This is a genomic window from Candidatus Palauibacter polyketidifaciens (assembly GCF_947581785.1).
Taxonomy (GTDB): Bacteria; Gemmatimonadota; Gemmatimonadetes; order Palauibacterales; family Palauibacteraceae; genus Palauibacter; species Palauibacter polyketidifaciens.
Genome location: NZ_CANPVO010000033.1, coordinates 1 through 57,671, shown reverse-complemented (window position 1 = coordinate 57,671; position 57,671 = coordinate 1). Strand labels below are relative to the sequence as shown.

Annotated in this window: 46 protein-coding genes (1 of these 46 running past the window's edge); 26 read left to right on the top strand and 20 right to left on the bottom strand. The window is 68.4% G+C overall.

Features of this window, described 5'->3' with window-relative positions:
* Positions 1-466: the 5' end (the start) of a DPP IV N-terminal domain-containing protein gene (locus RN729_RS08850; protein ID WP_310783795.1), read on the bottom strand. Its footprint begins 1,898 nt before the window's first position; 466 of the gene's 2,364 nt are visible here — the first part of the coding sequence; it begins with the start codon at positions 464-466; the stop codon falls past the left edge of the window.
* A gap of 142 nt (positions 467-608) precedes the next feature.
* On the opposite strand from RN729_RS08850, the gene RN729_RS08845 reads away from it, so the two are divergent.
* The 5 genes from RN729_RS08845 (at position 609) to RN729_RS08825 (ending at position 5,191) form a co-directional block, all read left to right on the top strand.
* The gene (locus tag RN729_RS08845) at positions 609-2,087 is read left to right on the top strand and encodes an MFS transporter (protein WP_310783793.1); all 1,479 of its coding nucleotides are present in this window, start codon (positions 609-611) and stop codon (positions 2,085-2,087) included.
* The gene (locus RN729_RS08840) at positions 2,084-3,283 is read left to right on the top strand and encodes a Gfo/Idh/MocA family oxidoreductase (protein WP_310783791.1); all 1,200 of its coding nucleotides are present in this window, start codon (positions 2,084-2,086) and stop codon (positions 3,281-3,283) included. The genes RN729_RS08845 and RN729_RS08840 overlap by 4 nt, the downstream gene beginning before the upstream one ends.
* Positions 3,280-4,284, top strand: coding sequence for a sugar phosphate isomerase/epimerase (locus RN729_RS08835; RefSeq protein ID WP_310783789.1), 1,005 nt, complete (start codon positions 3,280-3,282; stop codon positions 4,282-4,284). The genes RN729_RS08840 and RN729_RS08835 overlap by 4 nt, the downstream gene beginning before the upstream one ends.
* Positions 4,285-4,361: 77 nt before the next feature.
* A complete protein-coding gene (locus RN729_RS08830) occupies positions 4,362-4,778 on the top strand; it encodes a hypothetical protein (protein ID WP_310783787.1) in 417 nt (138 codons plus the stop codon).
* Complete coding sequence (locus tag RN729_RS08825) at positions 4,775-5,191, top strand: PIN domain nuclease (RefSeq protein ID WP_310783785.1); 417 nt, start codon at positions 4,775-4,777, stop codon at positions 5,189-5,191. The genes RN729_RS08830 and RN729_RS08825 overlap by 4 nt, the downstream gene beginning before the upstream one ends.
* Before the next feature lie 28 nt (positions 5,192-5,219).
* Here RN729_RS08825 and RN729_RS08820 read toward each other — a convergent pair whose 3' ends face one another.
* Positions 5,220-7,160 (bottom strand): hypothetical protein, encoded by a 1,941-nt coding sequence (locus RN729_RS08820; protein WP_310783783.1) that lies wholly within the window; start codon positions 7,158-7,160, stop codon positions 5,220-5,222.
* A gap of 128 nt (positions 7,161-7,288) precedes the next feature.
* Here RN729_RS08820 and RN729_RS08815 point away from each other — a divergent pair, with 128 nt between their 5' ends.
* From RN729_RS08815 to RN729_RS08805, 3 genes are read left to right on the top strand one after another with little or no spacing between them, the layout of a single operon-like run.
* The gene (locus RN729_RS08815; RefSeq protein ID WP_310783781.1) at positions 7,289-8,311 is read left to right on the top strand and encodes an ATP-binding cassette domain-containing protein; all 1,023 of its coding nucleotides are present in this window, start codon (positions 7,289-7,291) and stop codon (positions 8,309-8,311) included.
* Positions 8,308-10,563, top strand: coding sequence for a Gldg family protein (locus RN729_RS08810; protein WP_310783779.1), 2,256 nt, complete (start codon positions 8,308-8,310; stop codon positions 10,561-10,563). Before RN729_RS08815 ends, RN729_RS08810 begins: the two co-directional genes overlap by 4 nt.
* Positions 10,560-11,489 carry a DUF4340 domain-containing protein gene (locus RN729_RS08805; RefSeq protein ID WP_310783777.1) on the top strand — a complete coding sequence of 310 codons (930 nt, stop codon included), beginning with the start codon at positions 10,560-10,562 and terminating at the stop codon, positions 11,487-11,489. Before RN729_RS08810 ends, RN729_RS08805 begins: the two co-directional genes overlap by 4 nt.
* Positions 11,490-11,557: 68 nt before the next feature.
* Here the strand turns inward: RN729_RS08805 and RN729_RS08800 are convergent, their stop codons facing one another.
* Positions 11,558-12,964 carry a class II fumarate hydratase gene (locus tag RN729_RS08800; RefSeq protein ID WP_310783776.1) on the bottom strand — a complete coding sequence of 469 codons (1,407 nt, stop codon included), beginning with the start codon at positions 12,962-12,964 and terminating at the stop codon, positions 11,558-11,560.
* 55 nt (positions 12,965-13,019) lie between these two features.
* Entirely contained in the window at positions 13,020-13,517 is a 498-nt protein-coding gene (locus RN729_RS08795; RefSeq protein WP_310783774.1) for a DUF192 domain-containing protein, read from the bottom strand.
* Between the two features lie 146 nt (positions 13,518-13,663).
* Between RN729_RS08795 and RN729_RS08790 the strand changes: the two genes are divergently transcribed.
* From RN729_RS08790 to RN729_RS08775, 4 genes are read left to right on the top strand one after another with little or no spacing between them, the layout of a single operon-like run.
* The gene (locus RN729_RS08790; RefSeq protein WP_310783772.1) at positions 13,664-14,398 is read left to right on the top strand and encodes a hypothetical protein; all 735 of its coding nucleotides are present in this window, start codon (positions 13,664-13,666) and stop codon (positions 14,396-14,398) included.
* A 36-nt stretch (positions 14,399-14,434) separates the two neighbouring features.
* Positions 14,435-14,935 (top strand): Fur family transcriptional regulator, encoded by a 501-nt coding sequence (locus tag RN729_RS08785; RefSeq protein WP_310783770.1) that lies wholly within the window; start codon positions 14,435-14,437, stop codon positions 14,933-14,935.
* Positions 14,936-14,944: 9 nt separating this feature from the next.
* A complete protein-coding gene (gene pyrE, locus RN729_RS08780; protein WP_310783811.1) occupies positions 14,945-15,511 on the top strand; it encodes an orotate phosphoribosyltransferase in 567 nt (188 codons plus the stop codon).
* Positions 15,512-15,522: 11 nt separating this feature from the next.
* Entirely contained in the window at positions 15,523-16,119 is a 597-nt protein-coding gene (locus tag RN729_RS08775) for an iron-sulfur cluster assembly accessory protein (RefSeq protein WP_310783768.1), read from the top strand.
* 50 nt (positions 16,120-16,169) lie between these two features.
* On the opposite strand, the gene RN729_RS08770 is transcribed toward RN729_RS08775, so the two are convergent.
* The 9 genes from RN729_RS08770 to RN729_RS08730 form a co-directional block, all read right to left on the bottom strand.
* A complete protein-coding gene (locus tag RN729_RS08770) occupies positions 16,170-16,520 on the bottom strand; it encodes a phage holin family protein (protein ID WP_310783766.1) in 351 nt (116 codons plus the stop codon).
* Positions 16,521-16,557: 37 nt separating this feature from the next.
* Positions 16,558-19,719: a BamA/TamA family outer membrane protein gene (locus RN729_RS08765; RefSeq protein ID WP_310783764.1), complete on the bottom strand. Its 3,162-nt coding sequence runs from the start codon at positions 19,717-19,719 to the stop codon at positions 16,558-16,560.
* Between the two features lie 211 nt (positions 19,720-19,930).
* A complete protein-coding gene (locus RN729_RS08760; RefSeq protein WP_310783762.1) occupies positions 19,931-20,560 on the bottom strand; it encodes a septal ring lytic transglycosylase RlpA family protein in 630 nt (209 codons plus the stop codon).
* A 374-nt stretch (positions 20,561-20,934) separates the two neighbouring features.
* Positions 20,935-21,255: a hypothetical protein gene (locus tag RN729_RS08755; protein ID WP_310783760.1), complete on the bottom strand. Its 321-nt coding sequence runs from the start codon at positions 21,253-21,255 to the stop codon at positions 20,935-20,937.
* An 895-nt stretch (positions 21,256-22,150) separates the two neighbouring features.
* Entirely contained in the window at positions 22,151-22,441 is a 291-nt protein-coding gene (locus tag RN729_RS08750; RefSeq protein WP_310783758.1) for a hypothetical protein, read from the bottom strand.
* A gap of 137 nt (positions 22,442-22,578) precedes the next feature.
* Complete coding sequence (locus RN729_RS08745; protein ID WP_310783757.1) at positions 22,579-23,265, bottom strand: carboxypeptidase regulatory-like domain-containing protein; 687 nt, start codon at positions 23,263-23,265, stop codon at positions 22,579-22,581.
* A gap of 408 nt (positions 23,266-23,673) precedes the next feature.
* Entirely contained in the window at positions 23,674-24,870 is a 1,197-nt protein-coding gene (locus tag RN729_RS08740) for a hypothetical protein (protein WP_310783755.1), read from the bottom strand.
* A gap of 2,176 nt (positions 24,871-27,046) precedes the next feature.
* Positions 27,047-27,220 carry a hypothetical protein gene (locus RN729_RS08735; RefSeq protein ID WP_310783753.1) on the bottom strand — a complete coding sequence of 58 codons (174 nt, stop codon included), beginning with the start codon at positions 27,218-27,220 and terminating at the stop codon, positions 27,047-27,049.
* 23 nt (positions 27,221-27,243) lie between these two features.
* Positions 27,244-28,590 carry an alkaline phosphatase PhoX gene (locus RN729_RS08730; protein ID WP_310783751.1) on the bottom strand — a complete coding sequence of 449 codons (1,347 nt, stop codon included), beginning with the start codon at positions 28,588-28,590 and terminating at the stop codon, positions 27,244-27,246.
* Positions 28,591-28,839: 249 nt separating this feature from the next.
* On the opposite strand from RN729_RS08730, the gene RN729_RS08725 reads away from it, so the two are divergent.
* Positions 28,840-29,619: a hypothetical protein gene (locus RN729_RS08725; protein ID WP_310783749.1), complete on the top strand. Its 780-nt coding sequence runs from the start codon at positions 28,840-28,842 to the stop codon at positions 29,617-29,619.
* 23 nt (positions 29,620-29,642) lie between these two features.
* Entirely contained in the window at positions 29,643-30,425 is a 783-nt protein-coding gene (locus RN729_RS08720; protein ID WP_310783748.1) for a hypothetical protein, read from the top strand.
* A gap of 15 nt (positions 30,426-30,440) precedes the next feature.
* Here RN729_RS08720 and RN729_RS08715 read toward each other — a convergent pair whose 3' ends face one another.
* The gene (locus RN729_RS08715) at positions 30,441-33,626 is read right to left on the bottom strand and encodes a hypothetical protein (protein ID WP_310783746.1); all 3,186 of its coding nucleotides are present in this window, start codon (positions 33,624-33,626) and stop codon (positions 30,441-30,443) included.
* A gap of 157 nt (positions 33,627-33,783) precedes the next feature.
* Between RN729_RS08715 and RN729_RS08710 the strand changes: the two genes are divergently transcribed.
* The gene (locus RN729_RS08710) at positions 33,784-36,420 is read left to right on the top strand and encodes a TonB-dependent receptor (RefSeq protein WP_310783745.1); all 2,637 of its coding nucleotides are present in this window, start codon (positions 33,784-33,786) and stop codon (positions 36,418-36,420) included.
* Positions 36,421-36,457: 37 nt separating this feature from the next.
* Here the strand turns inward: RN729_RS08710 and RN729_RS08705 are convergent, their stop codons facing one another.
* Together RN729_RS08705 and RN729_RS08700 are read right to left on the bottom strand one after the other, a co-directional pair.
* Positions 36,458-37,651, bottom strand: coding sequence for a hypothetical protein (locus tag RN729_RS08705; protein WP_310783743.1), 1,194 nt, complete (start codon positions 37,649-37,651; stop codon positions 36,458-36,460).
* 28 nt (positions 37,652-37,679) lie between these two features.
* Entirely contained in the window at positions 37,680-38,876 is a 1,197-nt protein-coding gene (locus tag RN729_RS08700) for a hypothetical protein (protein WP_310783741.1), read from the bottom strand.
* 192 nt (positions 38,877-39,068) lie between these two features.
* On the opposite strand from RN729_RS08700, the gene RN729_RS08695 reads away from it, so the two are divergent.
* The 11 genes from RN729_RS08695 to RN729_RS08645 all read left to right on the top strand — a co-directional run bounded on the left by RN729_RS08695 (position 39,069) and on the right by RN729_RS08645 (position 53,161).
* Positions 39,069-40,490 (top strand): HupE/UreJ family protein, encoded by a 1,422-nt coding sequence (locus RN729_RS08695; RefSeq protein ID WP_310783739.1) that lies wholly within the window; start codon positions 39,069-39,071, stop codon positions 40,488-40,490.
* A 35-nt stretch (positions 40,491-40,525) separates the two neighbouring features.
* Positions 40,526-41,551, top strand: coding sequence for a peptidyl-alpha-hydroxyglycine alpha-amidating lyase family protein (locus RN729_RS08690; RefSeq protein WP_310783738.1), 1,026 nt, complete (start codon positions 40,526-40,528; stop codon positions 41,549-41,551).
* A 32-nt stretch (positions 41,552-41,583) separates the two neighbouring features.
* Positions 41,584-42,264: a hypothetical protein gene (locus tag RN729_RS08685; RefSeq protein WP_310783736.1), complete on the top strand. Its 681-nt coding sequence runs from the start codon at positions 41,584-41,586 to the stop codon at positions 42,262-42,264.
* Positions 42,153-43,811 carry an FAD-dependent oxidoreductase gene (locus RN729_RS08680; RefSeq protein WP_310783809.1) on the top strand — a complete coding sequence of 553 codons (1,659 nt, stop codon included), beginning with the start codon at positions 42,153-42,155 and terminating at the stop codon, positions 43,809-43,811. Before RN729_RS08685 ends, RN729_RS08680 begins: the two co-directional genes overlap by 112 nt.
* Positions 43,812-43,964: 153 nt before the next feature.
* Positions 43,965-45,686, top strand: a complete 1,722-nt coding sequence (peaA, locus tag RN729_RS08675; RefSeq protein WP_310783734.1) for a quinohemoprotein amine dehydrogenase subunit alpha — start codon at positions 43,965-43,967, stop codon at positions 45,684-45,686.
* Positions 45,683-47,122 carry a quinohemoprotein amine dehydrogenase maturation protein gene (gene peaB / locus RN729_RS08670; protein WP_310783732.1) on the top strand — a complete coding sequence of 480 codons (1,440 nt, stop codon included), beginning with the start codon at positions 45,683-45,685 and terminating at the stop codon, positions 47,120-47,122. The genes peaA and peaB overlap by 4 nt, the downstream gene beginning before the upstream one ends.
* Before the next feature lie 49 nt (positions 47,123-47,171).
* A complete protein-coding gene (gene qhpC / locus RN729_RS08665) occupies positions 47,172-47,504 on the top strand; it encodes a quinohemoprotein amine dehydrogenase subunit gamma (protein ID WP_310783730.1) in 333 nt (110 codons plus the stop codon).
* On the top strand, positions 47,501-48,616 hold the full coding sequence (locus RN729_RS08660) for a hypothetical protein (protein WP_310783729.1): 1,116 nt from the start codon (positions 47,501-47,503) through the stop codon (positions 48,614-48,616). The genes qhpC and RN729_RS08660 overlap by 4 nt, the downstream gene beginning before the upstream one ends.
* Before the next feature lie 51 nt (positions 48,617-48,667).
* A complete protein-coding gene (locus RN729_RS08655) occupies positions 48,668-50,386 on the top strand; it encodes an ABC transporter ATP-binding protein (protein ID WP_310783727.1) in 1,719 nt (572 codons plus the stop codon).
* On the top strand, positions 50,383-51,135 hold the full coding sequence (locus RN729_RS08650; protein WP_310783725.1) for a S8 family serine peptidase: 753 nt from the start codon (positions 50,383-50,385) through the stop codon (positions 51,133-51,135). The genes RN729_RS08655 and RN729_RS08650 overlap by 4 nt, the downstream gene beginning before the upstream one ends.
* Positions 51,136-51,232: 97 nt before the next feature.
* On the top strand, positions 51,233-53,161 hold the full coding sequence (locus RN729_RS08645; RefSeq protein WP_310783723.1) for a gamma-glutamyltransferase: 1,929 nt from the start codon (positions 51,233-51,235) through the stop codon (positions 53,159-53,161).
* 56 nt (positions 53,162-53,217) lie between these two features.
* Here the strand turns inward: RN729_RS08645 and RN729_RS08640 are convergent, their stop codons facing one another.
* The 4 genes from RN729_RS08640 to RN729_RS08625 form a co-directional block, all read right to left on the bottom strand.
* The gene (locus tag RN729_RS08640) at positions 53,218-54,384 is read right to left on the bottom strand and encodes an ATP-binding protein (protein WP_310783721.1); all 1,167 of its coding nucleotides are present in this window, start codon (positions 54,382-54,384) and stop codon (positions 53,218-53,220) included.
* Between the two features lie 97 nt (positions 54,385-54,481).
* Complete coding sequence (locus RN729_RS08635; protein ID WP_310783719.1) at positions 54,482-54,919, bottom strand: cupin domain-containing protein; 438 nt, start codon at positions 54,917-54,919, stop codon at positions 54,482-54,484.
* A gap of 26 nt (positions 54,920-54,945) precedes the next feature.
* Entirely contained in the window at positions 54,946-56,289 is a 1,344-nt protein-coding gene (locus RN729_RS08630) for an amidohydrolase family protein (RefSeq protein WP_310783717.1), read from the bottom strand.
* Positions 56,290-56,322: 33 nt separating this feature from the next.
* Positions 56,323-57,671 (bottom strand): nicotinate phosphoribosyltransferase (locus RN729_RS08625; RefSeq protein ID WP_310783715.1); only part of this gene is annotated, 1,349 nt, incomplete at its 5' end.

Genomic DNA, 57,671 nt, shown 5'->3' with positions numbered 1-57,671 from the left:
AGGCGCCGATGTCGCAGTCCCAGCGCTCGTGGGTGTCCGTCCAGAAGCGGATCCCGCCGGCCGCGTTGAACTCGAACTCGTCGAAGGGAAGATCCGTCGCTTCGTGGCTCGCGTCGGAAGCCTCGGAGAGGGCGGCGGCGAGCCGGTCGTGATCGAAGGCGGGCCGGCGGGTGCGGGCCGCGGCGTCGATCATGATGAACTCGTGGCCGCCGAAGACCTGGTTGCGGTACCAGAATCGGTTCGCGTCGACCCAGCGGGGGTTCACCGTGACGCCGGACGTGAGCTTCTCCGCGTGCCAGGGCAGGAACTGCTCGGCGCGCGCGTACTCGCTCGCGCTCACGGATTCCGGCTGGTAGGGCCGGGACTGGGCGGCGGCTCCCGCCGGCAGCGCGGCAAGCACGAGGACGCCGCACGCGAGGGCGGCGAGGGTGACGGGTGACGGGCGGCGAATCGAGGGACGTCTCACGGGATCCTCCTTGGTTTCTGACTCGGGGAAGAATAGACCGAAGCGTTCGCCGGCCGGTAGGGTTTCGGGGGTCGCCGCCGCCGTTGCGGAGTCGGACGAGGCGGCGCTAGCGTGCGCGCCGACCTCATCCGAGGAGTGTTCCGTGGATACGACCTCGTCCTCCGTCCGCCCGAGGCGGCTCTTCCTGGCCAGTTGCGTGTCGCTGATCGCGACCTCCGTCACCTTCGCGGTGGTCGGGGCGGTCATGCTCACGCTGAAGGGCGAATTCACGCTCACGAACTCCGATATCGGCTGGATCGCGGGCGCCGGAATCTGGGGCTTCGCCGTGTCGCAACTGGTGTTCGCGCCGTTCTGCGACACGCTGGGGATGCGGTTCCTGCTCCGGCTGGCCTTCGCGTGTCATCTGGTGGGGGCGGCCGTGCTCATCACGGCCGGCGGCTTCTGGCAGGCGTTCTTCGGGGCGCTGACGCTGGCGCTGGGGAACGGCCTCGTCGAGGCCGCCTGCAACCCGTTGGTGGCGGCGCTCTATCCGGAGCGGAAGACGGTCAAGCTGAATCAGTTCCACGTCTGGTTCCCGGGCGGGATCGTGATCGGCTCCGTGCTCGCCTTCGGCCTGGACTGGGCAGGCCTCACCGCGTGGCAGCTGAAGATCGGCCTCATCCTCATCCCCACCCTCATCTACGGTCACCTGATGTGGCGGGAGGAGTTCCCGCCGACCGAGGGCGTGCGCGCCGGAGTCGGCATGATGGAGATGTTCAAGGCCACGTTCATGACGCCGTTGATGATCCTGATGCTCTTCTGCATGGCGATCACGGCCTCGACGGAGCTGGGGCCGAACCGGTGGGTGCCCGCGGTGCTGGAGGCGGGCGGGATTCCGGGGATCCTCGTGCTGGCCTGGATCAACGGCCTGATGGCGATCCTGCGCTACAAGGCCGGGTTCGCGGTCGAGCGGCTCTCGCCGACCGGAGTGCTGTCGGCGAGTGCGGCGATCTCCGTCGTGGGACTGCTGTGGCTCAGCTACGCGGAGACGACGGTGATGGCGTTCGCCTCCGCGACCGTGTTCGCGGTCGGCGTGTGCTACTTCTGGCCGACAATGCTCGGCTTCGTGTCGGAGCGCGTGCCGCGTTCCGGCGCGCTCGGGCTGGGGATGATGGGGGCGACGGGGATGGCGGTCGTCGGGCTGTGGACGACGCCGTGGATGGGGCGGATCGCCGACGAGGTGGGGCACGAGCGGCTTCCGGCGGTCGAGACGCAGGCACTGTTCGCCGATGCGGCGGCGGCTTTCGCCGGGGCCGACGCGAGCACCGCCCCGGATCTGGCGGCGGCGGGCGAAGCGGTCGGTGAGGCACTCGCCGGGGTGGGGCCGGATGGCGCGCTGCCGGAGTCGGTCACGGCGAACGCGCTGCGGGCGATCATCAACTCCGGGGGCGATGAGGCGCTGGCGGAGCGAGCCAACGCGATCCTCGGGCCGGCGGACAACTATGGAGGTCGGGTCTCGTTCCGGTCCGTTCTGCCGTACACGGGAGCCCTCGTCTTCATCTTCGGGCTCCTCTATCTGCGGGACCGGCGCGCCGGCGGATATCGAGCCGTGCGGATCGGAGCGGGGGCGGGCGGCGGATGAACCGCCGCCTCAGCTACGGGATGGTGGGGGGCGGACCCGGCGCATTCATCGGGGACGTGCACCGGATGGCGGCGGAACTCGACGGTCTGGCGCGCATCGCGGCGGGGGCCTTCTCGTCGGACCCGGAGCGGTCCGCGGCGAAGGGGGCCGAGATCGGACTCGACCCCGACCGCGTGTATGGAAACTATGCGGAGATGGCGGAGGCCGAGGCTTCCCTGCCTCGGGATCGACGGCTCGACTTCGTGATCATCGTCACGCCGAACCATCTCCACTTCGACGTGGCGCGGACCTTCCTCGAAGCGGGGTTCCACGTCGTGTGCGACAAGCCGCTGACGACGACGGTCGCGGACGCCGAGGCGCTGTGCCGGCTCGTGGCGGCCGGGGACCGCGTGTTCGCGCTCACGCACAACTACGGCGGCTACCCGATGATCAAGGACGCGCGCGCCATCGTGCGCGAGGGGCGCGTCGGGACTATCCGACGCATCCAGCTCGAGTACTTCCAGGGGTGGCTGGCGACGCCGCTCGAGTTGACCGGGCACCCACAGGCCGTGTGGCGCACGGATCCGGAGCAGGCGGGGGCCGCCGGGGCGCTGGGGGATATCGGGACGCATGCGCATCACCTGGCCCGCTATGTGACCGGGCTGGAGGTCGAGGCACTGTGCGGCGAGCTGACGACGTTCGTTCCGGGGCGGCGTCTGGAAGATGACGCGAGCCTGCTCATGCGGTGGAACGGCGGCGTGCGGGGGACGCTCACCGTGTCGCAGGTGGCGGCGGGCGAGGAGAACGGGCTCGCGATCCGCGTGTACGGGAGCGAGGGCTCGATCGCCTGGCGGCACGACGACGCGGAGACGCTGTGGCACCGGACGCCGGACGGACGGGCCCGGCCGCGGCGACGGGGACACGGCTGGATTTCGCCCGAGGCGGCAGGAGCGTCGCGGGTCCCGCCGGGCCACCCGGAGGGGTTCATCGAGGGGTTCGCGAACCTGTACCGGAGCGTGATCTCGACCATCGGTGCGCTCGACGAAGGGCGGACGCCGGACGAGACGGATCTCGACTTCCCCACGGTGTGGGACGGGGCCCGCGGGGTTCACTTCCTCGAACGGGCGGTGGAGAGCGGGCGCCGCGGCGCGTGGGTGGACGCGCGGTACGAACCGCCGGGAGAGCCGCCCGCGGAGCCGGGGGAGCCGACGCGATGAGCGCACGACCGATCACGCTGTTCACCGGCCAGTGGGCGGACATGCCGCTGGCGACGCTCGCCGCGAAGGCGGCCGCGTGGGGCTACGACGGGCTCGAGCTTGCCTGCTGGGGCGACCACTTCGACGTCGTGCGCGCGACGGAGGAGGAGGGCTACGCGGCCGGGCAGCGGGACCTGCTGGCGGCCCACGGCCTCGAGGTGCACGCGATCTCCAACCATCTCGTTGGCCAGGCCGTGTGCGATCCGATCGACGCCCGCCACCAGCTCATTCTGCCGGAGCGCGTGTGGGGCGACGGCGACCCCGAGGCCGTGCGGCGGCGGGCCGCGGCGGAAATGAGCCGGTCGGCGGCCGCGGCGGCTGCGCTCGGCGTCCCGGTCGTGAACGGCTTCACCGGCAGCTCGATCTGGGCCGCCGCCTACGCCTTCCCCCCGCACCCGGCCGGCTTCGTGGACGCCGGGTTCGCCGACTTCGCCGACCGCTGGACCCCGATCCTCGACGCCTTCGACGCGGCTGGCGTGAAGTTCGGCCTCGAGGTGCACCCGACGGAGATCGCCTTCGACACCGCCAGCGCGGCGCGGGCCGTGGAGGCTGTGGCGGGGCACGCCGCGTTCGGCTTCAACTACGACCCCAGCCACCTCGCCTACCAGGGCGTGGACTACGTCGCCTTCATCCTCGAATTCGGCGACCGCATCCACCACGCCCACATGAAGGACGTGTGGTGGTCCGACACCCCGCGCCGCTCCGGCACCTTCGGCGGCCACCTCGACTTCGGGCACGCCGACCGCGGCTGGGATTTCCGCTCCATTGGGCGCGGGCGAGTGGACTTCGAGGAGGTCCTGCGCGCCCTCGACCGGATCGGCTACGACGGCCCCCTCTCGATCGAGTGGGAGGACAGCGGCATGGACCGCGAACACGGCGCCCGCGAAGCGTGCGAACGCCTCCGGGCCCTCACCTTCCCCCCCTCCGCCACCGCCTTCGACGCCGCCTTCTCCGAGGACTGACCTCCACCCCGCGAAGGGCTCCAACCCCCGGCAACCCGTTGCAGCCTGATGCGTGATGAGTATATCATACTTACGATATGAGTAAGCGACTGCAGGTGGTGATGCCGGAGGCGGAGTTGGACGAGATCCGCGATGCGGCGCGGCGCAACCGCGTCACGGTGTCCGCGTGGGTGCGGCGGGCGCTGCGGGACGCGCGCGAACGCGAGTTGAGGGGTGGCTCCGTCTTCGCCGTGCGCGAGGCGGAGCCGCGATACGGCGCCGCCGAGTCCGCCGGCCTGCGATTCGTCGATCTGGAAGTGAGATTGCCGGAGCGTGAACTGGAGGCGGTGCGCCAGCGGTACGGACGAGCCAACTGGTCGGCGGCCGTGAAGGAAGCGGTGTTCCGCCAGTCCTTCATCCCGATGACGAAGGAGGAGGCACTCGCCATGCAGGGTGTGGGCTGGGCGGGCGACCTGGATGAGATGCGAGACGGCAACACGGTCGAGCCCCTGTGATCGTCGACACGTCCGCGTGGATCGAGTACCTGCGCTGCACGGAAAGTCCCGTCCACCTTGCTTTGAGACATGCCGTACGGACCGGGAGCACGATCGCCACGCCCGCTCCCGCGGCTATGGAACTCCTTTCAGGCTGTCGCAGCGAATCCGACGAGTGGGATCTGTTGAAGCTGCTCGGCCGCTTCGAGATCCTGATCCCCGACTCGCTGGGCCAGTTCCAGCGCGCGGCGCGGATCTACCGCACGTGTCAGCGGGCGGGACGTACGATTCGGTCCTCGGTAGACTGCATGGTCGCCGCCGCGGCCCTGGATGCGCAGCGCCCGCTGCTGGCCCGGAATCGCGATTTCGACACGATCGCCCGCCACACGGACCTCGAACTCGTCGTTCCGACGGCGCCGGAATCGCACGCCTGAGCTGGCAGCGGAGCTTTTTCGCGGGCTGCTACGGCGGAGTGGGCCCCCAGAGTGCATTCACGCCCATCTGGTAGGGGACGACGAGGCCGGCGCTCGCACTGTCCGGGAGCACGAGGAAGGGCGTTCGGCCCGGTTCCGCCTCGATGAGGCGCGCGTTCGCTTCCGGCCCGAGATCACGGGTCCAAAGCACGCCCGAGCCGCCGAGCCCGGGCAAGTCCCCGCGCCACACGTAACTGGTGAGGCCCATCGCGCCGAGCCGGTCGGCCGCCCGCTCGCGCCCGCACCGATCGACCACCTCCTCCGGTTGCTGCGCTCCGACGAGAGCACCCTCGAGACGGCAGGGATCATACTGTGTCAGAAGGGCCCTTACGCTGTCGAGCCTCATGGGCCGCGCGGCGAGCCGCGCACCGATCCGGTCCTGCCAGGACTCGTGCACGAACACGAGCGATGGGCCGGGCTCCGTGATTTCCGGGACAAGCGCGGCGCGGCCTCCCAGGCGCACGACGCGCTCCGCCCCCCCAACGGTCAGGCCGTAAACGAGAGGGATGAGGACCAGGACGGCGATCCCGTCCGAGAGCCACGGGCGGCGGCCCGCGCGCGATAGACCGATCGCCGCGAGGACGAGGAGCGCGCACCAGGCCGGCACGGCCTCGCCGAGCATGCGCGGCCCGAACACCAGGTCGTGATGCCAGTAGAGCGCGCTCGCCACGATCGGCAGGAGCGCCCACGCGGCGAGGATGCGCTCGCCGCGCCGCAGGCGGCGCGCGAGGAGCAAATAGAGTCCGATGATCGCGGCAACCGGCAGCACAGTGCCGAAGATTCCGCGCCCGACCGAGAGCAATTCGGTCGACGTATAGCCCAGCGCCTGCGTGAAGCCGTACATGCGGCCCCAGGGGTCGATGTGGAAGCCGAGGCCGTGGCTGGGGCCGGCGGCGGCGGTGTAGCCGAGGGTAAGCGGGCTACCGAAGAAGCGGGCGTTGAACCAGCCGAAACCGACCGCGAACGGGAGGCCGCCCAGCGCCCACCAGGCGAAGCGGCGCAGAAGCCACGGCCGGTGCAGGCCCGGTTCCTGCCGTGGCGCGGTGAGCCACACGCCAGCCGTCACGGCGACGCCGATGAGCAGACCGGAGATGGGACGTGTCGTGACCATGAAGCCCATCGCGCCGCCCGCCGCCAGCGCCCACGCGGCCCGGCCCGTCTCGGCCCGGAGCGACAGCCAGAGGGCGAGCGCGGCGAAGGCCGCGACCGTGGCGTGGTTCATGTAGGCCCCGGCGAGGGCCAGCAGCATGGGGCTCGTGACGGCGAGCAGGGCGCCGAGGCGGGCGGCCGCGACCCGGTCGGGCAACAGGCGCTCGAAGGAGAGGACGGAGAAGACGCCGAGCATTCCCATGGTCGCCGCCACCGCGATCCACGGACCACCCAGCTTGAAGCCCGCCGCAAGCCACAGGGCGTGGGCCGGGGGATACTGGGACACCCACCCCGCGGGCGTCTGCACCATGAACTGCATGGACCAGAACTCCGGCATCGCGAGTGGAGGTCCGGCCAGCGCCCCGGCGGCGAAGTACCGAGCCTGCAGGAGGTTCACGCTCGCGTCGGTGACCAGCGTGCGCCCATCGAACGCGACCAGCGCGACCGCGGTCGCGAGCCCGGCGCCGAGAAGCCCCATGGACGCGGCCACCGCCCACGCCGGCGGCCGCTCGATCGCCCGCCCGATCCGCGCGAGCGTCATCGACAGCCACCCGCGCCCAAACGCCGCAACGAGCGCGGCGACTCCCACCGCGAGCAGAGTCCAGACGCCGGTCGAAACGCCCCACGTGTACGTCCAGTGCTCGAACCCCGACCGCCGCATGAGGTCGTCCAGCGCGCCGCGCGGCGCGGCCGGATCGAGGACCACGAAGACGGGGACGACGACGAGCACGACCAGCGCGAGCCCCACCACGCGCCGACCCGCATCGAGGAGTACGTTCATGCCGGGGAAGCTACACCCGCGCCACCGGCCTGTCTGCGATGACCCGCGGCGGTGCTTGACTCGCACCGCACCCGATCTACCTTTTCCGCCCCGTCGCACACATCCAACCCGGATCCGATGCCACTCGTATGTCACTCGTATCGCTGACCGATGTCGTGAAGAGGTTCGGCGAGACCGTTGCGGTCGATTCCGCGACGTTCTCGATCGACCGCGGCGAGGTCGTCGGCTTCCTCGGGCCCAACGGCGCGGGCAAGACGACGACCATGCGGCTGCTCACGCAGTATCTCGAGCCCGATGGGGGCACGATCTCCATCGATGGCCTGTCCATCGAGGACCACCCTGTCGAACTGCGGCGCCGTATCGGCTACCTGCCCGAGACGAACCCGCTGTACCGGGACATGCTCGCCGGCGAGTACATCACGTTCATGGGCCGGCTGCGCGGGATGGACGCCGGCGAGATCCGCGCGCGGACCGACGATGTCGTCGCGCAGACCGGCATCGAAGCCGTCTACTACCGCCCGATCAACCAGCTCTCGAAGGGATACCGGCAGCGCGTCGGCCTCGCGCAGGCCATCCTCTCGCAGCCGGAGATCCTCATCCTCGACGAACCGACCGAGGGACTCGATCCGAACCAGCGCGTCGAGATCCGCAGCCTCATCCGCGACGTGGGGACCGACCGCACCGTCCTCCTGAGCACGCACGTGATGCAGGAGGTGCGGAAGACGTGCTCGCGCGTCGTCATCATCAACGAGGGGCGCATCGTCGCGGATGGCTCCGTCGATGCGCTTGTCGCCGGGCATGGCGGCGCCCGGGTCATGGTCGAACTCGACGCCCCGGCGGACGCCGCCGCGGAGGCCATGGGCGACCTCGCCTCCGTGGCGCGGGCCGACACCCTCGAGGCGGATGCGGGCGGGCGCGCCCGGTTCGCCGTCGAGGGCGCCCCCGGCCAGGACCCGCGACCAGACCTCTCGCAACTCGCCGCGGCGCGGGGCTGGCCGCTGTGGGAACTGCACCTCGCCCAGGCGAGCCTGGAGGATCTCTTCCACCGGCTCACCGCCGAGAGCGCCGGGCCGGCGGACGAAACCGGCGACGAGCCCCCCGGTGCGATGTCCGACGAGGCGCCGGAGGCGGGCGAGGAGGTGGACGGATGATCGGCCGCATCCTCACCGTCGCGAAGCGGGAGTTCGCGGGCTACTTCGACCACGCGACCGCCTACATCCTCCTCGTCATCTTCCTCGGGATCAACTTCTATTTCTACTTCCAGGAGGCCTACCTCCTGGGCGAGGCGTCGCTGCGGCCTATGCTGTCGCTCCTTCCGTGGCTCCTGCTCTTCTTCATTCCGGCCGTCTGCATGCGGTCGTTCGCGGAGGAGCGGAACGCGGGGACGCTCGAACTCGTGCTCGCGCAGCCGATCCAGGTCGTGGAGTTCCTGCTCGGCAAGTTCCTCGGCGTCCTCTTCTTCCTGCTGATCGCGATGGCGGGGACGCTGGGCATCCCGCTCGGCCTCACCTTCGGCGCCGACCTTCAGTGGGGCGTCGTCTTCTCCCAGTACCTGGGATCGATGTTCCTCATATCGGCGCTCATCGCAGTCGGCCTGTGGGCCTCCTCGCTCACGAGAAACCAGGTGACCGCGTTCATTATCGGCGTCACGGTCGGCTTCGCCCTCTACCTCATCGGACTTCCCACAGTCACCCTCTCCCTCCCCGCCCCGCTCGCGGCGGTGGCGACGCGGTTGGGCGTGCTCGGGCACTTCTCGAACGTGGCGCGAGGCGTGATCGATCTGCGGGACGTCCTGTACTTCGCGGCGCTCGGGACGGCGTTCCTCTCGCTCACGTATTTCTCCGTCATGCGCGAACGCCTGAGCCGCGAACGGCCGTCGTACGGGCGGCTGCGGGTGGGCGTGCTCGGCCTGGTCGGGATCGCGGTCTTCGCCGCGCTGGCGGGCGCGCAGTTGCGCGGTCGGCTCGACCTCACGCCCGGCAAGGTCTACACGCTCTCCCCGCCGACGGCCGACCTGCTGCGCGGCGTGGACGACCTCGTCACGCTCAAGCTCTTCCAGTCCGCGGAGCTGCCGGCGCAACTTGCGGCCGTGGGCCGGGACGTGGACGACCTCCTCCGGGATCTCGACGCGACCGGCGGCGCCAACGTGAACCTCGTGCGCCTCGACCCCGACGAGGATCCGGACGCCGGGGAGGAGGCTGGGCTGCTCGGCATCCGCCCCGTGCCCTTCCAGGTCATGGCCGATGACGAGGTGTCGTACCAGGAGCGCTACTTCGCGCTCGCGGTCCAGTACGCCGGCGAGAGCCAGATCATCCCGTTCATCCGGCAGACGGCGGACCTCGAATACCGTCTCGCCTCCATGATCCGCGCCCTCACGCGCCCGGAACGTCCCGCCATCGGGATCCTGACCGGACACGGCGAACTGAGTCTGGACGCGGGGCTTCGGCTCGCCCGCGGCCGCCTCGCCCTGGAGTACGATCTGATGGAGTTCCGCGTCGACTCGACGACCGCGGCGGTGCCGGATTCGATCGACATACTCGTGATCGCCGGCGGCCGGACGCCGCTCGAGCCCGCGGCGGGCGAGATCCTGAGCCGCTTCGTCGACGAGGGCGGGAGCCTCTTCATCCTGAAGTCGGGCGTGACGGCGGACATGCAGGCGCTCTACGCGGGCCCGACCTTCGATCCGGCGCTCGATTCGCTGCTGCAGGCGCGAGGACTCGGCATCGTCCCGTCGATGGCCTTCGACCTGGCGCTCCACGAACAGGTGCAGGTGCCGTCTCAGGGCGGCGCCCTCATCGTACCGTATCCTCTATGGGCGCTCGCCCAGCCAGCCTCCGAGCACGTGATCGTGGACGGCGTGGCGAACGTGCCGATCCGGTTCGGAAGCCCGCTCCTCGTCGAGGTGGAGGACAGCACCCTGGTGACGCCGCTTCTCACGACTTCGGAGGTAGGCGGACGACTGCAGACCCCGCTCTCGATCGATGCGATGCAGGAGTGGGAGGCGTTGATCGCGCCGGGTGGACGGATCTCGGAGGAAGACGTGGTGATGGAGACGCTCGCCCTGGCTTACACGCAGCCGGGCGGTGGCCGCATCGTCCTCGCGGGTTCCTCGTCGCTGGTCCACGACGAGACGCTCTCGCAGTCGATGTCCGGGCTGGCCGGGATGATCTTCTTCCAGAACGCGATCGACTGGCTCGCCCAGGACGAGGCGCTGATCTCCATCCGGTCCAAGGACCGCGCGCCGCCGCTCCTCCTCTTCCCCAACGAGTGGCTCCCGGATCTGACCCGGTACGGGAACCTGGCCGGAGTCCCGCTGCTCTTCGTACTCGTCGGCGTGCTGCGGCTCGCGCGGAGGCGGCAGGTGCAGCAGCGCTCCTTCACGGAGGGGGGAGCGCTCATATGAACGCGAGGCAGCTGAAGGTCATCGCGGTCGTGCTCGGCGTGGCCGTCCTCCTCTACCTGCCCCAGCTCTTCAGGGACAGCGGCGAGGGAGGGACGCTGGATGTCGGGGACGGCTTCTCCTTCGTGGTGACGGACTCCATCGCGGGCGTGGACATCGTGCTCGCGGAGAATGCCGGCACCGTGCGTCTGGAGCGGACGGACGCGGGGTGGATGGTCGACGGATACGTGGCGGATGAACCGAAGATCCGCGACCTCCTGGACGTGATCGGGCAGCTCTCTTCGTCCGAGCTCGTCGCGCGCAACCCGTCGAACCACGCGAACCTGGGCGTCGCGGAGGGCGGTCGGCACGTCGAAGTGCGAACGGCCGGCGGCGACGTGCGGCGGTTCCAGCTCGGCGGCCGCGACACGCGCTCCGGAGGCTACTTCGTGCGTCTCCCCGGCGACGATGTCGTCTATCGGCTCGACGGTCCGGCCGGGGGCTACCTGAACCGGGACCGCGACGGGTGGCGCCCGCGCCTGATCGCGTCCGTGGACACCGCCGGCGTACGCGAGATCCTCATGCGCCGCGGGGACCGGGAGGCGGTGCTGCGCCGGAGCGACGAGGGGTGGTTCGCGGGGGACGCGCCGGCGGATTCGGCGCTCGTGCAGAGGCTCCTCGCCATCCTGCCCTCCGTCTCCGCCTCCGGCTTCCCCACGGAGGAGGAAGAGGCGGCCGCCGACTTCGCGCTCGCGGATGGATCGTTCGAAGTGTTCTCGGAGGGGTCCGCGGATGTGACCGGCCGGCGACTCGAACTCGCGATCCTCCTGCTGGAGGACGAGGAACGCGGAGACTGGGTCGGCCGGGTCGCGGACGGAGCGGAAGCCTTCCGGCTCTCCAGCCTCACGGTGAATCGACTGCTTCCGGAGGCGCTGGTCCCCATCCCATAGCGCGCCGTGGCGACGGGCGCGACGGGGCAACGGGCGCACCGGGGCGACGAGGCGACGGCCGGGTCGGGTCAGCCGGGCTCGGTCATCGCGCGGAAATCGAGGATTCGGTCGAGTTCCGCCGGGGCGACGAGCCCCTGCTCCAGGACGAGTTCCTTCAGCGTGCGGTCTTCCGCGAGGCTGAGCTTGGCGAGTTCGGCCGCCTTGTCGTACCCGATGACGGGCGCGAGCGCGGTGGCGAGCGCCGCGGTGGATTCCGCGTTCCGGAGGCAGCGCTCTTCGTTCGCCGTGATCCCGCGGACGCAGCGTTCGGCGAACTCGACGCTCGCGGTGGAGAGAATCCGGACGCTCTCGAGCAGGTTATGGGCCATCACGGGGATCATGACGTTGAGTTCGAGGTTCCCCGACTGCCCGCCCACGACGATCGCGGCGTCGTTGCCAATGACCTGCGCGCAGACCTGGAGCACCGATTCCGCCATCACCGGGTTGACCTTGCCCGGCATGATCGACGAGCCCGGCTGCACCGCGGGCAGGTTGATCTCGCCCAGCCCCGTGCGTGGGCCGGATGACAGCCACCGCAGATCGTTCGCGATCTTGGTCAGGCTCACGGCGACGGTTCGCAGCGCCCCGCTCGCCTCGACTACCGCGTCGCGCGCCGACTGCGCCTCGAAGTGGTTGGACGCCTCCACGAACCCGACCCCGAGGATCTCGCTCAGCGCCGCCGACATCCGCGCGCCGAAGTCCGCCGGCGTGTTGATGCCGGTTCCCACCGCCGTCCCTCCGATGGCGAGTTCGGCGAGCGCGGGACGCACGGCCTCGACGCGCCGGATCCCGTGCCTCACCTGGCTGGCGTAGCCCCCGAACTCCTGTCCCAACCGGACGGGCGTCGCGTCCTGCAGGTGCGTGCGCCCCGCCTTGGCGATGTGATCGAACTCCTCCGCCTTCTCCGCGAGCGCCGCGCGCAGCCGCTCCAGCGCGGGCAGAAGCTCGCGCTCGATCGCGACGAGTCCCGAGACGTGGGTGGCGGTGGGGATCACATCGTTCGACGACTGCCCCAGGTTGACGTGATCGTTGGGGTGGACGGGGCTGCGCGAACCCACGACGCCGCCCAGCAGCTGAATGGCGCGGTTCGCGATGACTTCGTTCGCGTTCATGTTCGTCGACGTGCCGGACCCGGTCTGGAAGATGTCCAGCACGAAGTGGGAATCCAGTTCCCCGGTCATGGCCTCGCCGGCCGCCCGCTCGACCGCTTCGCCGAGTTCGGGATCGAGGAGTCCCAGTTCCCGGTTCACGCGGGAGGCCGCCAGCTTGATCGCGCCGAGCGCCTCGATGAAGCGGCGTCCGAAGCGGAGGTCGGAGATGGGGAAGTTCTGGCGGGCCCGCTCCGTCTGCGCTCCATAGAGCCTGTCGGAGGGGATCGCCATCTCCCCCATGGAGTCCTTCTCTATGCGATGATCCATGCCTGTGCGATGATCCATGCGTGGGTCGTCCGTGGGTGGGTCGTGGGTTCTCCGGATTGCGCGCTGCGCGTGCCTAGAACTCGATGAGGTCGCCGATGCGGATCCCGTTGGCCTCGAACCACCCCTGGTTCATCTCCAGCGCGTACATGGCGGGCGCGGCCGAGTCGTGGGTTTCCGTGGTCTGCGGCTCCATCTGCTGGATGTCGACGATCCGGCCTTCGCGGTCGATGTACGCGATGTCGAGGGGGATGAGCGTGTTCCTCATCCAGAACCCAAGGATGCGCTGCTCGGGGTAGACGAACAGCATCCCCTGGTTCTCCGCGAGCGACTCCCGGAACATCAGCCCGCGCTGGCGCTCGTCGGCATCGTCGGCGATCTCGACCTGGATCGCGATCCCGCCCACCCGGAGCGGGACGAGTTCCACGGCCTGGGCGACGGCACCCGTTCCCGTCTCGGCGGCCTGCTCGCCATTCGCCCCAACGTCGGTGCCGCGAACGTCCGCGTCCGCCGAGCCGCACGCAGCCAAAACGGCCGCAAGCGCCGCCAGCAGCACGAATCCGCGCTCTCTCAATTGTTTTCTCAGCATGTCAGATCGTTGTCATCCGGGTCGACTCCGTTGCGGCCACTCCTCCCGGAAAGAAAACTAGCAGACGAGGTTGGGGTATGGAACGAGGTGGCGGGGGCCGACGCGAGGGGACCACGGGAAGGGGGAGCGGCATGATTCTTCCGGATGTCAGAGCTTCCTTCGGACGGGACGACGCGGCCCGACTCGTCTACATGCTCGCCCGCGGGGGCGAGGACCGGACCCGCCTCGAGACGCTCGTCGCGGAGCGCGGGATCGACGCGCTGCTCGATCACCCGAAGGCACCCGGCGCGCTCACCGCCGAACCGGGGCTTTCGGCGCTCCCGCTGGCCCTCTTCTCCTACGTGGCGCTGCGTCACAGCCTGCTCGAGGGCGGCGTCGAATCCCGCCTCATGGCCGACTACGTGACCTCGATCTTCCTCCACTTCGCGAGGGAGGCGCGAGCCCACCGGATCACCGAGTACGACGACTGCGAGTACCGCTATCTCGTCGACCTGGTGGCCGAGATCGCCGAATCGGACGGTCGCCGCGGCTTTCTGCTCAGCGCGCATCTCGGCAACTTCGCGCTCTGGCTGTCGGGCCTCTTCCCGGATTCGATTTCCACCCGGGAGCGACGGAAGGCGGGACCCGACCTCGGTTACTACGAGGCGATGGGTCAAACCGGCTTCTCGCTGGCCGCCGACGCCCCTTTCGCCCGCCGCCAGCAACTCGATGGCTGCTATCGCGACGCCGCAAAGACGTTCACCGCTCTCCGCGTGGCCCTGAATCGCTTTTCGGACCGATTCCTCACGCCCCGGCCGGCCTCCCCCGTCGATCGCCTGTTGCGGCAGGTCGTGGACGACTTCGAGGCGCGCCGGTTGCAGGCGTGACGAGGGCGCTTATCTTCTCATCGCGTTGAGAACACCATGACTACTAACACCCTTACCCCCCGACCGCCTCTCGGCTGCGCCGCCGTGATGCTCGGCCTCTTCCGGGCCGCGCTGCAGGAGCATCATCTGCCCGTCACCCATCAGCGGGAAGCGATCTCCCGCGTACTGTTCGAGTCCGGGCAGCGCTTGTCGGCGGACGAGATCGTGGAACGCCTGCGCGACGACGGCGAACGCGCGGGGAAGGCGACGGTCTACCGGACGCTGAGCCTCCTGGTTCGCGTCGGCCTCGCCACCGAGCACGACTTCGACGAGGGTTTCAAGCGATACGAGGCCAAGGTGGGCCGGGCGCAGCAGGACCACCTGATCTGCACGGCGTGTGGAGACGTCGTCCGGTTCCAGCGGGACGAACTCAACCGGCTGCAGACGGAGGTCGCCCGGCAATTCGGTTTCCATATACTGACACGTCAACTCAAGCTGTACGGGCTCTGTGCCCGCTGCGACGCCGAATCCGGTCAGGCGATTCGCCAGGTCAGCTAGGAGGCTCCGCTGAGTTCCGCCCATTCGAGACTTCTGAACCTGCTCGCCGAGCGCTCGTTCCGGCTCGGGGACTTCGTGCTCGCCTCCGGCGCCCGGAGCGACTACTACATCGACTGCCGGACCTCGACCATGCACGCGCACGGGCAGGTGTTGATGGGCGAGGTCGGACTCGCGGCCATCCGGGACGCCGGATTTCGGCCGGATGCGGTCGGCGGCCTCACGATGGGCGCGGATCCGCTGGCCTACGCGATTGCCGCCGCCAGTTGGCGCGCGGGGGACCCGATTCACGCGTTCTCGGTGCGCAAGCAGGCCAAGCGACACGGCAAGGGACAGTTGATCGAGGGCTGCTTCGAGCCCGGCGCCCGGGTCGTCGTCGTCGAGGACGTCATCACGACCGGTGGCTCCGCCTTTCAGGCTGTCGAGGCGGTGAATCGCGCCCGCGGCGAGGTGCTCGGCGTACTCGGCCTCGTCGACCGCGAAGAGGGGGGAAGAGCCACGCTCGAGGGGGCGGGGCTGCGAACAATGGTACTCTATACGGCGAGCGATCTCAGGGCGGCGGTGGCCGCCAGCGCCTAGGAGAGAGAGACGTGTCCGACAAGGATCTTTTGACATTCACCGACGCCGCCAGCGAGCGGATCCGATCATTCATCAGCGAGGACCCGGCGGAAGGTCTCGCGGTACGCGTCAGCGTTCAGAACGCGAGCCCCATCGCGCCGGAATACGAGATGGCGCTCATCGAACCCTTCGAGCGGGAAGCGGAGGACCAGTCGTTCGATGCCCCCGGCTTCGAGGTCGTCGTCGATTCGAAGAGCGCGGACATCCTGTCCGGAACCCGCATCGACTGGGTGGAGTCGCTCCAGGGTTCGGGCTTCCACTTCAGCAACCCCAACATCCAGCCGCTCGGAGCCAAGCCATTGGATGGACCTCTCGTCGACCGCGTGCGCCGCGTCATCGACGAGCAGATCAACCCGGGGGTGGCATCGCACGGCGGGACGGTGCGCCTCGTCGACATCCGCGAAAACGTCGTCTACGTGACGATGGGCGGCGGCTGCCAGGGCTGCGGCATGGCCTCGGTGACGCTCACGCAGGGGATCAAGCAGATGATTCGGGACGCGGCGCCGGAGATCGTCGACGTGCAGGACGTCACCGACCACGCCGCCGGCAGCAATCCCTACTACGCCTGACGCCTCTACGCCTGACGCCTCCCGACGAGGTCCAACGCCGCCGTCTTCGGCTACTTCTTCCTGCGCGGCTTGAGGAAGACGTGTAGCACCGTCGCGACGATCGACATGACGAGTGCGCCGCCGACCGCAGCCACCAGGCCGGCGAGTTCGAACCCCGGGATGAGTGACGCGGCCAGGTAGAACATCAGGCCGTTGAGGACGAAGTAGAAGAGTCCCAGCGTCAGGACCGTGATCGGAAAGGTCACGACACGCAGGATCGGGCGGATGACCGCGTTGACGAGGCCGATCGCGAGCGCCCCTCCGATGAGCGCTTCCGGACTGTCGACCCGGACCCCGGCGAGGAGCCGCGCCGTCGCGTACAGCGCCGCCGCGTTGATCAGCCAGCTCCGGATCAAGCCCATCAACAATCGCCCTTCGTGGCGACCGCCGGCACCGCCGTCAGAAGCCGGGCGCCAGATTGAACTGCCAGATCCAACCCTTGTCGGGACGATCGAATGGCCGCACGAAGCTGAGTTCGCCGATCATGAGGCCGAAGAGGTTGACCCGTGCAAGAAGACCGGCGCTCGACACCCAGTTCCGGTCCTCGAACGAGCAGTTTCCATCCGGGCAGTTCAGGGGTGTTTCGCCCGACCACGCCTTGCCCATGTCATAGAAGAGGCCGACTTCGACCGGAGGTACGCCCGGGGCGCGGATCACGCCGATCCCGCCCAGGAGGGGAAGCCGCAGTTCCACGTTGCCTACCGCCACGCGGTTGCCGATGAGGTTCGCGATGAGAGGACAGTTGGAGAACGCGGCCTGGCTCGCGACCGTACACTCGGCGACATCGATGGACCGGTTGTCGTACCCGCGAACGAGGGATGGCACCCCGAGATAGAGTCGGCCCAGGCGCGCGTCGTCCGACCCGCCACCCCAGCGGCCGAAGTGGAGGGCCCGTCCGGCCACCGTGAACGGTCCGGCGCGGACGTAGCGGCGAACGTCACCCGTCACCGTCAGGAAGTTCAGCGTTCCGACGGCCGGTTCCACCTCCAGCCGGTAGCGCTGTCCGGCGATCGGGCTCGTGCCGCCGAAGATGGAACTGTCGTATACGAGGGCGGCGCTTCCGCTCGCCGTGTACAGCGACTCAAAGGCGCAGGGCCGACGGTTGAACGACAGCATGTCCCCCTCGCAGTCCTGCAGATCCGTCACCTCGTTGTCCAATAGCTGACCGGTGAAGAAGTCGAAGGCGGTATCCTCGATCTCGCCGGAGAAGTCGACCTGGCGTGCCGAGGCGGAGAACTCGACCCTCGAATTCCGGTTGAAGGGATAGGCGACGATCCCGGTCAGCTCCCGGTTGATCTCGAACCAACGGAAATCCCGAATGATGTTCACGGGCCTGTTCCCGACCTGAACCTGCTCGAACCCGAACTGGCGCGTGACGAACGGCACCTGCCCCCCGATGAAGGCCCAGTTCCATCGACTGGACCGGTTCTCGTAGCCTGCCAGGGCCGCCGTGCCCTGAAGCAGATCCCCGAAGCTCGTGTTGACCTGCAGGATGGTCTGGAGCGTGCGGTTGCCGAGCAGGTCCGAGAAAAACAGCGCCGCCCCGCCCGCGAAGAAAACGCCGAAGTCACTCGCCCCGAAGGCGATCGTGGGCTGCGAGATGAAATCGAGGGATAGCGGGGACCGGAACTCGGCGTCCTCGAAGGTGATCGTGTCGGCCAAGCCGAGGCGGGCGTTGGCGAGCAGTTCCGCGTGCGCGGTCGACATCCGTTCGCGCGGCGGGATGATCGAGGCGTCGACGCCTACGAGCATCTCGGGCGCCGGCTCCCCGGCGAGGACGTCCGGGTCGTCGATCACGTAGATCTCGTAGCTGAACGGCCCGCCCTTGTTCACGCTGAACGCGACGTCACCCGTGCCGCGGGCCACGGACACGGCCGGGCTGATGGCCGTGAGTCCGCTCACCCCGGTCCACAGGTCGGTGACCAGGTACCGCTCCCGCGTCTCGAGGTCGAGCCGGTAGAGATTGGCGATCCCGTCGTGGTCCGACACGAAGTACAGGCTCCGGCCGTCCGGAGACCACTGCGGATTGTAGTTCCGGAACTGGTCGTCGAAGCCCGGCAGCGGCTCGATCTCCCCGCTTTCGAGATCCAGCAGCGCGATCTGGTAGGTCCCCGGGACGAGCAACTCCAGGTCGGTCGTGAAGCGGTCCGTCGCGAACGCCACCGACCGGCCGTCGGGCGACCAGGCGGGCTGGAGGTCGGCGAACGGGTCCTCCGTGAGCCGCCTCAGCTGCCCGGTCTCGACGTTGATCACATACAGGTCGGTGAACCCGGCGGAGTGGCCGCTGAACGCGATGTGCGACCCGTCCGGCGACCAGCTCGGCGTGAAGATCGCGCCCAGCTGGAACCCCTCGACCGGGATCTCCCTGGCGATATTTCCGCTCTCCGCCTCCATGATCGTGAGCAGCGGATTGCCCGTCTTGATGCCGGCGACCGCGAAGAGCCGGCCGTTCGGGTGCCAGTCCCCCGCCGAGTGGATGAACTGGAGGCTCTCGAAGTGCGGGTCGACCGCGTTGTTCGTGAGGCGACGCTTCACCTCTCCGGTGCGTGCGTCGGCCCCGAACATCTCGATGGAGAAGAGGTCGCTCTGCGAGACGTAGACCATATCCAGGCCGTTGGGACTCAGCGCCGGGCCAAGATGGAGCTTCCCCTCATCGGGAGGCTCGTAGACGACGCGGCGCCCGTAGTCGTCCGGGGAGCGGGTCTCCTGGCGCGCGTCGGCGAAATAGGTCTCGAGTTCGCTCTTCCAGCGGTCCGAAAGCTCTCCAATCGGCACCTCGAGGACGGCTTCGATCGCCGCCAGCGGGTTCCCGGTGCGCGCGGCGAGATTGAGGATCCGGCCGATCCGGTCGTCCCCGAACGCGCCGCCGATGTAGGACCAGAAAGCGTGACCGTAGCGGTACGGGAAGTACCGCCTGTCCGCGAGTTCCGGAATCGTCGGGAACCCGTCTTCCAGATCCAGGGCGTCCCGCATCCACATCGTCGTGAACGGGTCGATGGGCCCGATCGAGAGGTATTCGGCCATGCCTTCGATGAACCACAGCGGGAGCCGGATCGCGCCGGGCACATCCAGCCCCGGGCCTCCCGTCCCCTGCCCCGTCATGTCGAACTGGAAGGCGTGCACGAGTTCGTGGCCGAGCAGGTGATCGGTCTCGTGGAGGGACACCATCATCGGCATCACGAGCCGCCGCTTCAGGATCTCCGTGAAGCCCTGCGTGCCTTCGTCGATGAACTGGCCGGAGGTGTTCGTCTGTTCGAAGTCCGGATGGTCGGCGTAGAGGATGATCGGCTGGCGCTGACGGAACTCGTGATTGAGCACACGGGAAAGGCGGGCGTACCATCGCTCCGCGAGGCGGCCGACCATCTGCGCGCCGGCCGCGCTCTCTTCGTAGTAGTAGATGTCGAAGTGCTGCGTCTTGAGCACCTCGAAGTCGAACGACTCGTAGACGACCTTGTTCCGGCCGAAATACCGGCCGGCCTGCCCCTCCAGCGCGGCGGCGGCGGGACCCGAGAAGACCGCGAGAGCGGCAAGCGCGACGAGCGCGTGAGTTCTCCGAAGCATACATCCTCCACCAGGAGACCGCTGCTCTCGACCTGCCCGGGTTCCTGGACCCCGGGGGGCCGCGCCGCCACGCGGACGGCAAGCAGTCAGGGGGTGTCGAAAGCTACCCGAGGCACCCGACCTTCGCTATTCCGGTTCTGTGACGACACTAGCACGACTGAACTGCGAGCGAGGTCACGTCGCCGGCGGCGGCCGGCCTGCTCCGCGACCGTCAGCAACGGCGCATGAACCCGCCGAGCGTTTCGCGCGCGCGCCCGGCCGCCGGCTCATCCGCGAATGGGCCGGCCACGACGCGGTACATGTCTTGGTACGGCTCGATCGCGGCTTCGAATCCCGCCCGCACGACTTCCTGCCGCTTCGCCTCGGCGTTCCGGCGCTCCCGAAAGGACGCAACCTGGACGACGACGCAGCCGCCGCGCGCGGAGACCGGGGTCGCCGTCCCGATGACGGTGATCCGCACCCGCGCCGTACCCGGCCCGATCATTTCGAGTTCCCTCGCCGCCCCCCGGGACAGGTCCAGGATGCGGCCGGGCACGAAGGGGCCGCGGTCGGTCACGTCGAGGTCGATGGAGCGCCCGTTGTCGAGGTTGTCCACGCGGATCCGGGTCCCGAACGGGATCGTGCGGTGGGCGGCGGAGATGGCATCCATGTCGTAGGTGTTGCCGGCCGCCGTGGTCCGGCCGTGAAACGGCTCCCCATACCACGAGGCGATGCCGGTCTGCGTCCAGCCGACCGCGTAGAGCGGCGGGTCGGCGGAGGGTGGCGGGTCGGCGGACGGCGTCGTCGCGAGCGGCACGGACCACACGCAGGCCTGGCCCGATAGCGCGACAGCGAGCGCCACGCCGAACGCGGCGCTGCGCCGGCTCAGAGCGGCCCCCGCTCCCAGGGTCCCCAGATGGCGAGCGTCTGGCCGAGATCCCCCGGGCCCCGCCCGCCTCGAACCCCTCCATCCACACGGTGGTTGCGCTGCGTTCGGCTTCGGGGGGATCGGGGTTCTCGATCGGCACCCATTCGACTTCGCGCCACGCCCCCGGCCGCTGGCCGGTGCGAAGATCCACCTGCGGCGCCCCCCGCACCGCGAGCATTTCCGGAACGCCCTCATCCCGGAGGACGCCCGGAGGGGAGCGGACGCCAGTTCCGGGGACACCAGCGGGACCGCGACGCCGGGCGGGTCTTGGTCTTCATGGTTCCGCACCAGGCGGACGTCGTCGTCGCTCACTGAAAGAGTCCCATTCCGTCGTGGGCGCGGGGCGTGGGCCGACCGTCGGACATCGGACGGCCCTCCACGCTGAGGAGGACGTGGGAAGACCCCTCGGGGAGGGCGAGTTCCGGACCCGCGGGGCGCAGCGGTCCGTACGCGGCGGATCCGCGAGCCGTCCGGGTCGTGGACGCGGCCGCCGGCCGGGCACACGCTGCGAGACCTGCGAGCGAAGGCGCGAGCGCCGCGGTCCCGGCCCACCGCCGGGCGCGGCGCACGAAGTCTCGTCTGTCGATCCCGTTCAGCGGCTCCTCCGTCACGCCTCGGGCGGCACCCACGGCACGTTGCCGAGTATGGGCGGACTAAACGCAAGTCCGACGGAGAGTATCCTAAAACGTCGGCGGATCGCTCGCACCGCGACAACCATCGGACGGGAGAGAGTTCGACATGCGGCACCCTCTTGCACCCTCCGGGGCCTGTCCTGGACCTGTCGATCGATGAGATCAGCCGGATCGAGATCCTGACGCGCACCGAGGCGTCCGCGCGCTACGGCGGAGACGGCTTCGTCGGTGCGACAGGTTCACCGGCCTGACGACACCTCGTTGGCTTCGATGACCTCCATCGGCATTCGGCCACGAGTCCGGGGATTACATACAGTCCTCGTAGTGTTTCTTCCCGTAGCTCAGAAATGCGCTGATCGCAGATACGATCAGAAACCCCGCAAACACAAACTCTCCGATGGGTGCTATCGCTTATCCACGCCCGTCCACAACGTCCGGTTGGCGAAATTCATAGCTCTCTACCGAGCATACACGACCGGTACACCTAGACTACAATCACGAGCTACCCGCAACGAAGTCGCGGTAACTACCGCACGGTTACCGCAACCCTCAGCGGGGACAAAATCAACCAGATTGCCGTCCTGATTCCATGTACCCGTAATTGCGATCGTCATCGATGTGTTAAGCGTACCACAGGCGCGAAGAGACACGCTGTCTTCATAGGAGGCATCGGTACGAATCGTCAAAGACCCTTGAGTTATCGTCACACAATCGCTTCCCGTCCCGATATCGACTGGCATCGGTCTGCCGCCGATCTCCGTGAGACGCCACGTACCCGCCGCGCCTACCGGCTCCGGGACCGTCGTTCCGTCCCCTCCACAAGCGGCAACCAGCCCTGTCAGAGCAATCGCCCAAACCGTCGCCAGCCCGTGTCTTCCATGTGTAACCGTACTCATGTCTTCCCAACCAACTCCGGGTAGAGTAGACCCTTGCCGATCAGGCCCGTCACAACGTGAATCATCTGGGCCACTGTGTCCATGTCGCGGATGTTGTGCCGCCCGGCGAACTCGTAGCGTAACGCTCCAGACGCCCGGGCGTCTTCTCGCCCGAGACAACCTCGAGCACCACCTGCGCTTTCAGCTTTGGGCGTGTACCGCCGCCGCGACATGCCGACCTCCTTCCGGTCTGCCAGGTTCCAGATGTCAGTCGATGAAGTGAGCAGAATCGAGATCTTCTCGCGCACCGAAGCGTCCGCGCGCTACGGTGGCAATCTCGATGTCGGGGCCCTCGTGATCACGACGGGCCGACCCTGGCCCCTCCCCGGCTCCAGAGCGCCGCACGGTCTCCGCCGACCGGCGGGGACTACCGCTCATGGCCCCGTTATTTGGTCCAGATCACGACGACTCCGCACTGTGAATCGTATCCCGCAAACTCGGCTGGCAGTTCGGACGCGCTGCGATAGACCTCGATCCCCGCTACCTCGGTGGGTAGGACCAGATCGTTCACCGAATCCTGGTACGATGAAGGGGACCCTCGACGGATAACAGGACTGTTGTTGAGATATACACTCATCTGGCAGCCTCCCGGCGAGAACCCATCGGACAATCGCGAACTGTACAACAGGCACCGACTACCACGAAGATCGTTGCAACTCGCGCGGACCCCCGACACCTCGCCCAGCATCTGCGTCAGACGAGCGGGACTCCGGCGGTCGATGTCTTCGGCCGTGATGAAGACACCGCCTCCGGTCAGCTCACCCCAATACCTGCGGTCGTAGAACCCGTTGATCTCGAGTCGACGCGGCCTCGTGACAGACGCCACGATCGGTTGCAGTTCCAGGGGATCGGGCACCAGGTCAATCTCTACGTCCGTGGTTATTCCTCTATGCACGGAGACGGTGTGTCGAAGGGTCGCGTAGCCGATCCGTTGCACGGACAGCTCATGCTCTCCAACCGGCACGCCGCTGAGCACGAACCGACCCCGCCGGTTGGTCGTTACGACTTCCGTCTGGCCGACAACCGACACCGCTGCAGCAGCCACTGGATCGCCTGTGGACAGATCGTCCATGCGACCTACGATTCGACCCGTCGCCACCTCACCGAATGAAATCGGAAGGGCCACGTCCGTGACCGTCCCCGACTCAAGGGCGACATCTACTTGCTCGCTCGAACCATCACCGAACTCAGCCCATATCGTCGCCGTGCCCGCGTCTCGGGGCGCACAAAGAAACAATCGCCCATCCACCTCCGCAGGTTGTCTTACAGGCTTCCGCACGGCGTCCGTCCAGCGTACCAAGATGGTCGCCTGTGGCAGGGGCATCTGCCCTGACGCATCCGTTACGGCGATCTGGAGAGCGGGGCGTCCGTCGCACACCGAGACTTCTTGACCCTGACTTGCCGTGGCAAAGCCCAGGATGCCAAGCGGGACCAACCCCATCGCTCGTCGTCCGCGAGCCAGAATCCGTTCACCCATTTGTCAGTTCCCCGGATACGATGTCACACTCCAGCCCTTGATCGATGGGAGCCCCAGCGCGTCGTGGCTTATACTCCATAACATCCCGCCCGTGGTCGCAAGCATGGACTCGCCCATCGGCAGGACGACGTGCCCCACTAAACCTTCGTGCCAGCGAAACGCGAGCCACCGTTCCGAGGCAGCTTCATCGATCCACATCGTTCTCCGCAACCAGATCGTTCCCTCCTCGCTGGCAAGCATCGCATCAACGCCGCTTATCGATGGATCTGGAACCTGGCTCAAGAACGCGCGCGTCAATGTCGACACCGACAGTCGCTGTCGCAGCAACTCCGGAGCTTCGTCCCGGAGTCTCCTTGCATGCGCGCGAACGTCGCCGCCCGTAGCAGGCACTCGTTCTATAGGCAACTCCGCAGCATTCACGGTATCGCCGTCCGCAGCCAATTTCACCAATTTCAAGTACGACTTGTCGTTCGAATCAGTTCCCCAGGTGCCAATGTACACCCACCGGCTCTGGGGGTCGTGCGCCATCAGGCCTCGTGTGTCGAATGGGTTCCGAACCGATACGACCTGTCGATCCTCACCCTGTCGCGTGATCGTGACGGACACCGTCGATCGTCCGCCCGCGATCCACGCAAGCGTGTCTCGCACATTTCCGCCTCTGTCGAATGCGAGCAGAGGAACCGAATCTTCACGAGCCTTCGCGTTCGCTGAAATGTATGGTAAACTCAACACCCACGGTCCCACCGCCGCACGGGGCATTGCCAGGGTCGTGCCGGTAACGATTCGGAAACTCACGGAGTTGACGTGGACCATGTCTCGATCAAAAAGGGACAGTCGACCAAGATCACGATCCACCACCCATAACGTGTCGGAAAGCCATCCCATCGAATCTGGGCTGCGAAACTCCCCCGGGCCCTCTCCCTTCTCGCCGATCGTGCCGATCCATTCCCCCTGCCGGTCGAACCGCGTGACACCTGGCATCAGCGGATCCAATATATAAATGCCACTGGAACTCGCCAATATTTGCCGGGGCTCCGCCAACGTCGTAGTACCATTGACGCTTGATTGGATTTCCACACCCAGCGTGAGCTTGAGTTGCGGCGACGCCGACGAACGGAACAGATCCGAATCTTGCGCCGCTGCACTCCCAAATGGTGAGACGGCGACGGCAAACAAAAAAACGCCACGTAACATGGTCAACGATACCTCGCCCGGGATTTGTTGAACTCCTCCCCGTCGACGATCGGGCGGCGTGTCCTCCTCAGCCGGACGACACACCACCCGACCCCGGCCGCAGTTTCCGGCAAACGTCGACAAGGTAGCGTACCTGGAAGACGACCCGTATCTCAAAGAGTCAAGAAAGCCGGCGCGGCCACCCGGGATATGGCGGCGTCCGTCTCCCGAGCCCTGAGGAGGATGCCGTCACATGTCCGTGACGTCGCTCGGTCCGCCGGCCTCCGGCTCCTCTCCAGGCTGCCTATTTCACTTCTTGCGTCTTCACTTCCTGCGTCGCGCGAGTATACGAAGCCATCTTCTGCAACGTCCAATTGCATGATTTCTTCGCAAATGCCACCGCCCTCCAAGCACCATCTACCGAAGGCGAAGCAATCCTCATAACCCACATACCACGTCAGGCAGTCGAAGCCACCCCCCCACAAATCCAACCAGCAGGACACGCAGCCCATCTGGGCGGCCGCCGGCCTGGGAGTGGTGACCGATCCTATCGCAGCAATCACGAGGACAAGCGCACTACGGCGGATCGCAGCAACGACACGCTGGCTCATACTGACCTCCTTGGGTTTGGGCCGGTCAGGCACAACTCCGGCTTTCGTCGATCCAACTCCAGCGATAAAGAAGTAACTCATGGGGCATGTCATACCTTGTTGCCACCAACAAACGATGCTCCGAAATGCCCGCCAGGAAGGCCATGTCGCTCCCGATAAGCGCATACCTTGACTCCCCGCCGCCCGGCGACCGGACAGCCGACACCCTCAGGCCTGATCGGAGACCCACGAATGTCGACAACACTCCATCGCCCAGTGCAATCGCCGGCGTGGCGACCACGTAACGCAAATCTTGTTCCTCTAGCAGCACACGCAACCGACCGGGATCCGCGTAGCTCCGCCACAGCTCCTGGCCGGTGTGCATAAACACGACAGTGGCAAACGGGAACGCGGCTTCGCTGACCACAAGACCGTCATGATTCCCCGGTCGTATATGTAGAATCCGATCTACACCGCGTCGTCCTCCGGTGGACAAGGTGGAATCGGCGACGTATCCGGACGGAAGTTGCTGGTCCATCCTGACTAGAGTTATTCCCATAGTATCCGCAGCCAGGTCTACGATTTTGTGCGCCCGAACCCAACCGCCGGCATCTCGAGTTGCACCTGATGCCAAAGACGCTTCGGCGGATCTTGTGAACCTGGCCACGTTTGCTGTTGCTACGTCCAGCGTCCATATCGATCCATCTGAAGCATCGAACAGCTGTACCTGATGACTTTCCCCGTCCCATTCAGTGACTACTGCCGAAAGTGGGTCGATATTGAGTGGTACGGCGTTAGTGACGCGTCGCAGAGTCGGCTCGAGTGACGAGACACTGAACAGATATAGCGCCGATCGGGACCACAGCGTAATGATTGGTTCAGGTCCAATATCGCTCGAAATGGTTAGACCAATGGGTGCAAAATCATCGGGAAGATCGACTTGATAGACTTGCTCCAAACACAGTCGCGTGTCCCGTGACTGTCGATGCACTGTCTCGGCAGGCTCAACAACCATTGCGCCGACCAAAAACCAACCGGTTATGGTAACGAGCCAAGCCATCCCAACCAAGTGTATTTCTCCAGGGTAAAATTGCAGTCCGGCCACCAACGCTCTTGATTTCAAGTAGTGAGCACGCTCTTGATTTCAGTAGTGAGCACATAATCACTGTCACTCACAAGCTGAGCCTGCTATTCGAACTGCCACGCCGATAAAGTTGGCGATCTCCGAGGCAAGGGAAACGGGAGAGTTATCGCTGACATGTTTGTGGGAGGCACGGTAAGGGGCTCGCTGGGTGTTGTCAAGAGAGGGCGGCACGGGCCGAAGCGTGGGTGACCGTCGGAGCGGGTGGGACGGACGAACGAAGCGAGGCGCCGATGTTGGTGTCGCGTGTCGCGAGTGCCTTCCTCGGGAATGGGCAGAGGGCTTCTTTGCTCCAGTCGGCGGCGAGCCGAGGCAGCAGGTCCAGTTGCCCCTGGATGGGCGGGCCATCTCCGATTGAAGCGAATCCCATCAGCCGTACCAGCTTGCTGTCGATGGGGTTCGCGAGGAAGATCCTGACCGGCGCCAGCCCGGTGACGGTCGAGGCGGGCGGCGACGGGGTAGAGTTCGCCGTTCAACTCCGAGAGCACGGCCCGCAGACGGTCGAGACCCCCGCCGCGCCGATCTGCGTCCAGCCGACGGCGTAGAGCGGCCGGTCGGCGAAGGGCGGCGGGTCGGCGGACGGCGTCGTCGCGAGCGGCACGGACCACACGCAGGCCTGGCCCGATAGCGCGACAGCGAGCGCCACGCCGAACGCGGCGCTGCGCCGGCTCAGAGCGGCCCCCGCTCCCAGGGTCCCCAGATCGCGAACGTCTGGCCGAGGTTCCCCGCCCCCAACGAGATCGTGTCTCCCTGGACGTTGATGAAGAGCGTCCGGCCGTCGGGCGTGAAGCAGGCGCCGGCAAACTCGCGCACGTTCAGGATATTTCGGGCGAAGGGGAAGATCTCCCCCTCGGGCGACAATCCCCGGAGGTGCGTTTCCCCGGAGTTGTCCTCGCAGATGAGTATCCCGCCCCGGGGACTCACCGTGAGGTTGTCCGGACCGGAGAGTACGTCCTCCGACGGCGACTCGAAGACGAGCGCAAGCGCCTCGTCCTCCGGTACGTACCGCCAGACCTGGCCGAGTTGGGCGTCGCCCCCGTTCGTCGCATGGAAATAGATGCTCCGGTCCGCGTACCAGCAGCCCTCGAGCCGGGAGAACCGGGCCCCGCCCGCCTCGAACCCCTCCGTCCAGACCGTGGACGCGCTACGTTCGGCTTCGGGCGGGTCGGGGTTCTCGATCGGCACCCATTCGACTTCACGCCACACCCCCGGCTGCTGGCCGGTGCGGAGATCCACCTGCGGCCCCCCCCGCACGGCGAGCATCTCCAGAACGCCCCCGTCCCGGAGAACGCCCGGAGTATGGGGACGGAAGCGATAGAACCCCGAGCGACGATTGTAGTCTTCCGTCTCGTAGACGAAACCCGTCGCCGGATCCACCGCGATGGCCTCATGCGTGAACCGTCCCATGTCCCGTATCGGCTCCGCCTGGACCGGTTCGTCCGCATCGGCGGGGACCTCGAACACATACCCGTGCGGCACCGTCCAGCCGCGCCCCGGTCCGAAGGTCGTTTCCTCGCACGTCAGCCAGCTGCGCCACGGCGTCGTCCCCCCCGCGCAGTTGATCATCGTCCCCCCCGCGCTCACGAAATCCCGCAGGAGGACCGGACTCCCGTCCGCCTCGATCCGGACTTCCAGCGTCGTCGTGCCCCCGCCCGCCAGGGGGTCGTACGCCAGTTCGGGGGGGACCAGCGGAACCGCGACGCCGGGGGGATCCTGATCTTCATGGTTTCGCACCAGGCGGACGACATCGTCGCTCACCTGGAAGAGTCCCATTCCGTCGTGCGCGCGGGGCGTGGGCCGACCGTCCGACATCGGACGGCCTTCCACCCCGAGGACGGCATAGGAAAACCCCTCGGGAAGGGCGAGTTCCGGGCCCGCGGGGCGCAGGGGTCCGTATCCGGCGGGTCCGCGAGCCGTCCGGCGCGGGGACGCGGCTGCGGGGCCGGCACATGCGGCGAGACCCGAGAGCGAAGGCGCGAGCGCCGCGGCCCCCGCCCAGCGTCCGGCGCGGCGCACGAAATCTCGTCTGTCGATCTTGCTCAGCGGCTCCTCCGTGACTGCCTCGGGGCGGCACCCGCGGCATGTTGCCGAGTATAAGCATTGACCGGGGTCGTCGACTTCCCGACCGGGCCCCGGACTAAACGCAAATCGGACGGGGAGTATCCTAAGAGGTCGGTGGGTCGCTCGCACCGCGACATCCATCGGCACCGGGCACGCACGCGCGTGCCACAGCCGAGAGAACCATTGCAGACGAGAGGAACCGACATGCGACACTTGCTCCTGCGCCTTCCGGCGCCTGCCCTGTTTCTGGTCATCGCGAACACCGCCCAGGCCCAGTCGTTCGTCGACTTCTGTCCCGCCGGCGACGAGGCGACGGAAGCGGCTGTCGTGGGCTACGTGACGGATCCCGAAGCGGAGATGATCGTAGCCGGCGCGACCGTGGCCGCGAGCTGGGTGCAGGACGACGCCCGCCAGCGAATCGAGGTACAGACGGACATTCAGGGCCTCTATGCGCTTTGCGGGCTGCCGCAGGGCACGGAGGTCACGCTGAGGGCCATCCTCGGAGACCGGCGCGGAGAGGCCGTTCCCTACGCGACATCCACTCTGCTGGCCCAGGCGGATCTCGTCATTTCGCTTACCAGGGAGCCCGCGACGAGGGAGGAGGTCGGATCGCTGGCGGCTGGCGGCGGAAGGGGCCAGGCGTTCAGCTCGGAGGTCATCCGCGCGGAGGACCTCCTTCATCTGCCCGAGATGAGCGTGTACGAACTGCTGCGCCGGCACCAACTCCTCAGATTCGACCGCATGAGCACGCTGGGGGAGGTCATCCTCCTCACGTCCGCGACCTCGAGTCTCCGCGCCGGTCGCCTGCAGTCCGTCCAGGTGAGGATCAACGAGCGGCGGGAGGTGGACGGCGTCGCGGCGATCCGCGACCTGTCGATCGATGAGATCAGCCGGATCGAGATTTTGACGCGTACCGAAGCTTCCGCACGTTACGGCGGAGACGGTTTCGTCGGAGCGATCTCGATTACAACGCGGGGCCGCTAGCTGCGCGAGGGAGAGAAGTCGACATGCCGTACTCGTTTGCGCGCCTTTCCGCGCCGGCACTGATGCTCGTGGTTGCGAACTCCGCGGCCGCCCAGTCCTTCGCCGATTTCTGCCCGGGCGGGGATCCGGAGACGGAGGCGGCCGTCGTGGGCTACGTGACGGATCCCGAAGCGGGGACGATCGTACCCGGCGCGACAGTGGCGGCGAGTTGGGTGCAGTTCAACGCCCGTCAAAGCGTCGAAGCCGAGGTCGGCATGGAGGGTCTTTACGCCATCTGCGGGCTGCCGCGGGAAATGGAGGTCTCGTTGCGGGCCATCTTCGGGGACCGGCGAGGCGAAGCCCTCCCGTACGCCACGACCGTCACGCTGGCCCAGCAGGACCTTTCCCTCTCACTGACTGCGGACCCCCGACGGAGGGAGGAGGTCGGATCTCTGGCCGCAGGGGGCAGCCGGAGCCGGATCCTGGGCTCCGAAGTCATCCGCGCCGAGGATCTTGTGGACCTTCCGGAGATGAGCGTGTACGAGCTGCTGCGCCAACACTCGCTCCTGAAATTCGACCGCATGAGCACGCTCGGCGAGGTCATCCTCCTCACGTCGGTGACGTTGAGTTCGTGGCGGTCGTTCCGGGAGCAGGTGATGGAAGTACGCATCAACGAGAGGCGCGAAGGCGATGGCGTGAACGCGATTCGCGAGCTTTCCATCGACGACGTGAGCCGGATCGAGATCCTGTCGCGTACGGAAGCTTCGGCGCGCTACGGGGGCGACGGATACATCGGCGCTCTCGTGATCACGACGCGCGACCGTTAACAGGACGGGCCCCGCTCAGGGGACCAGGCGCACGAGTTCGGCGTAGGTCGTGCGCTCGATTTCGTCCACCGCCGCGGCCCGCTCCTCGATTCCGACCCCCAGTCGGGCCAACAGATCGATCTGTCCCTGCGTGGGCGTGCCGTCTCCCATCGAGGCGAACCCCATGAGCCGGGCCAGCTTGCTGTCGATGCCCGTCGGGTTCGCGATCAGGTCCTGACCGGCGCGAGCCCGGTACTGCACGAGCCGCTCCTCGATCGGGTAGAGTTCGCGATTGAGGTCGGCGAGCGCCGCCTCCAGCCGGTCGCCTCCGCCGCCGCGCTCGACGGCCTCCCCGGCCAGGGCGCGCATGTCCCGGATCCTCGCCACGAGTTCCATCGTCTCCGTGAGGCGGTCCCGGGCCTCGAGGAGGAACTCGAACTGTTCGCGGAGTTCCGCGTCGGTCACGTCGACCCGCGGGTCGCGCACGATCGAGAAGGGCTGTGAAAGCGTCGCCTCGCCCAGGATGAGTTCAACAGTGTAATCGCCCGGCGGCACACGGGGACCGTTCGCGCTGCCCTGAAACACGGCATCGTCGAGCAACTGCGCCGGTTCCACGCGTAGATCCCACGCGAAGGTGTGCGCACCGGCGTCGGCGGAGAGCGTCGCGCCGCTCCCGCCCAGGCCGAAGAAGCCCGCCCCGGCCGGTTCCGGGGCCGACTCGCTGGAGAATTCGCGGATCAGCGCCTCGCCCTCGCGGATCCGTAGCGTGATCCCGCCCGGCACGGCCTCCGGCAGGTAGTACGGGATCACGACGCCGTCCGGCGGATTCGCGCCAGCCGGATCCCCCGCGCCCGGCCGGCCCATGGTCGAGAACAGGGCGGCGGATGAGGCGCCAGGATTGAATCGGGTCGTGGTCGGCGGACGGAAGAGCCTCGGCTCGCTCGCCGCTTCCCCGGCCGCGAGCTGATGGAGCAGGTCCACGTTGTCCAGGACCCAGAACGAGCGCCCGTGCGTGGCCGCCGCGAGGTCCCCATCCCGGAGCACGAGGTCGTGGATGGGTACGACCGGGAGGTTGAGGCTCAGCGGCTGCCAGGAGTCCCCGGCGTCGAACGAGACATGGACCGTGCGTTCGGTGCCGGCGTACAGGAGCCCGGCCCGGCCCGGATCCTCCCGGATCACGCGGGTGAAGTCGTTGTCCGGGATCCCCGCCGTGATCCGGGCCCACGTCTCCCCGTAGTCCGTGGTTCGGTAGAGATAAGGGGCGTGGTCGGAGAGCTTGTACCGCGTCGCGGCGACGTACGCCGTCGCGGGATCGTGGAGCGACGGCTCGAGGATGGAGATCAGGGCGAACTCGGGCAGATCCGGGATCGTCACGTTCTCCCAGTTCGCCCCGCCGTCGCGCGACACGTGGATGTATCCGTCATCCGACCCCGCCCACAGGAGCCCCGGCTCGAGCGGCGATTCCGCGAACGCGAAGATCGTCGCGTACCATTCGGGACCGTACGCTTCCCGCGTGATCGGCCCCCAGTATTCTCCCGTTTCCTCATTCTCGTATGCCGGCGTCGGCTCCAGCGTCCTCGGGTCGGCGCGCGTGAGGTCGGGGCTGATGATCTCCCAGCTGTGACCCTCGTCCGTCGTCCGGTGGACGTGCTGCGACGTGACATAGAGGACGTCCGGATCGTGAGGCGACGTCATGACCGGGTACGTCCACCAGAACCGGTAGTTGATGTCCGCGGAACCCCAGCCGTAGTGCGTCTCGGGGTTCGGGGAGATGTCCCGCACCTGCCGGTTGCGGTGGTCGTACCGGTACACCCAGTGGTGATCCCCCGCGTAGACGATGTTCGGATCCTCGGTGTTCACCGCGATGTAGCCGTCTTCGCCCCCGCCCACGGTGTACCAGTCCTCGATGCCGATGCGGCCGAAATCCGAGCGGACGGGAACGGAGATCGACGTGTTGTCCTGCTGGGAAGCGTAGAGCCGATACGGCGTCTGGTGGTCGGCGGTCACATGGTACATCTGCGCCGTCGCCTGGTTGAGAAGACTCGACCACGAGAGGCCACCGTCGAAGCTTACCGCGGCGCCGCCGTCGCCCCCGTTGACCATCCGCCGGGGATTCGCGGGATCGATCCACAGGTCGTGGTGATCCGGGTGCGGGGTGAACACGCGCTCGAAGGTCTCGCCTCCGTCCGTCGACTTCCAGAGGAAGACGTTGAGGACGAAAACCGTGTTCTCGTCGCCGGGGTCCGCGACGATGTGGTGGTAGTACCACGGGCGCTGGAGGAGGTCGGCGTCCTCGTTCACGCGGGTCCACGTCTCACCCGCGTCGTCGGAGCGGAAGATCCCCTTCGCGCCACGCGCCGCGTCGACGATCGCCCACAGACGACTTGAGTTCCGCGGCGAGACGGTGATGCCGATCTTTCCCTTGAGACCCGACGGGAGGCCGGGGTTGTCGGTCAGTTCGGTCCACGTGTCGCCGCCGTCCGTGCTCTTGAAGAGTCCGGTGCCGGGGCCCGCGCTGCGGAAGCCCCAGGGGAAGCGCCTCAATTCCAGGAACGACGCGTACAGGATGTCCGGGTTCGCGGGATCGAGGACGAGATCGATCGCGCCGGAGTCCTCGTCCCGGTAGAGGACCTTCTCCCAGGTCGCGCCGCCGTCGTGCGTGCGGTAGACGCCGCGCGCCTCGCTCGCACCCCAGGAGTCGCCGAGCGCCGCCACCCAGGCGATGTCGGGGTTCGCCGGATGTATGCGCACACGGGCGATCTGAAGCGTCTCCGCGAGCCCGAGGTGCCGCCAGCTCGCGCCCCCGTCGTCGGAGCGGTAGACGCCGTCGCCGTGCGAGGCGTTGCCGCGGAAGCACGTCTCGCCCATGCCGACGTAGACGATCTCGGGGTGGGAAGGGCTGACCTCGACGGCCCCGACGGAGCCCGTGCCGAAGTAGCCGTCGGAGACGTTCCGCCAGTTCGCCCCGCCGTCCCCGGTCTTCCAGACGCCGCCGCCGGCGGTGCCCTGGTAGAAGACGAGATCGTCCGTGGGGTGGCCGGCCACGCCGAGCACGCGGCCGCCGCGGGTGGGCCCGATCGAGCGCCATTCGAGGAGATCGAGCCATTCGTCGTCGACGGGCTGGGCGTGTGCGCCGGCGGACGCGGAAGTGCCGAGCAGCGCCAGCGCGAGCAGGGTCCGTGCGATTCGGGTCGTCGGTCGGGCGATGCGGGATTCTGCCACGGGTTGCCGGTTCCTTCCGGAAGTCGTTCAGTGCGGCCGAGCCCCGAATCTTGCGCCCCGTCCGCGCGCCGTACAGCGCGGGAGGATGGATGGCTGCGACGGTCGGGGTCCGATGGCTTACGTTGGCGCTCGGCGCGAGCGCGTGAGAACATGCGGGATGACCGACACGCGGATTTCACCCGCGCGGTTTGTGCTAGGGACGCTGCTCGTCGCCGGCGCCGCGACGTATTCCGCCGCCGCGCCTCGGGCCGCCGAGGCGCAGGCCGGCCCGTCGGGCCGCACAGCGCTGGACACTCTCGACCGGGCGGCCCACGAGCGGACGAACGCGTCCATCGAGATCCTCTCGCGAGCAGAGCTTCTCGAAACCGGACAGGCGGAACTCGCTTCCGTCCTCGGCGAACTCCTGCCATCCGCCTACTTCCCGCGCCGGCAGGTCGCGGATCTCACGTCGGCCGTTCGACCCTTCCAGCTGCGCGGGCTTTCGCCGGACCACACGCTCGTCCTCCTGAACGGGAAGCGCCGGCACGCCACGGCGGTCGTGCATACGCTGGGCGGCGGCGCCTTTCCCGGAGCGAGCGGCGTGGACATGAACGCCCTCCCGCTTCAAGCGATCGACCACCTGGAGGTCGTGCGCGGCGGAGGCACGACGCGGCACGGCTCCGACGCGATCGCCGGGGTCATCGACGTCCGGCTCCGGAACACGGTTTCCGCACCCGAGTTCATCGCCTCCGTCGGCCACCACTTTCCGGACGAGTGGGATGACGACGGACTTCGCTACGACCTCTCCGGGAACTGGGGACTGGGCATCGGCGGCGGCGGTGTCCTGAACCTCACGGGCGCATTCAGCCAGCGGGAACCCGTGAACCGCGCGGGCGCCGATGGCCGCGACCAGGTCCTCCCGGGGGACGCGGACTTCGTTGATGGGGGCGTCGTCATCCGCAAGCACAACGAGGTGGCGCAGCCGAACCACCTGTGGGGAGACGGCGAATCCTCGAACTTCATGTTGTTCGCCAACCTCGAACTCCCCGTCACGGCCGTGCGCGGAGACTCCGGGGGCGCCGAACTCTACGCGTTCGGCGGCTACAGTCGGCGCCGGGAACTGCACTCGGATTTCTTCGTGCGCTCGATGGACGACCGGAACTGGCCCGGGATCCATCCGCTGGGCTTTCTGCCGAGCTTCGACACCGATGCGCGGGACGTTTCCCTCGTCACAGGCCTCAGGGGTGGCGTGGAGGATCGGCGGGGGGGTGGGTCCGAGACCGAAATCGGGGATGCGTCCAGGAGGGGTTGGAGCTGGGACCTGAACGCGCAATATGGCGCCAATCGGGTCGACAACGACCTGTTCGATACGCTCAACCCATCGCTCGGACCGTGCCTCGAATCGGCGTGCGCGCCCGGCGCGGACGGGATTCCCGGCACCGCGGACGACCCGGGGATTCCGAACGGGACCCGGTTCTCCACGGGTGCGCTCGAGAACCACCAGTTCCTTGCGAACGCGGACGTGGGGCGCCGGATCGAGACGGGATTCGGCGCGGGGCCGGTGAGCCTCGCCCTCGGGGCGACGTTCCGCGTCGACGGCTACCGGATCCTGGCGGGAGAACCCGCGTCGCGGATCGACGGCTTTCACCCCACCCAGAGCGGCGGCGTCGCGGCGGCGGGTGCTCAACGCTTCACCGGTTTCCGGCCGGAGGAGACCGGGAGCTGGTACCGGTCGAGTGTCGGCCTCCACGGTGACGTCGACGCGCCGCTCGCACGGCGGCTCCTGGTCTCCGCGACGGGACGCTACGAACGCTTCAGCGACCTCGGCGGCACGCTGAACGGGAAGCTCGCGCTGCGCCTCGCGCTCTCCGGCACCGCCATCTTCCGCGCGAGCATGTCCACGGGATTCCGACCGCCCGCGTTGAGCCAGTCTCACTACGGACACGTCGCGGCGGGGCGGCGCGCAGACCCGGACGAGCCGGGCGCGACCCTCGGGTTCGAGGCGGGCACGTTTCCCGTGGACGCGCCGGAAGCCCGGGCCGTCGGCGCGTCGCCCCTCCGGGGGGAGAGGTCGCGCTCCGTCGGCGCGGGGTTTGCGCTCACGCCGGCCGACGAACTGCACATCACGGTCGACGGGTATGCGACGGAGGTCGCCGACGCCGTCCTCCTCTCCAACCGGCTGGAGACGGGCGCCAGCGGCCTCCTCGAGCTTCTGCTGGCGGACTTCGCCGCGGAATCGATCCGCTTCTTCTCCAACGTGGTCGACCTCCGGTCGTACGGCATCGACGCGGGGATCACGTGGGGGCGGCGGCTCGGGGACGCGTCACGCCTCGAGTTCGGGGCCTCCGTGAACTGGGGACAGGTGCGCGGGCGGTGCCCCGACGGCAACATCGCGGCCTGCGTGAAGGAGAACGAGGCGCTGCGGGACGAATCGTTCAGGATCTACGACGGCTTCGACGTCTTCTTCCTCGAGGAGGGACGCCCGGACTGGCGCGGCAGGTTCAAGACGAGGTTCACGAGCGGAGCGTTCGAGTTCGGCGTGGGAGCGAACGTCTACGGGGCGCAGGAGGAGCTGCGCTCGGTCGGCGTCGGAGAGCACCCCCACAGGATCCGGCTCCTCGAACCGAAGGTCACCTTCGATGCGGGAGTCCACATCGACGTCGCGGAAAGGTGGCGCCTCACGGTCGGCGGCGAGAACCTCTTCGATGCCTTCCCGACGCGGGTCGACGCGTTCGGGGGAATCTTCACCTATCGCTCGTTCTCGGCGATGGGCTTCAACGGCCGCTACCTGTACGCGCGCCTGCAGGCGTCCTAGCGGCCCGGGGCTCCCTGGCGGCCTGGCCGGGGGTTTTCTAGCGGCCTGGCCAGAGGGGGCCCTGTTCGGCCGGTACGCGGCCCATGCCCATGTACACGAACTTCTGGAGCCGCTTCCCGTCGTACGTTTCGGTCGTGTAGACGTTGCCCTTCGAGTCCGTCGCAATGCTGTGGACGCCGATGAACTGCCCCGGCTGGCGGCCTCCGTCGCCGAACGTCGTCAGCACCTCGAGCGAGGCGCGGTCCATGACGTAGACGCGATGGTTCGACCCATCGGCGACGTACATGTACTTCTGGTCCGCATCGCGCGAGAAGGCGATGTCCCAGGTCGAGCCTGCGCCCAGCGTGCGCGGCGCGATCATCGCTTCGTCGACGTACGTCCCATCCCGCTGGAAGACCTGGATCCGGTCGCCGGCACGGTCGCAGACATAGACCAGTCCGTCCATCGAGGGATCGGCGCAGTGTACGGGCGTGCGGAACCGCTGGAGGGGCGGCGCATCCGGATCGTAGGGCGGCGACGGCGTGTCGTCCGGCGCGTTGCCGTAGGCGCCCCAGTAACGCTTGAACTCGCCCGTCGACGCGTCGAGCACCGCCACGCGGCGCCCGCCGTAGCCATCTGCGACGTAGGCTTCGTTGGCATCCGCGTCGAAGGCGACCTTCGCCGGGCGGTTGTAGCGGGTCTCGCTGTGGCTGTCCGGCTCCTCTCCAAGGGCCGGCTGCCCGTACGACGCGAGGAACTCGCCGTCGCGCGAGAACTTGAGGATGTGCGAATCGCTCGCCCCGTTGCCGCCGATCCACACGTTGTCCATGTGGTCGACCGTGATCCCGTGGTTCGACTCCGGCCACACGTACTCGTCGGACGGGCCTCCCCAGGAGTTCACGAGACTCCCCTCGGGATCGAACTCGAGCACCTCCGGGGCCGCCCGGCAGCACTCGCTCGTCGGCGGGTCCGCATCGAGCCCCAGTTCCGTTCCGGGGTTGATCGAGGCGCGGCGATGGATGATGAACACGTGGTCGCGGGAGTCCACGCCGACCCCGACGGTGGAGCCGAGCAGCCAGTGCTCCGGCAGGGGTTTGGGCCAGAAGGGATCGACTTCGAACCGGGGCGCCTCGACGCCCTGTCCCGTCGCGTCGGCCGAGCCCGCGTCGTCCATCGCGGCCTGCCCGCAGGCGAGCGCGATGACGACGCCGGCCGTCATACCGCCAATGAGGGTTCGCCGTTTGCCGTTCATGGCCGTACCTCCTCGCCGGTCCGACAGTTTACTGGTCGCCGCGCGGCCAGGGCGGTCCCTGGTGCTCGGCCGGTACCGGGCCCAGGCCCATGTACACGAACTTCTGGACGCGCTTCCCCTCGTAGGTTTCCGTCGTGTAGATGTTGCCGTTCGAGTCCGTCGCGATGCTGTGGACGGCGAAGAACTGGCCCGGCTGACGGCCCCCGTCCCCGAAACTGGTCAGGATCTCGAGCGAGGCGCGGTCCATGATGTAGACCCGCATGTTCTTCCCGTCGGCGACGTACATGTACTTCTGGTCCGCGTCGCGCGAGAAGGCGATGTCCCACGTCGACCCGTCGCCGAGCGTGCGCGGCGCGATCTGCACTTCATCCACGTACGTGCCGTCCGTCTGGAAGACCTGGATGCGGTCGTTGGGGCGGTCGCACACGTACACGAGGCCGTCGAGCGAAGGCTCGGCGCAGTGCACCGGCGTCCGGAACTGCTGGATGAGCGGCGCGTCGGGATCGTAGGGCGGCGTCCGCGTGTCGTCGGGCGCGTTCCCGTAGGCGCCCCAGTAGCGCTTGAAGGCCCCGGTCGATGCGTCGAGCACCGCGACCCTGCGTCCCCCGTAGCCGTCCGCGAGATAGGCCTCGTTGGCCGAGGCGTCGAAGGCGAGCTTCGCCACGCGGTTGAAGCGCGTCTCGCTGTGGCTGTCGGGTTCGGGGCCTGCCTCCGGCTCGCCGTAGGAGGCGAGGAACTCGCCGTCGCGGGAGAACTTCAGGATGTGCGTGTCGTTCGGTCCGTTCCCGCCGATCCACAGGTTGTCCATGTGGTCGACGGTGATCCCGTGGTTCGAGCCGGGCCAGACGTAGTCCTCGGAGGGCCCTCCCCAGGCGTTCACGAGGTTCCCGTCCGGATCGAACTCGAGCACGGGCGGCGCGGCGCGGCAGCATTCGCCGATGGGCGGGTCGGCGTCGGCGCCGCCCTCCGTGCGCTCGGTGAGGTTGCCGCGGTGCACGATGAAGACGTGGTCGCGCGAGTCCACGCCCACGCCGATGGCCGAGCCGAGCACCCAGTGGTCCGGCAGCGGTTTCGGCCAGAACGGATCCACCTCGAACATCGGCGCCTCGACGCCCTGCCCCGTGCTCGCCGCGGCGCCGTCGTCCATCGCCGCCTGACCGCACGCCAACGCGAGAGCGATACCCGCGACCACACCGAAGATGAGCGTTCGCCGCTTTCCGTTCATGGCTGTCTCTCCTTGCGGATCCTGAGTCGCTCCCGAGTCGCCCGATTCCGACTTTGGCCGATCGATTCACGCTACAGATACCATCCGCGTTCGTCCAGAGACCGGCCGGGGTCGACGGCGCGGGCCGGCCGCGCCATCGTGCGGGCGGACCAGGAATGCTCTTCCCAGTCTCACGGAGTCCGGGGATGGTGGATGAAGCGACGTAACGCACGGCGTCCAACCCGGCGCACGGCGCCCTTGATGGGGTGCGTCCTCGCGCTTTACGGCCTGACGAGTCTGGCTGGCGCGGCGCGGGCGGCGCCGGAACGCGCGGCCGAGCGGGGATCGCCGGATCGGGTGGCCGAGGCGATCCCCGCCATGCCGCACGAGATTCCGGCGGACGTCACCGTGCAGGCGTTCGTCACGCCGGAGGGATCCCGCCTCCGCTTCCTCGTCCGGGCGCCGCTCGAGGCGATGCGGGACATCGAGTTCCCCCGGTACGGACTCGGGTATCTGGATCTGGAGGCGGCGGATCCGTTCCTCCGCGATGCGGCGCAGCTCTGGCTCGCCGACTATGTGACGTTCTACGAGGAAGATCGACGCCTGGAAGCGCCCCGCATCGTGGCGACCCGCGTCTCGCTCCCCTCGGACCGGTCCTTCGCCACCTACGAGACGGCGCTGGCGCACTTCGACGCCCCGCCGCTCGACCCCGGACTGCAGCTCCCGTGGCGTCAGGCTCTGCTCGATGTATTGCTGGAGTACGATATCGCGTCGGACGAATCCCGCTTCTCGATCGATCCGGGCTTCGCGCACCTGGGCCTGCGCACGGTCACGGTGCTGCGCCTGCGGCCGCCGGATCGGCCGGAGCGCGTCTTCCAGTACGTCGGCGACCCGGGACTCGTGCGGCTCGACCCCCGCTGGCACCAGGCCGCGCTGCGCTTCGTGTCGCTCGGCTTCACGCACATCCTGGACGGGATCGACCACCTCCTCTTCCTCCTCTGTCTCGTCATCCCGCTGCGGACGCTGTGGGGCCTGGTCCCGGTCATCACGTCCTTCACGATCGCGCACTCGATCACGCTCATCGCCTCAGCCTTCGGCATCGCGCCGCGCGCGCTCTGGTTCCCGCCGCTGATCGAGACCCTCATCGCGCTCTCGATCGTCTACATGGCGCTCGAGAACATCGTGGGGGCGAAACCTCGAAAACGCTGGCTGCTCGCGTTCGGGTTCGGGCTCGTGCACGGGTTCGGCTTTTCGTTCGCGCTCAGCGAGTCTCTGCAGTTCGCGGGCGGACACCTGCTCACGTCCCTGCTCGCGTTCAACGTCGGGGTGGAACTGGGACAGCTCGTCGTGGTCGCGGTCGCCGTTCCGGTGGTCGAAGTGCTGTTCCGCAAGGTGGTGGCGGAGCGGATGGGGACGATCATCGGGTCGGCGCTGCTGGCGCACACGGGTTGGCACTGGATGACGGAGCGGGGCTCCGACCTGCTGGCCTACCGATTTGCCTGGCCCGCCTTCGACGGAGCGCTGGGCGCCGCGCTCATGCGCTGGGGGGCGCTGGCGCTGATCGTGGTGGGCGCGGCGTGGGCGGTCAGCGGACCCTTCGGCCGGCTGGCGGCGAAGGCGAAGGGGGGGACATGATGTGGATGGTACGGACCGGAAAGACAGGAGGACGGATGCTCGGCACAAGGCGAATCGGACTCGTCACGGGACTCGCGCTGGCGGCAGTCATTCCGGGTGCCCGCGCGCTCGAGGCGCAGTTGACGGCGCCGAACCCGTACATGGCGATGGACGGCTGGGGACAGCTTCCCGACGGACGCGCGTGGGGCGCGACAAGCGCCGTCTACCCGGCCCCGGACGGCGAACACATCTGGGTGGGCGAGCGGTGCGGCGCGAACCTGTGCGTCGAAAGCGATGTCGACCCGATCCTGCTCTTCGATACCGAGGGGAACGTCGTGCGGAGTTTCGGCTCGGGACTGATCGCGTGGCCGCACGGGATGTTCGTCGAGGAGGACGGCAGCGTGTGGGTCGCCGACGCCGTGGGATACGCGCCGGTGCCGGAGGGCTGGGGACACGTGGTCTACAAGTTCAGCCCCGAGGGTAAGGTCCTGATGACGCTGGGCGAGAAGGGCGTCGCCGGCGACGGCCCGAACCACTTCAACAAGCCGTCGGACATCCTCATCGCGCCCGACGGCAGCATCTTCGTCGCGGACGGGCACGACTCGGGCGGCAACAACCGCATCGTGAAGTTCGCGCCCGATGGCACCTTCCTCATGGAGTGGGGACGCGCGGGCACGGCGAACGGCGAGTTCCGCGACCCGCACGCGCTCGCGATGGACTCGCAGGGACGGCTCTTCGTCGGCGATCGCGGAAACAGCCGCGTCCAGATCTTCGATCAGGAGGGGAACCACCTCGAAACCTGGCACCAGTTCGGACGTCCGAGCGGGCTGTTCATCGATGAGGGCGATGTCCTCTATTCGACGGACTCGGAGTCGAATGCGCGCCGCAACAAGGGGTGGCTCCGCGGCATCTACATCGGCGACGCGGCGACCGGCTGGGTGACGGCTTTCATCCCGGATCCGGAACCCGATCAGGATGCGTCCGGCACGAGCGGCGCGGAGGGGATCGCGATCGATGCGCACGGCAACCTCTACGGGGCCGAGGTCGGACCCCGCCAGATGAGAAAGTACATCCGGCGGTAGCAGATTTCGCACAACCAGCACGGGAGTCGGAGATGAGACGCACGATTGGCTTCATGGCGGTCCTGTTCGCGTTCGGCGTGAGCGGGGCGGCGGCGCAGGACGAGAACATCAGCTTCTTCATCACCAGTTCGAATCCGGGGGGCGGTGCGGATCTCGGCGGTATCGAGGGCGCGGACGCGTACTGCGCGACGCTGGCCGAGGCGGCGGGGCTGCCCGACCGCACGTGGCGGGCTTACCTGAGCACGACGGGCGCGGGCGGCGTGAACGCGCGCGACCGGATCGGAGAGGGGCCGTGGTACAACCACGCGGGGACGATGATCGCCCGGGATGTCGAGCACCTGCACAGCAACGGCCCGAACCTCACGAAGGCCACGATCCTTACGGAGAATGGCGATGAGGTGAACGGCCGGGGCGACCAGCCGAACCAGCACGACATCCTCACCGGGTCGCTGATGAGCGGAACGGCGTCGGACGCGGACGGGGACACGACGTGCGGCAACTGGACGTCGAGCGCCGAGGGCAGCGCGCTTGTCGGGCACCACGACCGCACGGGTGGCGGACAGAACCCGACCTCGTGGAACGAGGCGCACGGGTCCCGGGGCTGCAGCCTCGAGGACCTGCGCGGGACGGGCGGCGACGGGCGTTTCTACTGCTTCGCGACGAACGGACCGGGCGGCGCGGGCGCGTTCGCGCTGCGCCAGCGGGCGAACTGAGCCGGCCGGACCGACACGTCTACGATGTCCTGATCGTCGGCGGGGGGCCGGCCGGCTGCGCCGCCGCGGCGTCGCTGGCGCGGCGCGGGCATGATGTCGCGTTGATCACGCGGCCGGCCCCGCCGGCGAAATGGCTCGCCGAGTCGATCCCTGGCTCGGCGCGGAAGCTCCTCGAACGCGTGGGAGCGCTGGACGCTCTGGACGCGGCGGGCCTCGTGCCGAACGAAGGCAACACCGTGTGGTGGGCCGGGATGCCCCGCCGTGAAGAACGGTTCGGAGAGCGCGAGCATGGATTCCATGCGGAGCGCGCGGCGCTCGAAGCCGTCTTCCGCGGAGTGGCCCGCGAGGCGGACGTGCGCCTCGTGACGGACGGACCGGTCATCGAGACGGCCGAGGAGCCCAATGGCTGGCGCGTGGCCACTTCGGCCGCGCGCTACCGGGGCCGCTGGGTGCTCGACGCCTCCGGACGGGCCGGGGTGCTCGCCCGGCGCGGGCTGCGCGCGCGCGAACGCGGGATCGCCACGCTCGCGCTCGTCGGCCGCTGGACCGCGGACCGCGGGCACGCTCCGCCGGACCCCGGCTGTACGCTCATCGAGAGCTACCACGACGGGTGGGCCTGGTCGGTGCCCACATCCCCGCGTACCCGCTGCGTCACGGCGATGGTCGACCCGCGCCGCACGCACCTGGCGCGCGAGAAGGGCCTCGGCGGCATGTGGCGCGCCGAACTCGCCAAGGCGGCGCGGCTCGGTCGGCGCCTCGAAGGAGGCCGGCTGGACGGGCCCGTGCGGGCATGTCCCGCGTCGCTCTACGGCGCGACCTCGCACGGCCGGCCGGGCCTGCTCCTCGTCGGCGACGCCGGCTCCTTCATCGACCCCCTCTCCTCGTACGGCGTCAAGAAGGCGCTCGCCTCCGCCTGGCTCGCCGCGATCGTGACGCATACGGGGCTCGAGGACGACGCCATGGCCCGACCCGCCTGCGAGCTGTACGACGACCGGGAACGCGAGGTGTACCGCACCTACCGGGCGTTGTCCGTCCCCTTCTTCGAGCAGGCCGCCGCCGCGAACGACCACGCCTTCTGGGAGGTTCGCCTGGCCGCGGCCCGGGAAGCGGGCGCGGACATCCCGGGGCCCGCTTCGGCACCCGGAGCGCCCGCGGTGTCGGAACCCGGAGACCGCTCGCTTGCGGAACGCCGGGTCGACGCCTTCCTCGCGCGCCCCGAGGTGCGGACCGCGTGGGAGACGATCCGCTCGCTGCCGGCCGTGCGTCTCCGCCCGGCGTCGGGGCTCTCGAGCGTGCCCCGCCCCGCCGTCGTCGACGACCGGATCGCCCTCGAGACCCACCTCATCTCCGATCGACTCCCGGACGGCGCGCGCTACGTACGCAACGTCGACCTCCGCCGGCTCGTGGAGGTCGCGCCGGACTCTGATCAGGTTCCCGACCTGTTCGAGACGTACAACCGGCGAGGGACGGCGGTGCCGCTCCCGGACTTTCTGGCCGCTCTCTCCTTCGCCGTGGGCGCCGGCTTCCTCCAGCTGGCCGACCCGTGACGGGCGGGCGGGCGGCCCCAAGGCGTGGAGAATGCCCCGTTCGGGGTGGCGCGGCCGCACCGATTGGCGCACAATTCACCGGTTCGAAACGGAGGCTGGATGAGACGCGAAGCGACTACGCGACGGGCACTTGACCGACGGCCGGCGGCCGGAATGGCCGTCGGTGCGCTGGTTTTCCTCGGCGCAGGCGCGCTGCCTCCGGTCGCGGGCATGCCCGCGACCTCGCCCGTCGACCTCGCTTCGGCTCAGCTCCCCGGCACCGCGGGAGTCCCGGCGCAGGCCGACGACGAGGGCTATCCGATCGAGCACGAGATCATCATCCGTCGCTGTCAGCGCTGTCACGAACGCGATGACGAAGGGCGGATGACGCGGATCTCCTACGAGCGGAAGACACCGGAGGGGTGGCAGACATCGGTCCGCCGGATGGTGGCGCTCAACGATGTCTCCCTCGGCCCCGACGAGGCGCGCGAGGTCGTGCGCTACCTCTCCAACCGGCAGGGTCTCGCTCCGGGGGAACTCGAGCCCGGCCGCTTCGAGGTCGAGCGCCGCCTCATCGAACACGTCTACGAGGCAGACCGCGACGTCGAGAACACCTGCATCCAGTGCCACAGCATGGGCCGCGTCATCACCCAGCGGCGCACGCGCGAGGAGTGGGAACTTCTCATGGCGACGCACCGCGGCCTCTACCCGCTCGTCGACTTCCAGGGCTTCCAGGACGGCGGCGACGGACCTCAGCCGGTGGACGAGGCGATCGACCACCTCTCGGAGGCCTTTCCCCTCGAGACGCCCGAATGGTCCGCCTGGTCGGCGTCCATGCGCACGCCGCGCCTCGCCGGCACCTGGGCGCTGGCGGGCTTCGAGCCGGGGAAGGGACAGATCTTCGGCACGGTGGAGATCTCCGCCGGCGACGGACCCGATGAGTTCCGCTCCCGCGCGACGTACACATACGCGGAGTCGGGGCAGGAGGCGAGTCGCAGCGGACAGGCGATCGTCTATACGGGCTATCAGTGGCGGGGCCGGTCGAATCCCGGCGGTGCGGACGAGTTGCGGGAAGTCATGACGGTGGACCGCGGATGGCAGGAGATGACCGGCCGCTGGTTCACGGGCGCGTACGATGAGTTCGGCCCCGACGTGACGCTAACCCGCGCGGGCGGCGGCCCCGTCGTATCGGGTGTGCACCCGCGCGCGATCCGCACCGGCGCTTCGTCCGCCGAACTCCGGGTCCACGGTCTGAACCTCCCGGCGAATCCCGACGCGATGGACTTCGATTTCGGGCCGGGTGTCCGGGTCGAGTCCGCGACGGGCGGAGATGGGAGCCAGGTCACGCTTCGCCTCTCGGTCGATGACGATGCGGCGGTCGGCGGGCGCGACCTCTTCGTGGGCGGCGTGAGCCTGGCCGGCGCGATTCAGGTCCACGACGGCGTGGACCGCCTCCAGGTGACGCCGCGCGCCGGCATGGCGCGGATCGGCGGCGGGGCCTTCCCGAAGGGCTATCAGCCGTACGACGCGATCGGGTGGGACGACGGCCCCGACGGCGAGCCGAATACGGACGACGACATCCGGCTCGGGCGCGTGCCCGTGACCTGGAGCATGGAGGAGTACACGGCCACCTTTGACGACGACGACATCCAGTACGTGGGCGCGCTGGGATCCGACGGCGTCTTCACTCCGGCCATCGACGGTCCGAACGAGAGCCGCAAGGGCAACCGGAACAACATCGGCGACGTGTGGGTCGTCGCGACCTACGCGGGTTCCGACGCGGCGGCGGACGGCGGCGGCGCCCTCCGCGCCCGCGCCCACCTCATCGTCACGGTGCCGCTCTATCTCAAGTTCGACCCGTGGCAGGGCGTTCCGGCAGGGAGGCTGGTGCCATGATCAAACCCGTCGGCCAACTGGCGCTGCGCGAGTTCCACGCCTTCGAGGCGGCGGGCGAGCGGTTTCTCTATCTCGTCCCCTCGGCCGGCATCTTCCGGATCGACGCGGCATCCTCCGCGATCCTCGATCTGCTCAGCTACGGTCCCCGCGCGCCGGGGGAAGTCGTGAACTCGCTCTCGGACCGGTACTCCGTCGACCGCGTACACGACGGGTTGCTGGAACTCCAGCAGATCCGCGCCATCGGGGAGGCGGGGGCTACCGGCGAACAGGTCGTGAACGATCTGCCGCCCGACGGCTTCCCGCTCACGACGATGGTCCTCAACGTCACGAACAAGTGCAATCTCGCGTGCACCTACTGCTACGAGTACGGCGAAGACAAAATCGTCGACACGACCTGCACGGACGACCCGAAGTTCATGGGGGACGAGACCGCGCGAGAGAGCGTGGAGTTTCTCCTCAAGGAGTCGGGACCGCTCGAAGTCGCGCACCTCACCTTCTTCGGAGGAGAGACGCTGCTCAACTTCCCCGTCCTCCAGGACACGGTGGCCTACGCCCGCCGCCGCGCCGAGGAGGAGGGGAAGCGGCTCGAGTTCAGCCTCACGACGAACGCGACGCTCCTCCGCCCCGACATCATCGAGTGGCTGGCGGACAACGAGATCGGCGTGACCGTCTCCATCGACGGCCCGAAGGAGATGCAGGACCGCATGCGGGTCTTCCACAGCGGCAAGGGCTCCTACGAGACCGTCAAGCCCCGGATCAAGGAGCTCCTCAAGCGTCACAAGTCCCGCCCGATCGGGGCGCGCGTGACGCTCACCCGGGAAAACCTCGACATCCACCGGATCTACGAGCACCTGACGGAGGAGATGGGGTTCTGGGAGGTGGGCTTCGCCCCGGTCACGACATCCTCCGGGCGTGACTACGAGATCGAGGACGAGGGATACGACCGCATGCTGCGCCAGTTCGGGGAGTTGGCGCGCGACTGGCTGGACCACGCGGTGGAGAACCGGCACCACGGCTTCTCGAACGTGAAGGACACGCTGGAGGAGATCCACAAGGGCGTGAGCAAGGCATATCCGTGCGGGGCCGGGCTCGGGCTGATGGGCGTGACGACGGGGGGCGACGTCTCGCTCTGCCACCGCTTCGCCTACTCGAACGACCACAGCTTCGGGACTGTCGCCGAGGGGATCGACCGGGAGCGGCAGAAGGATTTCCTCGAGGATCACCACATCAAGAACAAGACGGACTGCCATACGTGCTGGGCCCGGCCCATCTGCTCGGGCGGCTGCTATCACGAAGCGCACACGAGACACGGCGAGACGACCGCGCCCAACCTGCACTTCTGCAACTGGGTCCGGACGTGGACGCACACGTGTCTGGAGATCTACGGAGAGTTGTCGGAGCGGAACCCGGAGTACCTGGCCCGCTTCGACCATTGACGCGGCCGGGCGCGGGCCCGGCCGACCTTCGCATGCGAGGGGGGAAGACGTGAAACACTTGAAGCCGATCAACCAGAAGGCAGGCCGCATCGAGGCTCAGGTGGCCCGCGATGAGCTGGACGTCGTGGGGCTCGAGAGCCGGCCGGAGGGGCCTCACATCCCACTCGGGTGCTCGCTCGTCTTCTCGCCCGGCTGGGAGGTCGATTCGACCGGCGGCACGGCCGGGCTGTGCCAGCCGGTGGAGCGGGACCTGTTCGACTGCCACCTCGCCTGCTTCTGGCCGGCGCACGTGCCCGACCAGCTCAACCACTCGCCGGACTGGACGTCGCAGTGCGCGTCGGCGCAGAAGGACTGGCGGAAGCTGGACCTCGTCTTCCCGTGAGCCTCCCGCGGATGGTCCGGACGCGCGCGGCCGGTCTCGCCGCGGTCGCCGCCTTCGCCTGTGCCCTGAGCGGGGTCCGGGCGCTGGAGGCTCAGGGGAACGGCCGCAACGCCCACTGGTACATGGGCAACTACAGCAATGAAGTCCTCGTCTGGGATGAGGCCACCGAGGAAGTCGTGGACAGGATCCCGGTCAAGCGTCCGATCTCCCTTCGTCTCGACGTCTCCGAGGACCGGTCGCGGCTCTACGTGATGGATCCGTTCTTCGAGACGATCGAGATCATTGCGCTCCCCTCCAAGGAGTCCATCGGAGAGTTCACGCTGAGCGAAGGCGCGACGCGCACCTGGATCCGTTCCTTCCAGGTCCATCCCGACCAGGAATGGATGGCGATGTTCGTGCAGAGCCGCACGAAGCTCGCGGACCGGTACGAGATCGGCGAGCCGACCATCCTTCGTCTCGACCTCGGCACGTACGAGGTGACCGACACTATCCCCTGGCCCGGCGAGGAGCCGCGCCGGTTCGCCAACTTCCGGTTCTCCCCCGACGGCGACCTCCTGTACATGTTCGCGGACGACCTCGTCGCGCTCGACTCGGAGACCTTCGAGGAGGTCGACCGCTGGGATATCTCGGAGCCGCTGGAGCCGGGGCTGGGCGAGATGCGGCTGCCGTTCGGCGAGAGCCCGTACCAGGAGGATGGCGGCGTCTACACGGGCCTCTTCCGCATGACGGATCCGCTCCAGAACCGACGTCTCATGGGCATCGCGACCGTGGATCTGGCCGGGCAGGACGTGGAGTTCCACCCGATCGGCCCCGACGAGGGGGTGTCGTTCGTGCTCTCTCCGGACGGGACGAAGGGATACGGGCTCAAGTCCGAGATCGGGCACTACGAAATGTGGAAGTTCGATCTTCGGGACCGGCGGGTCGCCGGGCGCGTCACCTTCGCGGGGCGGCCGCGGATGGCGCTGATGCCGAGCGCCGACGGCACGAAGCTCTACATCTACAATGCCGGCAGCACGATCGACATCTACGACGAGGAGACGTTCGAGTTCCTGCGCACGGTGACGCTGGACGCGGACATGACGAGCGTCGTCGTGGTGCCCGATCCGGGCTGATCCCGGCCCGCGATCCGGTTTCGATCCGGCGTTCGAGTTCGTGAGGTCCGCGTGATCCGGGACCCGCACCTTCGCCGAGCCCTCGCCTACGTCCGACCGTACGCGGGGGCTTTGCTTCCCGTGGTCCTCCTTTCCACGACCGGGACCGCCCTCGGGCTCGCGCTTCCCTACCTGTCGAAGTCGATGATCGACGATGCGATCCTGGGGGGAGACTTCCCTCTCCTGCTCAGGATCGTCGGCCTCTTCATCGGAATCACCCTCCTCGGTTTCGGGGCGAACGTCGCGAGCGGGATGCGGTACACGCGGGTGTCGGCCGGCATCCTGTTCGACATGCGGCTGGCGCTCTACCGCCACCTGCAGAGGCTTTCGCCGCGGTTCTACGCGCGGACGCCGTTCGGGGACATCGTCTCGCGCATCAACAGCGACATCGGCGAGATCCAGCGGGTGACCGCGGACGCGGCGCTCGGGCTGTTCGGGAACGTGCTCTTCCTCGTCGGGACGGTGGGGATGCTCGTCTATCTCGATGCTCGGCTCTTCCTGGCGGGGCTCATCGCGCTGCCGCCGAGCCTCTGGGCGCTGGTGAGATACCGGAACCGGCTCGAGGGGCGCGTGACGCAACTGCGGGAGCGGAGCGCGGACATCGGGAGCTTCCTCATCGAGACGCTGCAGGGCGTGCGCACGGTGGTGGCGTCCAACGCCCAGGAGCGGGAGGCGGCGCGGTTCGGGCGCCACAACGACCGCTTCGTGCGGGCCCTGCTGTCGATGCGCCGGTACACGTACCTGGCGGGAGGCCTGCCGGGGGTCCTCCTGCAGACGGGGACGGCGGCCGTCTTCCTGTACGGGGGTTACCGGGTCATCACGGAGGCGACGACGCTGGGGACGTTCGTCGCGTTCATGGCCTACCAGATGCGGCTCCTCTTCCCCGTGCAGGCGCTGATGGGGCTGTACGCGAATCTGGCGAGCGCGCGGGCGTCGCTCGTCCGCGTCCATGAACTGTTTGACACGCCGCTGGAGGTCGTGGAGGCAGAGGGGGCGGAGCGGCTGGGGCGGGCTTCCGGGGCGCTGGTTCTGGAGGATGTGCGGCTCGGCTTCGGGCGGGGAGGCGAGGTGCTGGAAGGCGTGTCGCTGGAGGTGGCCGCCGGGCAGGTGGTCGCGCTCGTTGGGGCGAGCGGGAGCGGGAAGTCGACGGTCGCGGATCTGCTCTCGCGCCAGCTCGACCCGGACGGCGGGCGGGTGCTGCTCGACGGACGGGACCTGCGGGAGCTCGCGCTGGCCGACGTGCGCCGGAACGTCGCCGTGGTGGAGCAGGATCCGTTCATCTTCCACGCATCGATCGCCGAGAACGTGCGCTATGCCAAGCCCGACGCGACGGACCTGGAGGTCGCCGGGGCGCTCGCGGCGGCCGCGCTCGATGGGTTGATGGCATCGCTTCCGGAGGGGGCTGAGACGGTCGTCGGGGAGCGGGGCCGGCAGCTATCCGCCGGCGAGCGGCAGCGCGTGGCCGTGGCGCGGGCCTTCCTCGCGGATCCGGCCGTGCTCGTGTTCGACGAGGCGACGGGAGCGCTGGACCCGGCCTCGGAGGCGCAGGTGCTCGAGGGCTATGCGGCGCTGATGCGGGGGCGGACCACGGTGCTCATCACGCACCGTCCCGAGCTCGCGCGGCGGGCGGAGCGCGTGGTCGTGCTCCGCGACGGGCGGGTCGCGCAGGACGGGCGGCCGGCGGAGCTCGACAGTCGACCGGGTGCGTTCCGCGCCCTGTTCGCCGGGTGACGGCGCCCGCCGCGGGACCGCCCGTGGCGCCCTCCGTGCGGATGCGCGCGGCACCGCTTTGGAGCCGGACCGGCCGGGGCGTCTCGATCGCGGTCATCGACAGCGGGGCGCATCCGGGCCATCCGCACCTGGGGCTCCTGGCGGGCGGCATCGCGCTCACCCCCGACGGGCGCGAGCACGACGACCTGACCGACCGGCTGGGCCACGGGACCGCCGTGACCGCGGCCATCCAGGAGAAGGCGCCGGGCGCGCGGGTCCGTGTCGTCCGCGTCTTTCACGAGGAACTTGCGACGAGCGCCCGGACGCTGGCGAAGGCCATCGACTGGGCCGGGGAGCGCGGCTGCCAGCTGGCCAATCTGAGCCTCGGAACGCCCCGCCGGAGCCGCATCGAGATGCTGCAGCCCGCGGTCGAGCACGCCGCGCGAGCCGGAACGCTCGTCATCGCGGCCTATTCCCACGAGGGAGAGCGCTGGCTGCCGGGCAGCCTCCCCGGCGCGCTCGGCGTGTGCCTCGACTGGGACCTGCCGCGGCACCGCGTCCGCATCGGTCGCCGCGATGGGCGGCGCGTCCTGTATGCGTCGGGCTACCCGCGGCCCATTCCGGGCGTCCCGCCGACGCGCAACCTCAACGGCATCAGCTTCGCCGTGGCGAACGCGACCGGCATCGTCGCCCTCGCGCTCGAACTCTTCCCGGAAGCGCGTGGTCGGGCCGACGCCCTGGCCGCACTGGAGGGGCTGACCGCGGTCTGACGTTCCCGCGGGAGCGCCCGGTTGCGTCGTTGCCGGAGCGATCCGCGGAAGTAGCTTCAGGGGTGTGGGAAGCAAGCGGATACAGGAGGATGACGCGATGAAGCCCTTCGCACGTGTGATCGCAGTCGCAGCTCTGGCACTCGTCGCGGCGTGCAGTCCGGGGATGGACGTCCCGGAGGAGTCCGCAGCCGCCGAGGAAGGCGTCTTCGCCACCATCGCTCCGTTCCGGAGTCACGGCGCGGTCCACGACGCCGACAACGTCGAAGCCATGCGGCCGCGGATCATGGGCACGCACGGGGTGATCTCCTCCGGGCACTATCTCGCCACGCAGGCCGGTTACGACGTGCTGAGGGCGGGAGGAAACGCCTTCGATGCCGGGGTGACCGCGGGGATGGCGCTCAAGGCGCTCAAGATGGACTACGCGGGATGGACCGGGGTCGCGCCGCTCATCATCTACAGCGCGGCCGAGGATCGCGTGATCACCCGGGTCGGCGCGGGAACCTCACCCGCGCTCGCCACCCTCGACTACTTCCTCGAGCACGGCAAGTCGCCCATCAACAACGCGCTGATTCCCGCCGACGTGGACGTCTGGCTCGCCGCCCTCGACCGCTTCGGCACCCTCAGTTTCGGCGAGGCCGCGCAGCCGACGCTGCGCATCGCCGAGGAGGGCTATCACCTCTACAAGATGCAGAAATGGATGACCGAGGATCAGACGGAGGAGATCCTCGCCTTTCCGTATAATCGCGACTTCTGGTTCCCCAACGGGGTCGGCGAGCAGCGCCTGGGCGATCTCATGGTGAACGCCGACCTGGGGCGGCTCATCCGCTACATGATGGAGGCCGAGCAGCAGGCGCTGGCGGCGGGAAGAAGCCGTTCCGAAGGAATCCGCGCCGCCCGGGACGCCTTCTACCGCGGGGACCCCGCGCGCGATGTGGACCGCTTCTTCCGGGAGCACGACGGCATCGTCCGCTATGAGGACATGGCGGGATACGAGAGTCGGTGGGAGGAGCCGCTGGCGACCGGCTTCAACGGCTACGACGTGCACGCCGGCGACGGGTGGAGCCAGGGGCCACGCATCATCCTGATGCTCAACATGCTGGAGAACTACGACCTGCGCGCCCTGGGCTACAACACACCGGAGTACATCCACCTCGTCTCACAGGTGGTCAACCTCGCGATGGCGGACGCCCACAAGTACGTCGGGGATCCGGATTTCGCGCCCGCTCCGGAGGGATTGTACGGGAAGGCGTACGCGCGCGAGCGCATCGGGCTCATCGACGAGAATCGCGCGTTCCCGGACATGCCTCCGTGGGGCGATCCGGTACGGATGGCGGCGGTCGCGGAGGGCGCACCCGCGAGCTTCGTGGTACCGGAAGGTCAGCCCGTTGCCGCCGCGCCGGAGCATCGGGGGTCGGACGATGCCGACGCTGGAGCCCCCTCCTTCGACACCTCCTCTCTGAATGTGATGGACGGCGAGGGCAACGTGTTTTCTCTCACCGAGAGCGACGGCCACACCTTCACGCCCATGATCCCGGGATGGGGCTTCGGACTCGGCAACCGCATGGGCCAGTTCAACCTGGACCCCGACTTGGCCAACGTGATGGCGCCCGGCAAGCGCCCGCGGAACACGAACTCTCCCCTCCTGGTGGTGAAGGATGGTGAGCCGTTCATGGGGCTCTCGACCCCGGGCGGCGACCAGCAGATGCAGTGCCTCCTGCAGGTCTTTCTGAACGTCGTGGTGTGGGGCATGTCCCCCGAGCAGGCGTTGGACCAGCCCCGTTTCGGCAGCTACAACTTCCCGGCTACCGGGAGCGAGGTGAACCGGAATCCCGCCGTCCTCTACATGGAGGACCGGATCCCGGCGGAGACGGCCGAGGCGCTGCGCGCCATGGGCCACGATGTGCGCTCCTGGGGCCTGTGGAACTGGCGTGCCGGCGCTCCGACGGTGACATGGCGCGACCCGGAAACCGGGGTGATGACCGCGGCGGGAGACGTGAGGCGGGAGACTGCGTCGCTCGGATTCTGAAGCCGCGGCGGAAGGGCTCGTCGATCTCCATGTCGTTACGGATGCGCCCGATCCGCCTACAGCGGTGCGACTGCGGTGAATATGTCTCCCCCGCCAACCGCCCGGACCCCGTCGGTCAGCGGGAAGGTATCGTTTCCTACATGCACGACATCCAGCTGGTCAAGCCCGAGGTGGCGCATCGCGGCGTGCATGGAAGCCGTGGCGCGGGGCGCGTCGGTGCGCTTGAACTCGTAGCCGCGACGCCGCCGGCCGCGGACCACGAGAAGATCCAGTTCCGGGCCGCCGTGCACGGCCCAGAAGTAGCACTCTTCCGGGCGGGCGCCCAGGCGGCGCACGACCTGTTCGAGGGCGAATCCCTCCCAGCTCGCACCGACCTTGGGGTGGGCCGCGAGGTCGCGCGCCGTCGGGATATCGAGCAGCGCGTGCAGGAGACCGCTGTCGGCGATGTAGACCTTGGGCGACTTGACGACGCGCTTGCCGAGGTTCTCCCGCCACGGCCGCAACTGGCGCATGACGTAGGCCCCGGTCATGCGGTCAAGGTGGCGCCGGACCGTCGTGTGTGCGATGCCAAAGGCGCGCCCCAGTTCCGCCCCGTTCCAGATCTGCCCGTGATAGTGGGCGAGCATGGTCCAAAAATCGTGCAGGAGCCGCGGCGGCAGGGAAATGCCGAGGCTCGGCAGGTCGCGTTCCACGAACGTTCGGATGAAGTCGCGCCGCCACTCCGCGCTCGCCTCATTGTTGCGCGCCAGCCATGCCCTGGGGAATCCGCCCCGCAGCCACAGCCTGCGCCACCGCTCGGGTCCGACCTCGGCCAGATCGAGACCGCCGAGATCGTGAAACGAGATTCTGCCCGCCAAGGACTCCGACCCCTGGCGCAGCAACTCGGGCGAGGCGCTGCCCAGGACGAGAAAGCGCGCGGGTCTCGGCCGGCGGTCCGCAAGCACCCTCAGGACGGGGAAGAGGTCCGGCCTGCGTTGGATTTCGTCGATGATCACCAGGCCGCGCAGGGGTTCCAGGGCGAGCGTCGGCTCATCGAGTCTGGCGAGGTCGCGCGGATCTTCCAGGTCGAAGCTCGTGACCGGACGTTGCGTCTCGGCGAGGGTGCTCGCCAGCATGCCGGCGAGCGTCGTCTTGCCCACCTGGCGGGCGCCGAGCAAGGCGACGACCGGGTTGGCGTCCAGCTTCCGGACGAGTTCAGCGACGTGCGCGGGACGAGCGATCATCCATGAAATATGAACATTCAATGCTCATATTTCAAGACCTATGGTTCGTCTCCCTCCGCCGCCGGTGTGCCCGCACGAACGTCCCGCGCCCTGGCATCTACCGTGAGTCTCGCACGGGGCGCTGGAAGTCGACGATGTTCTCCCACTCCTGCGCGTCCGAGCGCGCGACCACCGCGACGACGGGCTCGGTGTCGCTGAGGTTGAACACCTCGTGGGGGACGCCGGGTTCGATGAAGATGAAGTCGCCCGCTTCGTTGTCGAGCGTCTTCTCCAGCCGAGGCCCGAACTCGTGGCGGACGCGCCCGGCGAGGATGTAGAGCATCACTTCGAAATCCACATGGATGTGTGCTTTCGCGACGCCGCCCGGCGGGATCATCGCCACGTTCATGGAGAGGGCGTTCGAGCCAACGTTCTCCGCCCACATCCCGGTCTTGTATTCGATCCCGTTCCAGGCCCGGTGCCTGCCGCCACCCCGCACCGTAATGATCCCTTCGTGGCGCTCGACCACGCCGCGTACGGTTCCATTCTCCGTCATCATCGTCTCCGTCCCGTGCGTCTCCGTCAGTTGCCGAAGCTGGCGGCGATCTCGGCCAGCCCCTGCTGGATCTCCTCCTCGGACTTCCACACGCCGCGCACCATGACGCCGGCGCGGTCCGCGACGTTCGCCACGTCGTCGAGGGGGTTCGTGTTCGTCAGAATGAGATCGGCCCGCCGGCCGGCGGCCACCGTCCCGAAGGTGTCGTAGCCCTGGAAGTAGTCCCCGACGTTCCGGGTGCCGCTGGCGAGAATCTCGTACGGCGACATCCCGGCGTCGGCCATCGCCGCGAGTTCGCGGTGGAGCGAGAAGCCGGGGACGCTGAACATCTGCGGTGAGTCCGTGCCCATGAGGATGCCCACGCCGGCCTCGTTCATCATGCCGAGGAGACGCGTCCGGTTACTCGCGTGGAGGCGCGCCTGCTCCACGTCCCAGTTGCCGCGCGCCTGGATCGCCTGGAGGCGGTCCTTCCAGCCCTGGACGCCCTGCGGAGGCCAGTAGCGCATCTCGGGATAGGCCGCGAGCGCCTCGGGGTCGCCGAAGCCGATGACGCCCACTTCCCAGAGGACCATCGTGGGCACGACCCACGCCCGGGCGCCGATCGTCAGCGCGAACAGTTCCTCCAGCTTCGCTGGGTCCATGGGGCCGCGGACGCCTCCCGCCTCCTCCAGGTAGCCGTCGAGGTGGTCGAAGGTCTCCTGTCCCATGAGGATGGCATGGCGGATCCCGACATCGGCCGGGACGTGGCCCCCGAAGCGAATGCCGGCCTGTGCGGCGGCGGCGGCAAGCGCGTCGTACTCCGGCACGGTGAGTCCCGGGTGGATCTTCAGGTGGTCCCACCCTTCCTCTTTCTGGATCCACACGCGTTCCGCCGCCTGCGACGGCGACGTGACCGAGTTGCCGTTGAAGCTCGGACCCGCGAGGTAGAGCGTCGGCCCCCAGATCTCGCCCGTGTTCGCCCTGGCCTTCAACTCCAGGTCGCCGGGCAGTCCGAGCATCCCCCGCACGGTCGTCACGCCGTTCGCGGCGTAGAGGAACATCACCTGTTCGCGGAAGGTGTCGGTCGGAAAGCCGCCCGGCGTGTGTCCGTGCATCTCCGACAGTCCCGGCATCAGGTACTTCCCGGCGCCGTCGATGCGACGAGCGCCGTCCGGCACGTCGACCTCGGCGGCCGGCCCGACCGCGACGATCCGGTCGCCGCGCACGACGACGGTGTGTCCCGTGAGGACCCGCTCGGAATCCATCGGAATCACGTTCACGCCGACGAAGGCGGTGGCGCCGGTCTGCGACGCTTGCTCGCCGGCCGCGGCGAAGGGAGCCGCGGCGTACGCGGCGAGGGCGAACCCCAGAGAAAGTTTGGCGAACCTCATTTGACCTCCTCGAACACGGTCGTGTTGAGAAAGCTAGCCGGGTGTGCCGGTCGCCGCGAAGCCCTCCCCGACGTCGTCGCCGGAAGTCCGGCGGTCGACCTCCCGGGCGAGTTCACGCACGGCCGGCGATGGTTCCACCGGGAACGGCGTGGGAGCCGACTCGAGTCCCCGAAGCTCCGCCGGTAGCGTTTCCAGCGAGGCTCGGACACGATCGCGGATCTCCTCCAGCGGGGGATCCGACCGCAGTCGTGCTCCGGCGCGCGCCACGGGCACAAGCATGGCCTCGCCGGACAATGCCTCGTCGTCGAGCCCCAGGACATCGCGCGCGAGTCGACCGCGTTCGCAGGTGCGAAAGACCTGTTTGCGACCCGGCCACGTCGCCTTCCCTTCCGAGCGCTTGCGGCGTGGCCGGCCAGCGTACTCCTGAAGTTTGTAGACGCTGTCGAGCGCCGGCTCGTCCGCGGAAACGGTGAGGGCGGCCCCGATGCCGAAGCCATCGATCGGGACGTCGGCCAGCCGGGCCACGCCGTGCTCGTCGAGCGAACCGCTCGCGAAGATCCGGACTCCGGGACAGCCTCCGTCATCCAGAATCCGGCGCACGCTGCGGGCGTGGGACGCGACGTCTCCGGAATCGAGCCGCACCGCCCCAATCTCGATGCCTTCGGCCAGGAGGTCGGCCGCGGTCTCCACGACTTTCGACGCGCCCGCCTCGGTGTCGTACGTGTCGATGAGCAGCACCGCGTTCTCGGGATGGGCGCGGGCGAAGCGAATGAAGGCCTCGGCTTCGCTGTCGTGCGCCTGGATAAACGAATGGGCCATGGTGCCGAAGGTCGGGATCCCCCAGCGCTGGCCCGCAAGTGCGGTCGCCGTGCCGTCGAAGCCGGCAAGATAGGCGGCCCGGGCGGCGAGTAGCCCCGCTTCCGAGCCGTGTGCCCGCCGCAGGCCGAAGTCCACCAGCCGGGCCGTCGGGGCCGCGAGCCGGAAGCGGACTGCCTTCGAGGCGATGAGGGAGGAGAAGTTGAGCAGCGAGATGAGTCGTGTCTCGACGAGTTGCGCCTGAGGGAGCGGCGCGGTCACGCGCAGCAGCGGTTCATCCGGGAAGAAGACGGTCCCCTCGGGCATGGCGTCCACATCCCCGGTGAAGCGCAGATCGGCGAGCCAGTCGACGAAGGCGGGGGGGAAGCCGGGCTGGCCGCCGAGCCACTCGAGTTCGTCGGGCTCGAAACGCAGGCCTTCCAGGTAGTCGAGAGCTTGAGCCAGGCCCGCAGCCAACAGGAAATTGCGATTCGGGGGGAGACGGCGGACGAAGAACTCGAACACGGCCGTCTCGCGCATCCCGTGTTCCCAGTACGCCTTGAGCATGGTGAGCTGGTAGAGGTCCG

What these genes read in the sequence shown, in the direction of transcription:
- RN729_RS08840 (WP_310783791.1), top strand. Translation starts at nt 2,084, where the DNA reads ATGAACCGCCGCCTCAGCTACGGGATGGTGGGGGGCGGACCCGGCGCA.
- RN729_RS08835 (WP_310783789.1), top strand. Translation starts at nt 3,280, where the DNA reads ATGAGCGCACGACCGATCACGCTGTTCACCGGCCAGTGGGCGGACATG.
- RN729_RS08830 (WP_310783787.1), top strand. Translation starts at nt 4,362, where the DNA reads ATGAGTAAGCGACTGCAGGTGGTGATGCCGGAGGCGGAGTTGGACGAG.
- RN729_RS08820 (WP_310783783.1), bottom strand. Translation starts at nt 7,160, where the DNA reads ATGAACGTACTCCTCGATGCGGGTCGGCGCGTGGTGGGGCTCGCGCTG.
- RN729_RS08815 (WP_310783781.1), top strand. Translation starts at nt 7,289, where the DNA reads ATGTCACTCGTATCGCTGACCGATGTCGTGAAGAGGTTCGGCGAGACC.
- RN729_RS08810 (WP_310783779.1), top strand. Translation starts at nt 8,308, where the DNA reads ATGATCGGCCGCATCCTCACCGTCGCGAAGCGGGAGTTCGCGGGCTAC.
- RN729_RS08805 (WP_310783777.1), top strand. Translation starts at nt 10,560, where the DNA reads ATGAACGCGAGGCAGCTGAAGGTCATCGCGGTCGTGCTCGGCGTGGCC.
- RN729_RS08800 (WP_310783776.1), bottom strand. Translation starts at nt 12,964, where the DNA reads ATGGATCATCGCACAGGCATGGATCATCGCATAGAGAAGGACTCCATG.
- RN729_RS08790 (WP_310783772.1), top strand. Translation starts at nt 13,664, where the DNA reads ATGATTCTTCCGGATGTCAGAGCTTCCTTCGGACGGGACGACGCGGCC.
- RN729_RS08785 (WP_310783770.1), top strand. Translation starts at nt 14,435, where the DNA reads ATGACTACTAACACCCTTACCCCCCGACCGCCTCTCGGCTGCGCCGCC.
- RN729_RS08770 (WP_310783766.1), bottom strand. Translation starts at nt 16,520, where the DNA reads ATGGGCTTGATCCGGAGCTGGCTGATCAACGCGGCGGCGCTGTACGCG.
- RN729_RS08765 (WP_310783764.1), bottom strand. Translation starts at nt 19,719, where the DNA reads ATGCTTCGGAGAACTCACGCGCTCGTCGCGCTTGCCGCTCTCGCGGTC.
- RN729_RS08745 (WP_310783757.1), bottom strand. Translation starts at nt 23,265, where the DNA reads ATGGACGATCTGTCCACAGGCGATCCAGTGGCTGCTGCAGCGGTGTCG.
- RN729_RS08725 (WP_310783749.1), top strand. Translation starts at nt 28,840, where the DNA reads ATGCGACACTTGCTCCTGCGCCTTCCGGCGCCTGCCCTGTTTCTGGTC.
- RN729_RS08720 (WP_310783748.1), top strand. Translation starts at nt 29,643, where the DNA reads ATGCCGTACTCGTTTGCGCGCCTTTCCGCGCCGGCACTGATGCTCGTG.
- RN729_RS08710 (WP_310783745.1), top strand. Translation starts at nt 33,784, where the DNA reads ATGACCGACACGCGGATTTCACCCGCGCGGTTTGTGCTAGGGACGCTG.
- RN729_RS08705 (WP_310783743.1), bottom strand. Translation starts at nt 37,651, where the DNA reads ATGAACGGCAAACGGCGAACCCTCATTGGCGGTATGACGGCCGGCGTC.
- RN729_RS08700 (WP_310783741.1), bottom strand. Translation starts at nt 38,876, where the DNA reads ATGAACGGAAAGCGGCGAACGCTCATCTTCGGTGTGGTCGCGGGTATC.
- RN729_RS08695 (WP_310783739.1), top strand. Translation starts at nt 39,069, where the DNA reads ATGAAGCGACGTAACGCACGGCGTCCAACCCGGCGCACGGCGCCCTTG.
- RN729_RS08690 (WP_310783738.1), top strand. Translation starts at nt 40,526, where the DNA reads ATGCTCGGCACAAGGCGAATCGGACTCGTCACGGGACTCGCGCTGGCG.
- RN729_RS08685 (WP_310783736.1), top strand. Translation starts at nt 41,584, where the DNA reads ATGAGACGCACGATTGGCTTCATGGCGGTCCTGTTCGCGTTCGGCGTG.
- peaA (WP_310783734.1), top strand. Translation starts at nt 43,965, where the DNA reads ATGGCCGTCGGTGCGCTGGTTTTCCTCGGCGCAGGCGCGCTGCCTCCG.
- peaB (WP_310783732.1), top strand. Translation starts at nt 45,683, where the DNA reads ATGATCAAACCCGTCGGCCAACTGGCGCTGCGCGAGTTCCACGCCTTC.
- RN729_RS08645 (WP_310783723.1), top strand. Translation starts at nt 51,233, where the DNA reads ATGAAGCCCTTCGCACGTGTGATCGCAGTCGCAGCTCTGGCACTCGTC.
- RN729_RS08640 (WP_310783721.1), bottom strand. Translation starts at nt 54,384, where the DNA reads ATGATCGCTCGTCCCGCGCACGTCGCTGAACTCGTCCGGAAGCTGGAC.
- RN729_RS08635 (WP_310783719.1), bottom strand. Translation starts at nt 54,919, where the DNA reads ATGACGGAGAATGGAACCGTACGCGGCGTGGTCGAGCGCCACGAAGGG.
- RN729_RS08630 (WP_310783717.1), bottom strand. Translation starts at nt 56,289, where the DNA reads ATGAGGTTCGCCAAACTTTCTCTGGGGTTCGCCCTCGCCGCGTACGCC.